This window comes from Thalassospira sp. HF15 (assembly GCF_011806525.1).
Classification (GTDB): Bacteria; Pseudomonadota; Alphaproteobacteria; order Rhodospirillales; family Thalassospiraceae; genus Thalassospira.
On the sequence record NZ_JAAVKI010000003.1, the window covers coordinates 115343 to 173013 of the forward strand.

The window sequence follows — 57671 nt, forward strand, 5'->3', positions numbered from 1 at the left end:
CCTGACAGCCGGCATTGACCTTTCGGTCGGTGCGATCATGGTTCTGATGTCGGTCATCATGGGACAGCTTGCCGTGACAATCGGCATCCCGGCCCCGATTGCCATTGTGATTGGCTGTATCGGCGGGATCTGCGCCGGCGGACTGAACGGGTTTCTTGTAACCCGCATCAAATTGCCGCCCTTCATCGTCACACTGGGCACGTGGAATATTTTCTTTGCGCTCAACCTGTGGCTTTCGGGCGCGCAATCGATCAGAAGCCAGACCCTGGATGAAATCGCACCGCTTTTGAAATTCTTTGGCGAAAGCATTGCTCTTGGCGGGGCGCGGATCACCTATGGCTCGATCCTGATGTTGGTGATTTTTGCCGTACTTTGGTACATCCTGAACCACACCAGTTGGGGACGGCATGTTTATGCCATCGGTGATGACAAGGAAGCCGCCGAGCTTTCCGGCATTCGCACCAACCGAACGCTGATCATGGTTTATTGCCTGGCCGGGCTTGTTTGCGCCATTGGCGCGTGGGCATCGATCGGGCGTGTTGGGTCTGTCTCGCCGCAAAGTTTTCAGGAAGCCAACCTTCAATCAATTACCGCAGTTGTGATCGGCGGGATTTCGCTGTTTGGCGGGCGCGGATCGATCATTGGCCCGCTGATCGGGGCGTTGATTGTTGGTGTGTTTAATTCCGGCCTCAGACTGGCGGGTGTGGATGTTCTCTGGCAGGTCTTTGCCATTGGCTGGCTGACCATTATTGCCGTGGCCATTGACCAGTGGATCAGAAAGGTGTCGTCATGAGCAACACTTCCCAATCTGTGCAACCTGTTCTTAAGGCACGCGGCATCGTCAAACGATATGGTCGCGTGACCGCACTCAATTACGCTGACTTTGATCTGTATCCCGGCGAAGTTCTTGCCGTGATCGGCGATAACGGTGCAGGGAAATCATCGCTGATCAAGGCCCTTTCGGGGGCGGTGACCATTGATGAAGGCAGCATCGAGCTTGATGGCAAGCCGATCCAGTTCACCTCGCCGATGGAGGCCCGCGAAGCCGGGATCGAGACGGTGTATCAGAACCTGGCACTTTCCCCCGCACTCTCGATTGCCGATAACATGTTTATGGGTCGTGAACTGCGCAAGAAGGGCCTGATGGGCAAGTATTTCGGCGCACTTGATCATAAGGAAATGCAGCGTCTGGCACGCCAAAAGCTGACGGATCTGGGCCTGATGACCATTCAGAACATCAATCAGGCGGTCGAAACCCTTTCGGGTGGACAGCGCCAGGGTGTGGCTGTTGCCCGTGCGGCTGCATTCGGATCGCGCGTGGTGATCATGGATGAACCGACAGCCGCCCTTGGGGTGAAGGAAAGCCGTCGGGTTCTTGATCTGATTGCCGATGTGAAGGCGCGTGGCATGCCGATTGTACTGATTTCACATAACATGCCCCATGTGTTCGAGGTGGCAGATCGCATTCATGTCCATCGTCTGGGCAAACGTCTTTGTACGATCAAGCCTGATGACTACAGCATGTCGGATGCGGTTGCCTTCATGACAGGCGCCAAGGAGCCACCGGCAGAAGACGCCGCCTGAAGAAACGACGTGCCCCGGATATGAGAACCACAGTTTCATGACACCTGATCTTGATCATCTGGCGGAAGCCATTCGCGCCAGACACGCCGACGCGGGCCGCATCCTTGTTGCCATCGTCGGTGCACCAGCCTCGGGCAAGTCAACCTTGTCCGACCGGCTTTATCACCATCTGGGGGGTGATAAAGCCGGGGCTGCTGTGGTGCCGATGGACGGGTTTCATTTTGACAATGCCATTCTTGAAGACCGTGATCTTCTGCCCCGCAAAGGTGCGCCGGAGACATTTGATGTCGGCGGCCTTAAACGCACTTTGATTGCGCTTCGCGACACGCCCGATGAGGATGTCTGCGTCCCGCTTTTTGACCGCAGCCTTGAAATATCGCGCGGCTCCGCCCGGGTGATTGCCCCTCGTCATAAAATCATTTTGGTCGAAGGCAATTACCTGCTTTTGGATCAAGCGCCGTGGGACCAGCTGCATAACCTGTTTGATTTGTCGATCTATCTGGATGTGCCCGAAGAAACCCTGCGCGCACGATTGATGGATCGATGGCGGAGTTTCGGGTTTGATGACGATGGGGCGCGCGCCAAGGCGGAAACAAACGACCTTCCCAATGCGGTAACGGTTGCCCGTCATAGTAAACCCGCCGATATCATGATTACAGGCGGGTGATGAAATCCCCATCAAGAAGAATATCGACCAGCCAGTCAGCCACCGCACGAACAGGCGGAAGGTGACGCTTGTCCTGATGGGTGAGCAGCCAGACGTCACGTCCGGTCGGATCATACCCACCGAGCCTGGTCAGCCCGTCAACCCGGTCGCCGACACAGCGCGGCAGCAGCGCACAGCAGGCATGCCCCGCCATCATCGCCACCATGATCGATCCACGATTGGCATAACCGATAATCTTGCGATCCGGGAAATGATCAGACAGCCATTTCTGCTCCGGCTTATCGGAAAAAAACTCATCAAGATCGATCCACGTCAGTTGCGCCGGATCAAGGGCATCAGGCAGTAATCCATCAGGATTGCAATAGATGCCATATTCCAGATAACCAAGCCGTCGGATATGAAACGCGCCGCTTTCCGGGCGGGCAAGACGGATGGCAATATCAGTTTCGCGTTGCGGCAGGCTCAGGTTTCGGTTGGCCCCGATCAGCTCCAGCGCAATCCCCGGATATAACCGATGCAGGGATGCCATATGCGGCGCGACACAATCCTGCAGGATCGCGTCAACACCCGTCAGGCGGACAATGCCGCTGATCTGCTTGTTGTTATGGTCAGCCTCTGGTTCCCGGGCCAGCAGACCGGACACGGTTTCCTGCATCTGCTGGGCAGTTTGCAGCAGGGCCTGTGCGCGTGCTGTTGGTGCAACAGAACGGCCATCGCGATGTAAAACCGCATACCCAACCCATTCTTCCAATCGGGCAATGCGCCGGGCGACGGTTGTTTGATTGACGCCAAGTTCACGCGCAGCGGCACTCATATTTCCGGCCTGACAGACATGGGCGAAGGTCCGCAATCCTTCCCAATCCAGCGACATGACAAACTCCCATATTCTGCATTTTCGCAGATTATAGTCGAATTAATGCCGATGGATAATGCGAATTTGCAGATCCATAATCAGCCATCATCCGCTTGAACTTAAGGATCCCGATATGACTGCAAAAACCATCTTTGATATTGCCGGTGCGGTCCTTCCGAACGGAACGCCCAAGGACGCCGCGTTGATTGTGATTGATGCCCAGGAAGAATACCGCAATGGGCACCTAAAGCTTTCCGGGCTTGCACCTGCCCTTGCCAATATCCAGACGCTTCTGGCCCATTGGCGCAATCAGGGCGGCACGGTGATCCATGTCCAGCATCAGGCAACCGGTCTGTTTGACCCGAGCGGCCCCTATGCCGCCATCATGCCGGAAGTGGCCCCGAGTGACGATGAAGGCATTGTCACCAAAGCGGTCCCCAGTTCGTTTGGCAACACCAACCTTGAAGAGCTTTTGGCGAATGCAGGTCTGAAAAATGTTGTTCTGACGGGATTCATGACCCATGTCTGCGTCTCAACCACGGCCCGTGTTGCCGATGAAAAGGGGTTTGCCGTCACTGTCGTTTCAGACGCAACCGCCACACGCGATCTGCCCGATGCCATGACCGGCGACACAGTTCTGGCCGCCGACATTCATAACCATGAACTCACCATGCTGGCCGACACCTTTGCCAAGATTGTTCCGACAAAAGATATCCTCGCAGCATGATCGCGTAACCGACCACTGCCAAACAAGAAAAAACGCCCCGCAGATTTTGCGGGGCGTTTTGGTGTTGCTGCCAAGCGACAGATCAGAACATATGCTGACCGCCATTGAGAAATGGTGCTTTATGCTTCACGCGTTTCACCATTGAGGAAATCGTCATAGGCAAGAACCAAACCGGTTTGCAGGTCCACTGTCGGCTTCCAACCTGTTGCGAACAGGCGGTCGCTATCCATCAGTTTGCGCATGGTACCGTCAGGCTTTGACGCATCAAACGCAATCTTGCCGGTAAACCCTACGGTTTTAGCTATCTGTGTCGCCAATTTGCGGATGGTCACATCAGAGCCATAACCGACATTGATATGGCTGCACATTTCCTCGGTATTTGCCTTGTAGGTCGCAACATCGAGGTTCATGACATGTATGCTGGCTGCCGCCATATCATCGACAAACAGGAACTCGCGACAGGGCTTGCCACTTCCCCAAACCATGACTTCGTCGGCACCGGAAACCTTTGCTTCGTGGAAACGGCGTAAAAGAGCCGGAATGACGTGGCTGTTTTCCGGATGGTAATTATCACCCGGGCCGTAAAGGTTGGTTGGCATCACACTACGATAGTCCCGGCCATACTGCCGATTAAAGGATTCACACAGTTTGATGCCCGCGATTTTGGCAACCGCGTAGGGTTCGTTGGTTTTTTCAAGCACACCGGTTAACAACGCGTCTTCACGCATTGGCTGACCCACCGCACGCGGATAGATGCAGCTAGATCCCAAGAACAAGACTTTCTGAACACCTGAGTTATGAGCGGCACCGATGATATTGGTTTCAATCAGCAGGTTTCGATAGATGAAATCTGCTGGATAGGTATTGTTCGCATGAATACCCCCGACCTTGGCGGCAGCGAGGTATACTTCATCGATATCGTTGTTTGCAAAAAATACGTTTACCGCGTGTTGGCTTTCAAGATCCAGTTCATCACGCGATGCCAGAATGAGTTCGACATCGGGGTGCGAACTGAGCTGACGCGCAATCGCGCTGCCAACCATACCTCTATGTCCTGCGATGAAAACTTTTCTGGTCATGACTTACTGCGACGCGTTAATTGCAACTTCGAACCCGTTGTCCTTGAGCAGGCGGTGCTGGCGGGCCTTTTTGAGGTCGTGGGTCACCATTTCAGAGATCATTTCTTCCATGGTGATTTCCGGTTCCCAACCCAGTTCATTTTTGGCCTTTGACGGATCACCAAGAAGTGTCTCCACTTCGGCCGGGCGGAAGTACCGCTCGTCAACGCAAACGATTTCATCTCCAACAGAAACGGCTGGCGAGATCGACTTGTCGACCGCGTCGACAATACCCTTTTCGTTGACGCCCTCGCCTTCAAAGCGAAGCGTAATGCCCAGCTCCTTGGCAGAGAGTTCTACGAACTTGCGTACAGTTACCTGACGGCCGGTTGCAATAACGTAATCTCGAGCTTCTTCCTGCTGAAGCATCATCCATTGCATGCGGACATAATCCTTTGCATGCCCCCAGTCACGCAGCGCGTCCATATTGCCGAGATACAAGCACTGCTCCAAGCCTTGTGAGATGTTGGAGAGTGCACGCGTAATCTTGCGGGTCACAAACGTTTCGCCCCGGCGCGGACTTTCATGATTAAACAGAATGCCATTGCAGGCATACATGCCATACGCCTCACGGTAATTCACGGCGATCCAATAGGCATAAAGCTTCGCCACTGCATACGGGCTCCGTGGATGAAACGGCGTGGTTTCCTTTTGCGGAATTTCCTGCACGAGTCCGTAAAGCTCACTAGTCGACGCCTGATAGAAACGGGTCTTCTTTTCCAGACCGAGGAAACGAATGGCTTCAAGAAGACGGAGCGTTCCGAGTGCATCAATATCCGCAGTGTATTCGGCGGCCTCAAAACTGACAGCGACGTGGCTTTGTGCACCGAGATTATAAACCTCGTCCGGTTTGACATCATTAATGATGCGCGTCAGGTTGCTGCTATCGGCCAGATCCCCATAGTGCAGCACGAGTTTCCGATTCTGCTCGTGCGGATCCTGATAGAGATGATCGATGCGATCGGTATTCAGAGAGCTGCTACGCCTCTTGATACCATGGACTTCATATCCCTTTTCCAGCAGGAATTCTGCCAGATAGCTACCATCCTGACCGGTGATCCCGGTAATGAGGGCCCGTTTGGTCATACCAATTTATCCTAGTTCGCTCTTTGCTTGTGTCCTGCGTCCATACTCATCGTCAAAACGCTCAATATCATCTTCGCCAAGGTATGTGCCAGATTGTACCTCAATCAACTCAAGAGGTATTTTTCCCGGGTTTTCCATCCGGTGAACCGCCCCAAGGGGAATGTAGGTTGATTCGTTCTCCTGGAGCAGGAAGGTTTCGTCATCCCTGGTCACCAATGCAGTTCCCTTAACAACGATCCAGTGTTCCGCGCGATGGTTATGTCTTTGAAGGGACAGTCTTGCGCCCGGCTTGACAGTGATGCGTTTGACCTGAAAGCGATCACTTTGATCAATGCTATCATATGCTCCCCAGGGGCGTGCAACGCGGCGATGTTCGTGAACCTCTGCACGTCCTGCAGTATCGAGTTCAGACACCACACTCTTTATCTTCTCGACCTGATCCAGCGCACTGACCATCAGGGCATCCGGTGTATCAATAATCACCAGATCCTGTGTTCCGATTGTCACAACAAAACGACGGTCCGAGGCATGGACGAGTGTATTTCTTGAGTCAATCGAATGGATGTTTTCGGTAACACCGAGCTTGCCGCAATTATCTTGGTCAACTTCGCTTAGAGCGAACATTGCATCCCAGCTGCCGACATCACTCCAAACGCCATTGAATGGAACGACAGCGATGTTTGTCGCACGCTCCATGACTGCATAGTCAATGCTCTTTTTGGTGGCATCAATAAATTCCGCACCGGGCCGCCAGAATGCACCGTCCTGTTTGGCATTTGCCATTGAAGCCACGCATTTGTCGTAAATGATCGGTTCAAAGGCCTCTAATGCTTCAAGAAGCACAGAACGTTTGATCAGGAAAATGCCCGAGTTCCATAGGAACTTGCCAGAAGAAAGGAATTCCAGAGCTGTTTCGACATCGGGCTTTTCATGAAAGCGAACCGATTTGCAAACACCGCTGCGAATTTCCTTGCCAGTTTCAATATAGCCGTATGCTGTACTTGGCCCGCTAGGTTGAACACCGAAGGTGACAATCCATCCCTTGCTGGCAAGATCAGAGGCACCAGAAACCATGCCACGAAATTCATCTGAACCAGGAATAAAGTGATCGGCTGGACAGAACAACAGCAGGTCGTCGGGATCTCCCTTGAAAGCCGCTGCCAAGCCCATCGCTGGAGCGGTATCGCGCCCACAGGGTTCTAGAATTTGTGTAAGATTAAGCCCTGTTTTCTCACCAATCTCCTGAACGAAAAACCGGTAATCATCTCCGCTCACCGCCAACACATCACCAAGCGGGGCCACTCTATCGAGAGTGAGTTCAAACAGGGACTTTCCCTTATAGAGAGGAATGAACTGTTTGGGGAATGCCTTGCGCGAAAGCGGCCAAAGCCTTGTGCCCGATCCGCCACACATTATGACGGGCTTGATGATTTTATCTTTTCGCATGTCTAGGTTGCGCTTTCCGGTGATGCGTCTTTCTGAACCGACCCCGCTTATAGAACAGTTTTCACCCCCCTTCCAACATCTCTGTCACTTGCCAGACAAACAAATCCCGTAAAATATATGCACCACTGCTCCGATCACTGATTGCATCCGCGAAAATCGGGAACGTGCGTCATTGCACCTGAGTTGCAGGTAAATACGATGCTTACGAAAAACGCCCCGCAATTATGCGGGGCGTTTTGATACAGGAAAGATCATCTTACCGTTTTAGTAGAGCGTCAGAACATATGCTGACCGCCATTGATCGACAGGCAGGAACCGGTGATGAAACCGGAATTCGGGCCGCAGAGATACAGGATCGCCTGGGCGATTTCGTCTGCTTCACCCAGTCGGCCGACCGGGATTTTGGAAATGATGCCTTCAAGGACCTTTTCCGGGACCGCCGCCACCATGTCGGTATTGATATAGCCCGGTGCGATCGTATTAACCGTAATGCCCTTGCGCGCGACTTCCTGGGCCAGTGCCTTGGTAAAGCCATGCACGCCGGCCTTGGCGGCAGAATAGTTGGTCTGGCCGAACTGACCGGCCTGGCCGTTGATCGAGGAAATATTGACGACACGGCCAAAGCCACGTGCGCGCATGCCCTCAAGGACCGGTTTGGTCATGTAAAAGAGCGAGCTCAGATTGGTGTCGATCACCGCATTCCATTGCTCGGTCTCCATCTTGTGCATGAAACCGTCGCGGGTGATGCCGGCATTGTTGATCAGAATATCAATCGGCCCGACTTCGGCTTCGACCTTGGCGATGCCTGCGGCACAGGCATCAGCGTCCGCAACACTCCATTTATAGGTCGCGATACCGGTTTCATCGGTGAAGGCCTTTGCGGCCTCATCATTGCCGGCATAGTTTGCCACAACGGTATATCCCGCGTCCTTGAGTGACAGGCTGATGGCCTTGCCAATCCCGCGTGTACCACCGGTTACCAGTGCTGTTTTTGTCATGGTCGCCTCCCTAAACTTCGTTGATCAAACGTGTCATCATCGCGATTTCCGTAGTTTGCCCTTCTACGACTTGCGTAATATTAGTCCATAAACAGCGTTATATATGTAACTTTATTACTTCTCCATCCTCGATTTCTGCAAAACCGCTTAGTCTTTCGTCGCACTGCAGCAAACGCTGCACCAAATCAAACGGGGCATCCCCACCCAGAGGACGCCCCGCATGTTTCATTTCAGGCAAAAGGCCGCTTAGCGTTCAACGCAAAGCGCAACCCCCATGCCGCCACCGATGCAGAGCGTCGCCAGACCTTTTTTGGCATCGCGTTTCTGCATTTCATGCAGCAGCGTGGTGAAGACACGTGCGCCCGATGCGCCAATCGGATGGCCCAGTGCAATCGCACCGCCATTGACGTTGACCTTATCGGTATCCCAGCCCATGTCGCGGTTGACCGCAATCGCCTGGGCGGCAAAGGCTTCGTTGGCTTCGATCAGGTCAAGGTCGCTTGCCGACCAGCCGGCCTTTTCGAGCGCCTTTTTCGACGCCGGGATCGGGCCGGAACCCATGATTGCCGGATCAACACCGGCGGTCGCCCAGCTCTTGATGGTTGCAAGCGGGGTCAGACCGCGCTTGGCAGCCTCATCAGCCGACATGACAACAAGCGCGGCGGCGCCATCATTGATGCCCGATGCGTTACCCGCGGTAACCGTGCCTTCCTTATCAAAGGCCGGGCGCAGTTTGGCCATACCTTCGACGGTGGCACCGTGGCGCGGATATTCATCCACATCAAAGACGATGTCGCCTTTACGGTGTGGGATGGTGACAGCGGCAATTTCATCGTTGAAGCGACCGGCTTTCTGGGCGGCTTCGGCCTTGTTCTGCGAGCTTGCGGCGAATGCGTCCTGCTCTTCGCGCGAAATGCCCCATTTATTGGCGATGTTTTCGGCGGTGTTGCCCATGTGATAGCCGTTGAATGCGCACCACAGGCCATCCTTGATCATGGTATCGATGAATTTGACATCGCCCATTTTGTGCCCGGCGCGCAGATGCGCCGTGTGCCCGGAAAGCGACATGTTTTCCTGACCACCGGCAACAACGATATTGGCGTCACCCGTCATGATCTGCTGAGCGGCAAGGGCGACCGTGCGCAGACCCGACCCACAAACCTGGTTGATCAGAAACGCAGTCGCGCGATCCGAAATACCCGCACCAATGGCGGCCTGACGTGCCGGGTTCTGACCCTGACCACCTGTCAGGACCTGCCCAAGAATAACTTCGTCAACAGCATCCCCTTCGACGCCTGCGCGTTCGAGTGCAGCCTTGATGGCAATAGCACCCAGATCATGCGCCGGGGTATTGGCCAGCGTGCCACTGAATGCGCCGATTGGTGTCCGTGCGGCACCCACAATTACGACGTCGGTCATGAGATCCTCCGATTAATCCTGATTACGTTTCCAAAGATCGGGCAAAGGTCGTTAATGGCCTTGCTCAGATCCTGACTTAATCTTACCGCACCGCAGCAAATTTCCAAGTGCAGATGCCTACCACTTTCGGTCAGCTTAAGAGTACGCAACCCAAGAGCGAACACCCAGAGCTAACCTCGTCAAGTTATGTATAGTGTGTGCCTCTCGGGTCAAGATCGCAAGTGCTCGTTACATTTGAACAAAACTTAATCAAACGTTTCGTAACCAGTTTATTTTTCCATCTGTTTTACTAACAGATGTACAAAGCTACCAGCTGACATACTCTTGCCTATTCTGGCACAGCTAGGGAATCCAAAAAGACTCTTCACACTTAGGTTTTCTGATCATAGTTTGAGCTGAAATGTTGTTTCCATCAGCGAACATACCTCATAGGCAGAAGTGATCACATGCATACTTTGCGGGTCACTTCTGCTAGGGACTGAAGTCCATTACATTCATAATTCGGAAAATGATACTTGACATGCAATACAGGAGAGAGATCGACGGTCTACGTGCCTTGGCTGTAATTTCAGTTATACTTTTCCATGCAGATTTAGGGCCATTCGACGGCGGCTTTGTCGGAGTAGACATTTTTTTTGTTATTAGCGGATACTTGATTACATCGATTATAATTCGAGAAGAGACGAATAATAATTTCTCATACGCTGATTTCTACCAAAGACGAATTCGAAGAATACTTCCTGCACTCTTCACCGTATCTTTTACATCTTTTGGATTTGGCTACTGGTTCCTGAGGCCTGACCTATTCAAGGATTTCTCGCAAAGTTTAGCATCCTTATCTCTTTTTTCGTCGAATATATTATTCTGGAAAGAAACCGGATACTTTGCGGCTACAGCAGAAGAAAAACCGCTTCTACACACTTGGAGCCTGTCTGTAGAAGAGCAATTTTACGTTATATTCCCAATATTTCTCATTTTTCTTTTAAGAAAAAATCGCAATAAATCAATAACTTTCGTATTTTTTATTGTCATATCAAGTCTTTTATTATCAGAACTTGGCAGTCACTTCATTCCCACCGCAAATTTTTTCCTTCTTCCCGGTCGAATTTGGGAGCTTTTATCTGGCAGCTTGATCGCATTCTACTGCCAGAACAAAAAACCAAGTGCTAATTATTGTCTGGAGCTAATTGGAACCATAATTATTTTAATGTCTTTATTATTATTTGATAAAAATACACGATTTCCATCAATTTACACAATTTTACCAGTTTTTGGCACAACTTTAGTTCTTATTTTCAGCAATGGATCTGGATTTATTGGAAGATTACTTTCTGCGAAGCCTGTAGTTGCAGTCGGGCTTATCAGTTTTAGCCTATATTTGTGGCATCAACCAATATTTGCATTTTTGAGAGTACTAAGTCTTGAGCCGTTGACTCCTGCCGTCAAATTGGGCGCCATTTTCCTCTCGTTACTTTTTGGCTATCTATCCTGGAGGTTTGTCGAAAAACCATTCCGCCGAAAAAAAGAAGGCACAAGCGCAACTATTCGAGTCTTCGTCATTGCCGTCACAGTATCCGCAGCAATGTTTGCAGTCGGCGTCTGGGGGCATATCAACCAAGGTGCCCCCAATCGCTTTCCCGAAGAACTGCAACGCCAGTTTGCGGCAGCAGAAGATCCCGGCCTGAATGAGTACGGGTGTAGCCTACACACATTGGGAGAATTGAAAGTATGCGGTTTTGGCGATTGGGAACGACCAGAGAAAACTATTCTTCTGATAGGAAACTCTCACGCTCGTATGTTCATTCCCGAATTGCACCAAAAGCTCACCAAATACAATATCCGTGGCATTCATAGCAGATACAGCTTTAAAAGCGACGACTTGGCAATGTCGGACAATCGCCCTGAGTATGTCTCTGATTGGAAGAGAGACATCAGGTCCTTAGCTGAAGTGTCGGATACACTTGTTGTCTCCATGCGCTGGACCCAAGGCATAACTGCTCAGTTGAACTATTTTGATGAGAATGGAATTCAAAATTCGCAAGAGCAACAGAACGCCGTTTACAAAATGTTCAAAGAGCGACTTTCATGGCTTAGTCAAATTGGTAAACCCGTTTTTCTGATCATGCCAGTGCCAGAGTCGCCAGTAAATGTTCCAAAACAAATGTTGCTAAGTGCAAGGCTCCCGATGCTGGATGTTGGAAGTGAGTCCCCAAAAGATTTTTATCTCCTTAAAAACCTTAAAGCCATTGAACTGCTCACCAATATCCAAAAAGAGTTCACCAATGTAACGCTGATGGATCCGTCAAAAGATCTTTGCCCACTTGAAGACTGCAACCTTTATGTTAGCAAGCTTCCCGCTTACTATGACGACAATCATCTAACTTCAGTTGGAGCACGCAAGACTGTAAACAGACTGACGGAAGCCATTTTAACGAAATTTGAAAACGATTAGCATTATGAATGAAACGTATTTTATTCACAGGCAGCACTGAATATATCGGATCCCAAATTTGCGATAAAAGAGGTATCAAGACGCCTGAGGGATTCAGCAAGACTTGTTTCATCAATAACGAAGGCCAAAACTGCCTTAGGCTGGCAAGCAAACCATCCGGCGCGAAAAGACATCTTCGCACAAGCCTCAGCCTTTCTTGAGAGATAAAGCCAGTGACAAAGAAATTCCTACCATACGGTCGTCAGTCTATAGAGCAAGACGATATTGACGCAGTTGTAGAAGCCCTGAAAGGGGATTATCTGACAACCGGCCCCAAGGTCGCTGAGTTCGAAGCAGTTTTATCGGCCAAAACCGGAGCTGAATACTCAGTTGTTTGCAATTCGGGAACAGCTGCACTGCACTTGGCTGCGATTGCCGCAGGATTTGGCCCCGGCGACTGTATTATTGTACCAACAATCACATTCCTGGCGTCAGCGAATGCAATGGCATTTACAGGCGCAGAAGTCTGTTTTGCCGACTGCGATCCTGAAACCGGTCTGATGCGGCCAAAAGACCTTATGTCGGCAATTCAACGCATAAAAACCGCCGGTAGGAAGCCTCGTGGGGTAATCGCCGTTCACTTTTCTGGACAAACCTGCGACATGCCTGCGATCCACGCCATCGCGCGCAAAGAAGGCATGATTATTATCGAAGATGCCTGTCATGCTCTAGGCAGTCGTCATGGCCCCAATCTTGAAGCACAAACCGGTGACTGCCATTGGTCGGATATGGCTTGTTTCTCCTTTCATCCAGTCAAAACAATCGCCATGGGAGAAGGTGGAGCTGTCACCACAAACGACCCTAAGATTGACGAGCGACTGCGTCTTGCAAGAAATCATGGCATGAGCCGAGATCAGGAAAATTTTACGAGCAAGGAGGCAGGCCTAGACATCAGCGGCGACTGGGGCCTTTGGTATTACGAAATGCAAGATCCGGGGTACAACTATCGGGCCTGTGATCTGCAATGTGCACTTGGCATAAGCCAGCTAGGAAAGCTCGAAAAGTTCGCGACTAAACGTCGTGCGTTACGTGATCGCTATTATAATTTTGCATCCGAACTTCCGTCAGGTGTTCGTTTGATCGGACGAGCCGCAGAATGTGATCCATGTGCGCATCTTATGACCGCGCTTTTCGATGATGATTTTCTCGGATTAGGCCGCAATGCGGTAATGAGCAGCCTAAGAGAAATGGGGATTGGAACACAAGTGCATTATACACCGGTTCATCTCCAGCCTTATTATCGTCGGATGTGTCCTGATCTCGCACTTGAAGGCGCTTCAGAGTTCTATCGAAAATGCCTGACGCTGCCGTTGTTTTCGGATATGGAATTGTCAGATGTAGACCGCGTGATTGCGGCATTGCGTAAGGTTGCCGCTAAAGGAACAGAACGTTGAATTCTTCGAACAAGACAATCGCCGATTTCGGCGATCAGTGGACAACCTATACCGACAACAGCGGGTATTATGGTTCGAACGAGCTTCTAAAGGACATTCTGGAACCGGCTTTCGCTGTTGAAGATATTCAAGACAAAGATGTAGCTGAAATAGGTGCCGGAACTGGTCGCATATCATTGATGCTCGCGCGCGCAGGCGCCAAATCTGTCACTGCAATTGAACCCAGCGCGGCGTTTAAAACGCTTAAAAACAATTTAGCAGGAACCGATATAAATTGTGTCCAACGCGAGGGCCGTGACATTGAGGGCTTGGGTCCCTTCGATATCATCTTTTCTATTGGTGTTCTTCATCATATTCCAGAACCCAATATCGTTGCTCAGCGCGCACTGAACTGCCTACGCCCTGGCGGGCAGATGGTAATCTGGCTCTACGGACACGAGGGAAATGAGCTTTATCTCTCGATATTTCAACCACTTCGGCGCCTGACCCACATTATGCCCGATTGGCTTTTGAGCCTGCTCTGCCATGCGTTGGTTTTGATGACTTATCCATACATCTGGTTGAGTTCTGTTTTACCACTGCCACTGCGTTCATACATGCGTCGAGTTTTCGGGAAAGTCAGTTATTCAAAGAAACATCTGATTGTTTTTGATCAACTCAATCCCCAATGGGCCAAATACTATCGCAAACAGGAAGCGATTGACCTTCTGAAACGCAATGGCTTTGTCGACGTATTCGCCCATCATCGGCACGGATATAGCTGGACCGTCGTCGGCAAGAAAGCATGACTTCAGATTGTTCGTTGAACGGCTTCGGGCCTGTTTCTTAGAAACGCGACGGTCCCCGCAACAAGCATCGGAACATAGTTTACCGCATGCAAAACGAATGCAATGGCCAAAGCGGAATCGAAATTTATCTCGAACGGCAGTAACGCGACAACCACAAGCGAATGGTAAACACCGACGCCCCCGGGAGAAGTTGGTAATGCCAAACCGAAGTTTGTGATTACCATCACCGTAATAGCGGCACCCACTGCATTTTCATTCAAAAAAACCGACAACACTGTGAAAATTGCAGCAAGATTGAACAGCCACGCCAGCACAGAGACAGACAAAAGCTTTACATAAAGCCCTGTCATGCCGGTTGTTCCCGGCGGTAGTACCCCGCTTGCCATACCGTTGACAAATCGCCAAACCGAGTGGCCCGCGCGCCGTGAGAGGAGAAATCCGACACGCAACGCCAATCTGCGTGTTGTTCGCTGAATGCGGCGTAAAAATATGTTAGCTAAAAGCAAGACCAGGCCAGCCAAAATCAGCAATGCCATCGCCAGAGATACTTCGCGAGGCAGGTTAACGTTCGCAAAGACGAAGATACTGAAGCCACCAAGGGACAGAATATCTGTAATCCGCTCCGTTAACAGCGCAGACATAGCACTTCCGGCGTTCCATCCACTTTGCTTGCGAAGCCAGTTTACGCGATAGATATCTCCTGCGCGCAACATAAGTAGATTATTCAAAAAATGCCCTATCAAGTAAGACCTAAGCGAGCAAACAAGACTGGTGGAAGAGCGTGAATTCAAGAGTTCCCACCATCGATAGGAAAACCCGAAATAACTTGTCATCACCAAACAGGTTGCCACAAGAAACATCACAGCGCTGATATTTCGAAAGCCATCCACAAGCGCGCCCCAGTCCGTATTCCAAGCCAGAATACAGATACACCCCGCAGAAAACAGGTAACCGACCCACCGTCCTTTGAAGATGTTCGCACTCAATTTAATTCTGCCAGCCAATTTAAACCTTTAATGAGGTCGTTCTTTCCGATAACAGTTTGCCTCTGTGTAGCAGAGTCTCTTGTAGTTTGTCTTTTTCTATTGCCCGGTTTGAAGCTTGAAATCATGAAAACGCAGAACATAGATCAATTGATAGCCTCATATCCGCGGACACATCCCCCTCTACCTCAGGCGTTCAAGGATATTTACGAGAAAGAATATCTTGCCAATCGCAAGGGAGGAAACGTTGCCACTTCGATTGCGCAAAAGCTTGAGACATGGATGCATCGACAAGTCGCTAAAAATGCAACTGGAGAACTGACGCTGGAGTTGGGCGCAGGGACGTTGAACCATTTAGCGTACGAACAGCAAGATCAGACTTATGATGCTGTCGAGCCTGCCTCATTTTTCTACGAGAACAGTCCGGCGCTTGACCGGGTTAGAAACATATATGCAGACTTGCAGGAAATCCCCGAGAACACACGATATGACAGGGTCATCTCGATAGCGGTTCTAGAGCATTTACAAAACCTTCCTTTCGAAATTGCCCGCGCTGGCTTGCTGCTTGCCGATCATGGTCGTTTTCAGGCCGCGATTCCCTGTGAGGGTGAACTTGCCTGGTATCTGGCATGGCGCTTTGGAACCGGTGTCCCATACTGGTTTAGAAATAAACTAGATTATGGCGTTCTCATGCGGCACGAGCACATCAACAAAAGCGATGAAATCCGCAGCTTGATTGGGCACATGTTCGAAACCATCAGAATAAAGCGGTTTCCGCTACCATTACGCCATTGCAGCTTCTATCTTTACATTGATGCCCAATCGCCTCGCAAGGAGGTGTGCGAAGAGGTCTTGCGCCGCAAGGAATGAAGACCAATTTGACGGTTGGAACAAATCCATGTTGCCATTCTTGACTAGTTTGCAACACATCCGGGAATTTTCCGGTTCCGAACCCGCGAAAATGTTCCTTCAAACCGGTCCCAAAGCCAGACATCGCTCGCTTGATATTCGGAATGCACCTGACCAGTATCGCAATCAAACAGAGTGACTTGATTGTCAAAAATTTCAATTCTGTAGATATCGGGACGGGAGACAACCCACCTATGCTGCCAGTCGTCGAGAGGCAAGCTGGCCGCCTCTGCTCCTCCCAGCCCTTCGACAAGATGCAACCGCATCATGCTACCAGCCTGCCAGTTGGTTTCGATGACCGGAATCCATCCCGGGTTTTGGGGGCTTCGGATGATGAACAAACTGTTCCGATCAAACTCTTCAACCGGCATCTCAGGCACTGAGGCCATGATGTCCTGTTGCATGGTCCAAGAGGTGTGCCAGTCATACGCTCGAGCGGCCAATGGTACGACAAAACTCGCAACCAACAGTGCGGAAAGCGCTGTTTTCCATTTGCGGGTTGCTGGGGTCATGACAACTGATATGGCGATCCCCAGAATAAACCAGAACGCGATTACCATTGCTGATCGCCCCCCGATCCCTTGAGCCCAAATCACATAGTTTCCGGCAGCGAACGCCAGACCACCAAGAACCATACCGGCCATGACCACAAGCATTGCAATCAAGAACCCTCGACGTTGCGGTAGCAAAATTTCAGGCCACTTTTTGATGAAGAGGTAGCCAATCACCATCATTGCAATAATAAACAGGGGCATCCCCTCGATCATGGCGATAGGCAACGGCATCATCACCGCCAGACAGGCTGGTAACAGAACGCTACCCCCTGCAAGGCCCCCCCATTTCTCCGTGCCATGCAATGTCTCAGCTTGGCGATGCTTCTGCCAGCGCGAAAATCCCAGAAATACGCCGCAACCGATCACGGCGATGATTGCTGCCAAAACCGGCCAAGTGAGTTGTTCAAAGCCTATGATTCGGCCTGGATAGCTCATCCAGTGGAACAGAACATCTATCAGCCCTTGATCGAACTTCCGCGATCCCTCAGCGCCGGTTGCACGCATATATCTGTTGTAACCAAGAGCAAAAACCTGAGAGGCAGAAAGCACCGCAAACCAGCACAAAACAGGCTTGAGCTTCCTGTCCCTTATAACGAACAGGAAGAACAGCAAGACGACATATTGCAGATAAAAGGCCTCGTAAGTTAGAAATCCCCAAGCAGAAATCAAGGCCGCCAGCAACCAATCCTTGAAACTTGCATCGGACCAATGTGCGATAACAATCGCACCAGAGGTGAAGAAACAAATAGCAGAAAGCAAAGCAGTTGTGCCGGTTGGCCAAAAAGTAATTGGAACCACAAAGGGCGCAGCCAACCAAAGCAACGCCGCAAAATGCCCAACCAGATTTGCGTCCCTTTCTGCAACGAATTGAAAAGCAAAACGCTTGGAGAAAACAGCGAAAGCGATGGCCGTTGCTCCGGTCAGAACAATTGCCATGCTTTGCAATGCATATGGTTCGCTCGGGACGAACGACGTCAACACCCAAGAGAGCACTCTTAAGGCTGGGCGGTTTTGGGCCAGCTCCAACATTTCCCATCGCGCCAAGGACCAGTCCGGCGACAATAGCGACGACTGCATAAGGTAGAACCAGTCATCGACATAGATACCGAGATAAAACGGTCGCCACGCAAACATCACGACACTGATCAAAAGCCAGAAAAGGAGAGTTTTTCGATCAAGCATCAGAGGCGTATCCGTTTTAATTGCGATGATGGTTTTACGAAGTTCTTCATTGTGAACCGGTTTTCGAACCACAAAACCAGCATCATCAGCCCCCACAACTCAAAGCCATACTGCGCTTTTCCGGACATATGACGTTTCTTGATGTCAACCACCCTCGAAACATCAAGAAACCAGAGCTGCCCAAGCCGTCCCGGTGACAGAATATCTTCAGCCATAACCCGGGCCTCATTGCGTAGCCAATGATGCACAGGAATGCTGAACCCTTGCTTCTTTGTATGACTGACAGAGCGGCCAAACCGGTCCTTAACCAGTTCACGTAGCAGGCGTTTTTGGGCACCAAGAGGACGGAATTTATGACTGTCGGGCAATGAAAGTCCGAACTTTGCCAATGGCCCGTACAATAGTGGAGATCTGGCTTCCAATCCCCAAGCCATACTGCATCTGTCTGTTTTGGTAAGAATATCGTTTGGCAGATATTCGGCGATATCCACTTTTTGAAGATCAAGAATTCCCGGCGACGGCTTCAAGTTATGAGAATTTTTCAAGCGCGCTAAAGCGTCAGCAGCAAAACCGGCTGCTTGCTGATCAGCGAGAAGCTGTGCGGCTTCATTTGGTAACCACGTCCCGTTCCAAGTATAATGTGCCTCGGCAGGTTCAAGCCCGAAAGCCCTCAGGAAACGCCATGCTTTATAGCTTGTCGTAACCTTGCCCGGTGTCACAGGCAACCAGTCTCCCGAAGATGCCAACAAGTCTCGGACGGGTTTTGGCATGAACTTCGTCAATGCACTCTGCAAGCGCGTCGCACGATATGTCAGATAACCACCGAACAGTTCATCACCGCCATCACCACCCAGAGCAACCTTGTATTCTTTGCTTACTTGCTTAGCCAGGGCCCAAACTGCAAGAGCAGATGAGTCGGCCATCGGGTCATCTTGCCTCAATGCGAGTTGACAAAAGTCGTTCATTATGTTCGACGAGAAGGCAACAGGCTCGACTTCAATTCCAAGAGCCTCTCCGACCTTATTCGCCATTGGATATTCGCTAAAGCCTTCCTGACGCATATCCAAGCACCAGGCTTTACTAACTTTTCCCTGACGAACTGCACTTTCAGCAACCAAGGTTGAGTCAATGCCCCCCGATAGGAACAGTGTAACCGGCACGTCGCTCCGCAATGCGAGGCGCGTACCCTCATCTATCAACTCTCGCGCATTTTTCTTTGCCGCGGAGAAATTCAAAGTTGATTGGATGTTTTCATCAGAAGACCAAAACCTGCCGGACCGCGTTTCCTGTGGCGTCAATTCCAACCAACTTCCGGGAGCAAGCTTCCTGATACCCTCAACCAGCGTTCTTTCACCGGGGACGTAATTGAGACACAAAAAACTGCCTAGCCCCGCCAAATCGATTTCCGGATCATAGTCTTCAAGACATTGAAAAGCGCCGAATTCAGATGAGAAGGTCAGACCATCTGAAGTTTCCTGAACAAAAAGCGGCTTTTCGCCGAAACGGTCTCTGGCAAGGAATATGCTCCCTTTCTCACGATCGGCGATCGCAAATGCGAACATTCCATCAAGATGCTCGCATACTGATGTTCCCCAGCGACGCCAAGCCTCGAGCAAGACTTCGGTATCCGAACTTGTTTTCGGAATAAACCCGTCTTCTGCGAACTTCTCGCTCAGTTCCAGATAATTATAAATCTCTCCATTGAACACGACCACATAGCGACGGTCCTCCGTCGCCATTGGCTGAATGCCTAATTTCGGGTCAATAATCGACAACCGACGATGCCCGAGAAACCAAAACCGGTCGGACCAATATCCCCCACCATCCGGCCCTCGGTGCGTGAGGTAATTCGTCGCCGAACAAAGGTTCTCAAGGTTTCCGAGATTTGCACTTCTTGAGAATCGTCCGAAAATTCCGCACATCTGTTAATCAGTCTTCCGATTTATGCCAGACGTTTCTTACCTTGTAGGACTTGTGCCCGCTGTCAGTGAAATATTGGCGAACCATTAATTCACTTGTCACACCGCCGATCAAAAATTGCACTGCAGCGAGATAAAGCAGAGATCCAACAACAAACAACCCACTGTGTGTGCGAACGACCGGGTCCCCCGTCGCCAACCACTGGATTGCAAGATAGAGCGTAATCAACCCCGCAATTGCTCCACATGCCAGAGCCAACTTGCCGAAAATGCGGATAGGTTTGACGAGGTACCGAGTGTAGAAATAAAGAAAAAACAGATCCAAAAAAACATTCAGCGTACGGCCAATTCCGTAGTTAGATTCACCGTGCGGCCGCTCAATGTTCTCGATCGGGACTTCTTCAATTCGAGCCCCTGCGACTTTGGCAAAAACTGGAACGAAACGGTGGTGCTCACCCAAGATCAGGATATCGTCCAGAATTTCTCTGCGGTAAGCGCGATAAGTTGTCCCGACGTCGTGAATTTCCAGACCAGTGATCTTACGGATCATCCAGTTTGCAACTCTTGATGGCCATCGCCGGATGATGCCTTCCTTACGCTGATGGCGCCAACCGCATACAACATCGGCACCGGCTTCCATTTTCTCAATGAATTTCGGGAGATCTTCCGGAAAATGCTGCAAGTCAGCATCAAGAGACACAACTATGTCTCCGACGGCGGCATCAAAACCAGCCTGAAGTGCGGCCGTCTGACCATAGTTCCGACGCAACTCGACAACTTTTACCCGGTTGTCCTGTTCGGAAAGTTCTTTGCATTTTTCGAGGCTCTTATCACGGCTACCGTCATCGACAAAAACAAACTCGAATTTGTAATCGGGGAATTGTGCGTCAAGCACTGCGCAAAATCTACGATGCAGCTCTGAAACAGCATCTTCTTCGTTATAGACGGGTACAACGATACTTATCAGGAGCTTGTCCGCTGATATGATTTTTTTTGACGCGTCAGGCAAGGAAATGTACTCCGTCCGAAAGATCGATCATTGCTACGTTGAATTGAACCTGTCCTTCTTAAAGTGTATTGAGGCACTCACTGTCAATTTTTATTCATGTGCTGTCAGTAGATCCAATCGAGGCATACTTCGATTTTCAATAGGATTTTGTTCAGGATAGTGGTAACCCAACCTCTGAATAATTGATGACGATATGTAGATTATTCTAAGTGTGACAAATCACGGAAAAACGATGCTTTCTATAAAGTTCACTCCTGTCCATGATACCGAGTTGGAAAATTACTTTATTTCACTAGGCATGGAGCATGTTGTCGAGGCCTCGAAGGGCAAGCAACGCGGCGTGAACGATATGGTGCAAGACACACCATACAAACCTGTGCTCAAGGATTTGCATCGACTGCATAGCCTCGTTCGGGAGAACAGACGCACAACCGTCCTGGAGTTTGGCACCGGGTGGTCTTCACTCATAATGGCCGATGCACTTGGACGCAACCAACAGGAATACGGCGATGCAATCAAGAACCTCCGTCGTCACAATCCATTTGAAATGCACAGTCTTGATGACGTCCAAAGATGGTCACAAGTAGCTAAGGACCGCGTCGATGCCGCGGGCCTTAGCAATGCGCGTTTTCATGTCTCGCCTGTAACTTGCTACGAGTTTCAGGGACGCCTTACGACAAGATACAAAGAGATTCCGCAGATTAGTCCTGACTTCATTTATCTTGATGGCCCTGACCAATTTACGACGCAGGGATCAATCAATGGCCTATCCACCACGCACAAAGACTTTATGCCGATGTCGTCAGACATCCTTCTATTTGAACACTTTCTTATCCCGGGTACCATCATACTTGTAGACGGTCGCGCTGCGAATGCGCGCTTCCTGCAAGCGAACCTCCAAAGACATTGGTCTTACTCGTTCGATGAAGACTACGACCAACATCTGTTCGTATTGGATGAACCGGCACTAGGAAAGTACAATGCAGCACAACTTGCTTTTTATGCACAGGGAGGCACGCAGTAAGTCTGCAACCCGCGCCTTGATCAAGGACTTGAGGTGTTTGTCCCTGATGTAGTTGCAAAATGCAGTTCTCATCTATATTTTTTGCCAAATTTTCGGCTCTCGTTCCCACTAAAGCTTCAGACAAGGTTGTTATGTTCAAGGTAAAAGTTCACGGTTGCGGATCTATCGGCAATCACCTCGCTAACGCATCCCGGGCACTCGGTTGGTCGGTAGACATGTGTGACATTGACCAGGCCGCGCTTGAAAGAACGAAGCACGATATATATCCATCCCGCTATGGAAAATGGGACGAGGAAATTGGACTTTATAATAGCAAAGAAGTTCCTATCGGTGGTTATGACATCATTGTAATAGGAACGCCTCCCGATGTTCATATCCCACTGGCCATGAGCGCTATTGCCGAGAAACCAAAAGCAATTATCGTTGAGAAGCCGATTTGCGGCCCTGGTCTGGAGGGGGCGCAAGAACTGGTCGCAGAGGCAAAAAAGCAAGGTGTCGCCATTTTCACCGGATATGACCACGTTGTTGGCCGGGCATCCGAAGAATTTGTAGCAAACATCAATGAAGATAAATTTGGCCCGTTGCTTACGCTGGATGTTGAGTTCCGCGAACATTGGGCAGGAATCTTTGGGGCACACCCTTGGCTCAGTGGTCCAGAAGATACTTATCTTGGTTATTTCCGTCGCGGCGGCGGCGCAAGCGGCGAGCACAGTCATGCAGCCAACCTCTGGCAGCATTTTGCCCACAGTGCAGGAAAAGGCCGCGTTAGCAAAGTCACGGCTCAGCTTGATTTTGTAAAAGATGGCGCCATCGACTATGACCGGCTGTGTATTATGACACTTGAGACCGATACCGGGTTTACTGGACGCGTTGTTCAGGATGTCATCACCCATCCAGCGCGAAAGTGGGCACGAGCTCAATTCCGAGACGGATCTTTGGAGTGGCAGTGCGGTTCTAAGCCGGGAACAGATTCAGTTTCAGAATTCAAGACGGACGGCTACACTCGCAAGACCGACATAGCCAAAACGCGCCCAGACGACTTCATTAAAGAACTGCGCCATATCGAAAAAGCACTGACCGCTGATCCATCCATGTCCCCCATTTCGCTTGAGCGCGGACTGGATACAATGATGGTTGTAGCAGCAGCCCACCTGTCTGCCGCGACACAGAAGACCGTCAGCATCGACTGGACGAAGGGCTATGTTCCTTCCGCCTTGTCAGCCTAAGCTCCAAGAGGAACGAACAAGTAATGGAAAATTCACGATACAATTTCAAAAACCTGTTTGTGCTTGATCTTGCCAACAATCACCAAGGTGATGTGCAGCATGGTCTGGCTATCATCCGAGAAAATGCCAAGGTTGCCAGTGCGCAGGGCGTTCGATGCGGAGTAAAATTCCAGTTTCGCCAACTAGACAGTTTTATCCACCCCGACCATCAGAAAGACAGTGACAACAAACATATTCCACGCTTTCTCTCGACGCGAATGGACCCGAAGCAGTATCAACAACTGCTTGATGAGGTAAAAGCACACAAGCTGATCTCGATATGCACTCCATTTGACGAAGAGTCTGTCGATATAATCGTCGAGATGGGCTTCGATATTTTGAAAATCGCAAGCTGTTCTGCCAAAGACTGGCCCTTGCTTGAGAAAGCTGTTGAGTCAGGACTGCCGATCATCGTTTCGACCGGCGGTTTGACCATTCACGAAATTGATGACGTCGTCAGCTTCTTTGACCATCGTGGCGCAGACTTTGCTATCATGCATTGTGTGTCCATCTACCCGACGCCAGATGCCGACTGCAATTTACGCAATATCTCGATGCTCAAGGAACGCTTCCCCAATCGGGTCATCGGATGGTCAACCCACGAAGCGCCGTCCGATACTGGACCGGTAATGGTTGCTGTTGGTCAGGGTGCCGAGATGTTCGAGCGCCATGTTGGTATTGAAACTGACAAGATCAAGCTCAACAAATATAGCTCCACCCCCAAACAGGTAGAAGCTTGGTTCAAAGCCTGTAAAAAAGCACAAGTTTTGGCGGGATCGTACGAGCGCACCGAACCGACCAAAGCTGAGAAGGAAGCCCTCGATAGCTTACGCCGCGGGATTTTTGCCAAGAAAGACCTTGAAGCAGGAACCCTTCTGGAACGCGAGGACGTTTTCTTTGCGATGCCATACGTTCCAGGCCAGTTGTCCAGCGAGAACTGGCGCCCTGGAATGACTTTGCAGCAGAACCTAAAGGTCAACGAGGCCGTTTTCCCTGCACAGGTTGAAATGCCACCGGCGCCCAAATATCAGGTGATCAAGTCGGCAATTCACCAAGTCAAGGCACTCCTCAACGAGGCACGTGTTCATTTGGGGCCTGAGTTCGAAGTGGAATACTCCCATCATGAAGGGATCGAAAACTTCATGAAAGTGGGGACCGTCTTGATCAACTGCATTAATCGCGAGTATTGCAAGAAGATCCTAGTTCAGCTTCCGGGCCAAGTTCACCCTGAACACTTCCACAAACGCAAGGAAGAGACTTTCCAGGTCCTGTATGGCGAGCTGCACTCAAATGTGGATGGTAGAACACGAATCATGCGTCCGGGCGATACTGCTCTGGTTATGCCAGGCGTCTGGCATAACTTCTGGTCGGAAACCGGTTGTGTGTTTGAAGAAGTCTCCACAACCCACTTCAACAATGATTCTGTATACCGGGATCCTGCTATCAACAAACTTGAGCGACTAGAGCGAAAGTCAATCGTAAATCATTGGGGTCGTTACGAACTGAATTGATTACCCGCATGCATCAAATCTAATATTAACGAGAGGGGGCGGGAGCGGCTTTCTTGCCCTCTTCATATCTCAGAAATCCTTGATGAAAACAAAAGACTATATCCCTGAAATCGATGGCCTAAGGGGGCTAGCTGTTCTGCTGGTGCTTTTTTTCCATCTATTACCATCATCTCTTCCAGGAGGGTTTATCGGGGTCGATATATTCTTCGTAATAAGTGGATTTGTGATAACGAAGAAAATTCTTCGTGACATCGAAACAGATAAATTTTCGATAGTTAATTTTTATATCAACAGAGTGCACCGTCTTTTTCCAGCCCTCCTACTAGTTTTATTCGTATCCTTATTCTTTGCATTTCATATTTTTTCGCTAGATGAGTTCCGACGTTTTGGAGCAAGTTTTCTGAGCGCTACTATCTCACTCTCGAATTTCAAGTTCTGGCGAGAAAGTGGCTACTTCGATGTTGGAGCAGATCAAAAACCGTTATTACATACGTGGTCATTAAGTGTCGAAGAGCAGCTGTATATACTCTGGCCTATTTTAATTCTTGTTGCGTATAAATACCTAAGAGGTCGGGTTTTTCTAATAATAGCATTAATTGGGTTAGTTAGTATTTGTGCAAGCTCTGTTTTTTTGGATGATAGCGCCTCAATTTTCTTCCTCACACCTTTCCGGGTTTATGAGTTTTGCATTGGCGCTCTATGCATCCCGCTAACCACGAAAAACAAGGTCCCGAGGTATTCGCTAACTTTATTTTCATACTTGGCAATCATTGCAATCCTTTTCCAATCTTTTTTTCTTGGCCAGACCGATACGTTTCCGTTTTACAACGCCTTACCTGCCTGTGTTTCGGCAGGTATTCTAATTGTCGGATCCCAAGGCAGCTGGGTCGGAAAATTTCTAAGTAGCAGATCAATGCTTTTCTTAGGAAGAAGCAGCTATTCAATTTATTTGGTACATTGGCCGCTGATAGTATTTTATAAATACTATGTATACCGAGACCTCCACTTGACGGAGGTATCAACACTTCTATTAGCAAGCTTGTTTTTTGGATTCTTACTTCATTTTTCCGTTGAAAAGCGCTTCCGAATCAATAGTAAAGAACAGCTCAAAACCATCTTCTTGAGAAAAAACATTGTCAGATTCGGGACAATTATTTCCCTTGCTAGTGTAGCAACGCTAACTGGCGCAATAATTCGGACCTCCGACGGGATGCCGTGGCGGATCACTACCGGATTAGCATTTGATTTCAACGAAAATGCAGCAGCTTATGTAGAAGCTCTAGTAAAACGCCGTAAAGGTGTTCTAAGAGATTGCCCAAACGACTGTCTCTTGGGGAACAAGGAGATCGAGGAAATTGTTCTGTTTGTGGGCGATTCTCACATGGATCACTATACCCTTGCTCTATCAGAAATGTCAGACAGTCTACCTTACAGGTTCAAGCTAATTACCAGTGCTGGTTGCTTTTTTGGACAGTCCTACACGAGCGACACCGGGGCCTTTGAATCAGACTGCTTGGAAAAGCAAGACGAACTAATACATTGGCTTTCTAACCCAAACGTGATTGGTGTTATGCACGGCCAAAGGTGGCCAGGATACCGTAACCTAATAATCCAGAAGAACGATAACTCACACGTCAGATTTGAAAACAGTGATTCATTCCTAGAGGCGATCACTGGTGATGTAAAAGATCTCTATGAAAAAACGCGCCCCCTACCATTATTGTTAGTCGGCGATTCCCCTGACGCGCCTGACATTAATTGCGCTATCAAAAACAAATCTTCGTCACCTAACTGCAAGAACCTTCTCCAAGAGAATAATGCCAGTAAAATCAAAGCTATATCTAATGCTTCCGATGATTACGCTGGCCTCTCTGACTACTATTTGCCCCGTCAATCACTATGCGATCAAGAATGTGGTCTACTGGATAAACATGGAGACATGATGTACATCGATTCCAATCATCTCTCTCTTTCTGGGGCAAGGATAGTACTTCCACAGTTACTGACAAAGTTTTATCATTTGGCCGCACAGCGAGAGAATTACTGACTTTCCGACAACAAAAAATCTGCCCACTTGAGATCAATTTCAGTATCAATATTCGCCAGATATTCGTCGATGACTGTTGCATTAAATTTATCCCCTGAGATACTTTTTTTATTTATCAAACATTCTCGTGAGATTGCATACGCCACGCCATTTCGGTGATAGAGCGGTTCCAACTGCTGGCGGGCAATAATTTGACTGCCCTCCTTATCATAGAGTTCCAGCCCTCCAGAAACATTCAATTTGAGTTGTTTAAGCGGATGCGCCTTGGAGTCTGTTTCCGAAACGGTCCATGTTGCATCGACATCTGACTCGCAAAATTTCTGAAGGCACTGTCGAACATGGTCTGCTTTCCGGAGGGGAGATGTCGGCTGCAACATAAGTACGATATCAAATGTCTGCGAAAATGCATTCTCAGCCTCTAACAAGGCATGTGATAGAACCTCGACATCACCAATTCTGTCGCCAGACAATTCAGGCGGACGGATAAAAGGTGCTGAGATTCCATGTCGGAGAGCTTCTTCTGCGATTAACTCATGATCTGTGGAGACAACTGCAGCGTCGATTTCAGGCAATTGCTGAATAATTTTACCGGTACGAGCGACAAGGCTTAAACCACCTACTTCACGCAAGTTCTTAAGCTTGATACCTTTACTTCCACCTCTGGCTGGAACGACGGCAAGAATAGACTTATCTGCCAACATGCTCTGTATACCTCAATCATGATAACTGACGACCGATCAGGTATATCGGCCTCTCTGACGCGTAGGCATTATGAATAGATGGAAAAGTAACTTGATAAAAGCCGTATGTTTTGACTTTGATGGCACTCTGGTCAACTCGAACGACATTAAAAAGAGCGTCTTTTATTCGATTGCCAGAAAGTTCCCAAGTGGAGAAAACTACCTGGAAAGTTTACTGCACCAAAACCCACCACTCGACAGGCACTCCATATTCGAAATCATGGCAAAAAAGTACCGTCTGCCAAGAGAGCAAGAATTAGCCTTACTCGCCGATTTTACAGCAACTGTTCATAAGAGAGTCGTAGAAGCGGATTTAATGCCTGGAGCAATGTATTGCTTGAAGAAGCTGAACAGCATGGACCTATCACTTTCGATCAACTCTGCAACGCCTGAGCGAGAATTGAAGGCAATCCTGAGAGAACGCCGCCTAAGCGAATGGTTCGAACACACAAAAGGCAGGCCCGCCAGCAAGCAGGAAAATCTGCAAGAACTCATGCACCGACAAGGTTTCCAGGCAAACGATGTTCTTGTCATTGGCGATGGCGCAGATGACCAAGATTGCGCAGAACAGCTTGGCTGCCATTTCCAACCTGTTTTCGACTTTCGTGGCAACCGGGATATCTCTCCTTCAGTGCTCGACAACCTTGACCAGTTAAACCTGCTTGCCTTTAATTCCTGATCTTTCGAGCTGCATATTCTTCAACGAAATCAGTAAAGCGGTTGGCCCAGGACTGGTCAAAGGGCTCAATGAAGTGATTACAAGCTTTCGCCAGTTTAACTTGCGTATCCACTTTTTCCGACAGTTCTATGAGCTTAGCAAGCCCATCTCGGAGTTCACTTTCACCAAAGGCTTTGGGGAAAACATCCATCTGAAACAGATCGTCAAAGTGAGGCATGTCCTTTACGGCTTGAAAGTGCGTAGCTTCTTTTTCATCGACTGGCATGTAGCACATCGCTGGCTTCCCATGCAGAGCCGCCTCAAGGATGATAGTTGAGAGAGGTGATATCAAAAAATCGATATTGCTTAGAACATCGTGCGTATCTCTGTAGTCAGCGAGGAAAATTCGAGCCGTGCCTTTTTTCACTGACTGCAAATATTCGACCATACTACTTTCAATCACGACGTGCTTCCATTTCTGTTCGAGAACGCCTTCACCGTTTGCACCGCCATTACCCCACGGGTGGGGACGATAAATCACCTTCATGGGCGGCAAATCACCTTGATCGATAAACTCGTCAATCATATGAAGATGAGCAGTCTCGTCTGTTCCTTTGCTCGATCCAGCATACAACAAAATTCGGCAATCTTCGTTCAGTCCATGTTTCGCGCAAAATTCCGCTTTGCTGATACGAGGTGGGTTTCGATATACATCGAACTGAGCCACGCCAAACGTTTTGACGTTCTCAGGCCTCATTCCCATATATTTGACAGCGTGCTGGTGCGTTTGACGCCCCCAAACCAACAAACAGTCTGGATTGTTAACAGCACCGTGCTTGATACTCGGGTTATCCCATGAGTTCATGATGTTAATCAGCGGGATACCCAACTCACCACAAAAACTGATCAAGTCATCAAAGAACACACCGTCCAAAACACTGGGATGTACAACCAAGTCAGGTTGTTCGTCCTCTAACTTCCTGAACAATTCCGTGTCTGCAAGCCGAGACAGTCTGGCGATTTGCAGTCGTATATAAAACTGTCGGACCAATGGAAGAGCAAACAAGCTGAAAAGTATATTTGCTTTCCAATGCTGGAGTTTAGCATATGCCTTCTTGGTGTTTAGTGCAGCGGGATCAAATCGATAGCGGAACTTTTCCAGCAGAAAAAGTTTTTTCCATATCGTGCGGCGCCCAGGGTGCATTGGTACCGTCTCGACATGAAGTGACGTCTGACGATCATTCGGAAAAGTTGAAATGCGTTTGGGCGCATTATCAGGCAAAATCAAACTGACATCATGACCGCGCTCTATTAAACGTTCGAACACTCCGCTATATACAAAGTGCCGAACCACGATGTCGTGCTCCACATAGATCTGTATTCTCACCCCGGACAACTCCACAGAATCAAATCAGCAGCGCACGGCTTCAAACCGCACGCTGCTGAGAGTAATTATCAATATGATTGATAGTAGCCTAAGCGACTTCAGTCAATCTGACAATTTGGTCCGGATGAGAGGTCGGTTGGTCGGAGCGTCTGCTCGGATTATCTGTGTAGACCAATGCATCTTGACGATCATAAATCTGATCACAGCCTTCGCAAAGCTTACCACATCCCTTAAACGCTAAGCGTTCATGGATGTCTCGGATTTCTGCAAGCTGTTGACCTTGCAGCACTTCCAACAATGAGGTCTTTGCAAAATTTCCGACTGTAAGTTTTTCATTGAAGTCATAACAGCAAACAGAAACATCGCCGTTGGTGCGAACGAACGGATTTCCCTTCACCGGGCGGCCACAAGAACGGTACTGCTCTTCCTGACGTTCTTTAGTGTCATACGCAAGCTCATCAGCCATGGGAGATCCACCATAGTTATGGGGACGCCAAACTAGAACTTCGTCGGCACGACCCTTCCAACGGGCAATCCAGTCGTCCATTTCGTGCTCATTCTCAGGAAAGATGAGGTAGGTCAGTATCACATGAGGGCGCTGCCCCTTCGGCAAGGCAAGAAGCGCATCGATGTTTTCGATAATTTTATCAAACTTCAGCACTCCTTTATGGATTGCTTCGTAACTCTCTGCACTGTTGCCGTAAAGGCTAATTTTTATGGTGTCAAAGAGCTCACAAATCCAAGGCAGCTTATTCGGGGTCAGCAGGTGGCCAGTCGTACTGGTATATGTCCTGATGTGAGGGTACTTTGCTTTCGAGTACCGGAGCTTTGTTTCATACTGCGGATCCATGAAAGGGTCGCCAAATCCACAAAGATCAAGAGAGGTAATGCCCAGTTCGGCCGCCTGGTCCATTACATTTTCAAACATCTCGTTTGACATGTGGCTCCAACGGCGACTGTACTCATCCCTCGGACACATAACACATTTCGCGCCGCAAAACGTGGTATTCTCCACCGTAAGCTCACGCGAAGCGATTATAAATTTGCTGTTGTCATCGGGGTTAACAGCTAGCATTGCGATCTCCGTTCGGGTGTTTTTTAGACTTTTTCTAAATTACCGGACGCGCCGCTCCATGGGCGAAACCAGTTTAATCAAGAATGATTACACACTATAACCACAAGTCGTACATCAGGTCGAGCCATATCAGCCAGCGCAATCGGTCCTAGTCTCGCGGTGAGGCCAAGCTCACGGTCGTAAAACACCCGAAACAAATTTATTGTCTGGAATGCCGCCAGCGTTTTTCCTATTAGTTAGGTCAAGGTATCATCAGATATCCTCATTAGGTTTAACTGAAGCTCTTGCACTATAGAGATTCGAAACCGGAACAACTCAAGATAAACAAAGATATTAATTATGAAAGCGCCTGCAAAAAAGGATGGTCCAGTTGTGGTGGTCGACTGTGGCTTGGGCAACCTCAACTCAATCAAAAACGCTCTTGTGCGTGTTGGCGTTCAACCAAAAATCTCCAGACTGCCGGAGGAGATTCTGAACGCTGGTGCAATTATCTTTCCCGGCGTTGGTGCTTTTGCTTCGGCGATGGAAAAAATTTCAATACTTGGACTAGCGGAAACAATCAAAACCGCAGCTGTTGAGAAGAAAATTCCCTTTCTTGGAATTTGCTTGGGTATGCAGGTGTTGTTCGATGGCTCCGAAGAATTTGGATGGCATCCCGGCCTCGGCATCCTTTCGGGAAGTGTCAAGGCTTTTGATCCAACCCAATTTGACCCGGAACTCCAACTGCGCGTTCCACACGTCGGATGGAATGATGTCTCCCCTCCGCAGGCGTCCTCATTATTTTGTACTATGTCAGAAGAGGCATGCTTCTATTTTGACCATAGCTTTGCGGTTTTCAAAGCGGGTCCTGAACTGAGCGCAGCCACCTGTGACTATGGACAACGATTTATAGCAGCAGTCGAGTTTGAGAACATTATGGGTGTGCAGTTTCACCCCGAAATCAGCGGCAAGCTGGGACATCTCTTGCTTGCAAATTTTTTGTCTTTTGTGCGAAAAGCAGAATACCCGAATTAAGAGAACAAACATGCTTCGAAAAAGACTTATCGGCACGATCCTTGTCAAAGACAATATCGCTGTTCAAAGCTATGGCTTTAAGCGATATACGCCGATTGGGTCTCCCGTTATTTGTGCAGAATATCTTGATGCCTGGGGTGCGGATGAAATAGCACTCCTTGATATCTCAGCCTCGAAAAACCGGGCAGGGCCCAACCTTGATATGGTGTCAAAGGTTGCGTCGAAATCGCGCGTCCCCTTGATGGTTGGCGGCGGAATATCGACGATGCAGGAGGTCCACGACACCGTGGAGGCCGGAGCTGACAAAATAGCGATAAACACGGCTTTCATCAGAAAACCAGCCCTGTTGCGGGAAGCTTCGGAGAACTACGGGGCACAATGTATCATTGCATCACTTGATGCCTTAAGAACCCCCGATGGTTACTCTTTGTATGCGGACGATGAGGGCCGAGACATTATCACTGCTGCCAAACTTGCAGAGGAGTTAGGTGCCGGGGAGATTCTTTTGAACTCCGTAGATCAAGACGGCTCACTGGAAGGGTATGCTCTTGATTTGATCTCAAAAGTGAACAGGTCTGTAAACGTTCCCCTCATAGCTTTGGGCGGTGCCGGAGCGCCATCACATTTTGAAGAAATCCTCAGCGAACCAAACGTAGCGGCAGCTGCTGGCAACTATTTTCAACATTTCGAGCATAGTATTGCCGTGCTGAAGCATCACTTGGGTGCGAAAGGCCTCCCAATACGGCAAAAATCTGGTTTGGAATATCAAAATGTGAGCCACACTCCCGATGGACGATTAAAGCGGACGCCGGAACAACTACTCCTCTCTCAAATGTACGAACCGCTCGACCAGTAAGCTACTGTTATAAAAGCTTTCAGGCCAAATTGGGAAGCCAATTGCCGGGATCTTTGACGTAGTGGAAATGCTAAGATAGCTTAGACTTAGCAAACCAGTTCGGCTTTCTACCTATCGGTCAAGATGTGGAATATAAAATGCAGTTTTGCACTCGTTGTCTGTATCCATCCAATCATCCTCTTCACCTTACTTTTGATGAAGAAGGTGTTTGTAGTGGTTGCAGAATCCATGAAGAAAAAGACTGCCTAGACTGGAATGAGCGCTCTGAAAAACTTAGGGCGATCGTAAAAGAGTTTAAGTCTCCTGATCAAAAGAGGCACGACTGTATCGTCCCTGTCGACGGCGGAAGAGATAGCTATTTCACCGTTCATGTTGTGAAAAACCTGCTTGGGCTTAATCCATTGCTGGTAAGCTATAACAAGCACTGGAATACGGCGCTTGGGATCCGAAATCTTGCTTATATGCGGATAGCGTTTAATTGCGATATGATCCAAAAGACGGTCAATCCAAACACCTTGAGAGCGCTCAATCTTGCCTCGCTTGAAGCTTTCGGAAGTATATACTGGCACATTCTTGCTGGACACACGGCTTTTCCAGTTCAGTCAGCAATAAATTACCGAATTCCACTTATCATATGGGGTGCGCATCAAGGAATCGATCAGGTTGGGATGTTTTCTCACACAGAAGAAGTGGAGATGACCCGACGCTATCGCAAAGATCATGACTTGATGGGATTTGAGTTAGAAGACCTGGTACAGAAATATCCTGAACTCGATCAACATAACCTTGATTCGTTTCTTTACCCTGATAGCATCGATATCGCCAACGTCGGGGTACGCGGTATTTATCTGAATAATTACATCCGTTGGGATTCCAAAAAGCAACATGAGTTGATGATCGATACATACAATTACGAGACAACCCCCCAAGTCCGCGTGTTCGACAACTACCATGATGTGAATTGCCACCACTACAACGGCCTGCATGACAGAATCAAATTCGCAAAACTGGGATACGGAAAAGTTACCGACCAAGCTTGCCGCGAGATCCGCTTGAAAAGGATGGATCGTAAACAGGCTCTTGAACTGGTGGAAAAGCACCAACACCGTGACACGAAAGATGAAGATCTGTTCCTGGAGTGGCAAGGTATTTCATCAGGCGAACTCTGGAGCTACATAGACCAGCACCGAGACCCTAGAGCATGGGAGAAAGTGGGGTCCAAGTGGCATCTGAAGCATGCACCGATCGTGGATGGAAACGATAACAGCTTCTCCTGCAGTTACGACGTGGATTATCGAGTTACCCCGTCGCGGGCGCCAGGTGAGGACAAAAACACTTATGTTCTTATTGGCAAAGGATATGTTGAAGGGCAAAAGCCCTCAAGTCCTCCGGTGTTTGACAAAAGTGGAGCTGAGGCATGAGGTGGTGCAAAAACTGCGTCGAGCCTGATACAAGACCGGGCCAAGTATTTAACGAAGACGGAATCTGCACTCCCTGCCAGTACGCCTTGAATATCAAGCCTGCGAATTGGGATGAGCGCGAAAAGGAACTTAAGGACATAGTGGCCTGGGCGAAACAAAACTCCCAAGGCAAATACGACTGCGTACTCGGTGTATCTGGCGGGAAGGATAGTTTGCGCCTTGCCCTTTTTGCGCGAGAAATTGGACTTAATCCATTGCTCGTATGCGCAACCTATGTTCCACAACAGATGACTGATTTGGGCGCACACAACCTGTCTAACATTGTAGAGCAAGGCTTTGATCTTGAAACAATCAACGTGGCCCCCGAAACCTGCAAACAAGTAACCCGGCATGCGTTCCGCGAATTCTGCAGTTGGACGAAAGCGACTGAGTACTTTTTGATTTCGAGCATGCCGAGGTTGGCGCTAACTCATGGCATTCCTCTTGCGTGCGGCGGCGAGAACCCGCTGGTTACCGTAGGCAGCGGTTGTGGGTCTGACAATGGTGATGCAAGAAGCATTGCCTCTCTTAACACGCTTTCAGGCGGCGATATCTCTCCCTACTTGAATGCTGGTTTCGAAGAAGGAGAGTTGTTCTTCTACAAGATGCCAACCATTGAGCAGATGGACCAAAAGGGTTTAAAGTTCATATACCTTGGTTATTACATCAGGGACTGGGATGCCTACGGAAACCACGCTTTAGCAGTCAAACATGGTATGCATGTTCGCACGGGAGACGAAGCAGATCCGAGCATGACCGGATGTACTCATAACTTCGTGTCACTTGATGAGGATTTCATCTTCGTCAACCAATACATGAAATATCTTAAATTTGGCTTCGGATTTACCGCACAGCAGGCAAGCCATGACATAAGAGCCGGCATCATCTCCAGAGAGCACGGTGTGGAGCTTGTAAGACGTTACGATGGTGTTTGCGCGGACAAATACATTGAAGCGTTTTGCAACTATATAGAAATAAGCCGCGAGGAATTTGACGATATCTGCGAGAGATTTAGAAACAAAGATATCTGGACTAAAGATTCTACAGGCAGATGGACTCTCAAGAACCCAATTTCATGACGTGTACAATAAAGTTAAGATATCATCCGGAATGTGATCATTTAAAGAAATCTTTTCATATTAGATGTCTCGTTGGCAAACAGAGCCACGTTGTGTTCTTTGCCGAAGAATATTCAGTATGCCAGATCAAATCGACGCTCTGCACTTTCGGCACTGGCTGAATCGCGCCCAATGGCCTTACGATAACCCAAACATCCGACCGGTAGAGTTTCCTAAATGCTTTCGCTGTTATCAAAAAAAATGAGAAGCGGTTTGAAAATGGCGCTATTGCCAATTCAGAAGCACCGACTTCTAAAAGAAAAAACCGAGTTTGAGAAAACAACAAAGCGCTTTTTCGACGAATTGAACTCTGAAGCAGACGTACTGCCGCTGGCAAGTCGTATCTTAGTGGATGGCACTTGGGACAACCCCAATTACTGGCTCCGTCGATCATTGATGGACCTTGCGCTTGGAACCGCAGACTGCCCCAAAGAGGGAATAATAGGAAAGTATTCTCGTAGCAGCGTAAAAATTTCCTTCGAAGCCAACGAGATACCGATCAAGTTCGATACCGAAGGAATTAGAAAGTCCCTTCCGGATCTGACTCCTCTGGCAGCAGAACTCATCAGAAATAGTAAAAGCGGATCTGATATTCTTTCGTGGGATCTTCCGGGCGGTGTTCCCGGCACACTTCTGTATGACAGCCTGCTCAAGTGGATGCGGGTCCCCACGATCACCCTTGATCTGCCAAACATTGTAAGCTTTGTAAAAAGAGGCTTGGAAGATATTGAAACAAGTCGATATATCATTCAAGAAACGAAGGCAGACCTCCTATTAACCAGCCATATGATCGGTGTTTTCTATGGCAGCCTTGTCTGGTTTGCGCTCCAGCGGAATATAGAGACGGTTTGCCTTTATGGGGACTTTGGTTCTGCACGGTTCGTTCGAATCAAAGACCCTTCTCAGCTCACAGACGGGGTCTGCATACCAACCCCGGAAGAAGTTAGAAGTCGTCCTGATCCAATCCGCCTTGAACTAGCAAAATGTGGTCGAGAACATCTCGCCAACCGCTTAAAGGGCCAAACCAATGATATCGGCGGGAAATTCAGCTTTCAGGCGAATAACCGGAACATATCGCGTGAAGAAATTCTAGAGGCCTTCAACTGGTCTCCAGAGAAACCAATTGTCGCGGTATACGCTCAAAACTGGTTTGATTTTCCTCGATACCTAGGACTAGATTCATTTCTCGATTTTCGCGACTGGATTGAAGTAACTCTCAATCAGGCCAGACAGAATAAGAACGTCAATTGGCTCTTCAAAGCTCACCCGATCGACCGACTTTATGGAATTGACCCAAAAGACGCGCTATCAACTATTGTTGGTGAACAGCCGTCTGATCATATTGCAATGGCCGGCCAAGACTGGAATGGAAGATCATTAATGGAAGCCATTGATGCCGCCATTTCCTGTACTGGCTCAATTGGATTTGAATTCGCGGCCCAAGGTAAGCCAGTGTTGCTGGCAGAGAAAGGATGGTATGGCCATCTTAAATTTGGTGTCATTGCAAAAGATCGTGACGACTATTGCCAACTGTTAGCTTCAGAATGGTGGAGCCTTTTTGAAGAGGAAGCGATGACCCGCCGTGCTCAAGAGTTCATTGGTTGGTATTTCTGTTTACCTGCTTGGCAGAAAGGCTGCATTTATTGCGACGACTCAATGGGTCAAAAGATTTTCGAAACAGTTTCGTCCTTCCTTCAAAATAACGAAGCAACGATTCAAAAAGAGGCCGAATTTCTTCGTAGCTGGTATGTGAGCGATCACACTAGGTATCATGTATACAAGACGCTCACTGCGACAGAATTTCAGCTTGGCAACATACAGCTATAGGTTTGTCTAACTGCTGCACGCAGTTTCTTGCAGACATGATGGCTTGACGAGTGAACCAATATGCGCTTTCTGCCCATTCATCACTTGTCTATCAATATGACTTAGAACGTTAAAGATCGTGCATCCAATTTGGACGCAAGAAGCCAAAACATTCGACCTGGAGCAGATTAGATGGCAGCACCAATTCGCACTTTTGATTCCCCGATGATTGATCTGACCGGTCAATCAATTCTGGTGACAGGGGGGACAGGGTCGTTTGGGCGCGCCTTTGTTCGTCACGTGCTGAACAACTTCAAACCGAAGCGCCTGATTGTCTTCTCACGCGATGAACAAAAGCACTTCGACATGGAGCAGGAGTTCAGTGTCAAAAAATATCCCTGCATGAGATATTTCATCGGTGACGTCCGAGACTACAGCCGATTGGAGATGGCTATGCGGGCTGTCGACTATGTTGTTCACGCAGCTGCCATGAAACATGTCCCAGCAGCCGAGTACAATCCGTTCGAATGTATCCGAACCAATGTTCACGGCGCCGAAAACGTGGTCTCGGCAGCTCTCGCAAATAGCGTAAAGCGTGTCATTGCACTTTCAACCGACAAGGCATGCAGCCCACTAAACCTGTATGGCGCGAGCAAACTTGCTTCAGACAAGATTTTTGTCGCTGCAAACAGTCTGAGTGGAGAGATCGGAACACGGTTTGCTGTTGTTCGTTACGGTAACGTTATTGGCTCGAACGGAAGTGTTCTGCCATTTTTCAAACGGCTTCTTGAAAGTGGCACAGACCATCTTCCGATAACCGATGAACGCATGACGCGTTTCTGGATAACGCTCACGCAAGGTGTCCAGTTTGTTCTTTCGTCTTCTGCCTTGATGAAAGGTGGCGAAATCTTCATTCCCAAAATTCCGAGCATGGCCGTAATTGATCTCGCCAAGCACCTTGCTCCTGATTTACCCATCAAAGTTATTGGTATTCGTCCAGGAGAAAAGCTTCATGAAGCAATGAGTACCGAAGATGACTCGCGCAACATGTTGGAACTGGACGACAGATATTTGATAAAGCCGGAGCTGGCGTTTTGGAATCCTAATTGCTATGCCGACAGCACAGCAGCCGCAGTGACTGACGGCTTCCACTACACAAGCAACAACAACAGTGAATGGCTCGACTCAGCAGGCTTAGAAAAGCTACTGAAAAGCTGCTAAGGTAGTCGTTTGTTTAGGGGGTATTAAGCAAAATTATGAGACTGGCGATCATCCCGGCACGCGGTGGCAGCAAACGTATACCAAGAAAAAACATCAAATTGTTTGGTAACAAGCCGATGATTGAATACTCGATAGATGCAGCACTCAAAAGCGGTGTGTTCGATAAGATCATTGTTTCCACTGATGACCACGAAATTGCAGAAATCGCAAAATCTTCGGGTATAGAATGCCCGTTTGTTCGACCAGCTGAACTATCGAATGATTACGCTGGCACAGTCGAAGTTATAGCTCATGCTATCCAGTGGGCCATAGATAGTGGCTATGACATAGAATCGGCATGTTGTATCTATGCAACGGCTCCGTTCATCCAGGCGAGCGACCTCCGGGCGGGACTTCAAAAACTTGAAACCGGGAAATGGTCTTATGTTTTTTCCGCAGCAACCTTCGAGTATCCGATATTCAGGAGCTTCAAACAGAATCCCGACAATTCTGTCGAGATGTTTTATCCTGAATACTTCTCTACTCGCTCTCAGGATCTGCCTGAGGCCTTTCACGACGCTGGACAGTTCTATTTTGGACGGCCTCAGGCTTGGCTGGAGAACAAACGCTTCTTTGACCGTTGGGCGACAACTGTGAACATACCGCGCTGGCGGGTGCAAGATATCGACACCGAAGAAGACTGGACGAGAGCAGAAATGATGATGGAAATATTGAAACGCCAAGGACTGCTCTGCTGAAGCCAAGGATTATCTATTATTTCCCGCAAGAAACATCATATGGCAAACAATGAAACCTATTCCGTAGTTTTAATCGGCCTCGGCAATGTTGGGGTGTTCTATGACATTGGTGATTTGACTGGAAAGAAGTACCTTACTCACGCAAAAGCCTTTTCTAAGCATGCGCGATTTGATCTCGTAGCCGGTATTGACCCAAACGATGAAGCCAGAGCTACCTTTACTAAGGCCTACAGCAGAATAGCCTTTGCGAGCCTAGATGATGCCGAAAGCAATTTAGAACCGGATGTAGTGGTGATCTCTTCACCAACAGATTTTCATCTGGATTCTATTGAGAAAGTTTTTAGATACTGGCGACCGAAAGCCGTCCTTTGCGAAAAGCCTCTTGCATACAACTATCCTGATGCACAACGAATACTAGAGGTATGCAACACATATAATGCGCAGCTATTTGTGAATTTCTTTCGTGTGTGCGACCCGAGTACTGCAAAAGTGCGCCAGATTATTCAGGACAATTTCAAGTCTCCTTGTTTTAGTGGGGTGGCGTGGTATTCCAAAGGCTTGAAAGCCAATGGAGTACATTTCGTAAACCTTCTTCAGGACTTATTTGGAGACGTCACTAGCATTAAAATCATATCATCAGGACGAAGATTGAAGCCTGATGACCTTGAGCCCGAATTCGAGCTCAGATTTGGCTCAGGAAAAGTAGTATTTCTTCCTTGCAAGTCTGAAGATTACTTTCACAACTCGATTGAGATTATAGCATCCGGCGGTCGGCTAAGATACGATAACAGTGGAATGAAGGTTATATGGCAGTCCGCCGAAGAGGATACACGCTTCCCCGGTTATGTCAGATTAAGTTCGAGGGAGAGAGATATTTCTCCAGACTATGATCGCATTCAGCTAAACGTCGTTGAACAGTTATTGAATGCCCTGGACGGGAAGCCGGCAACAATCTGTTCTGGACGAACTGCTTTAAGCACACAAGCTGTCATCACCCAGATAGAGACACTTACCAATGAGGACGACCATCATGAGCACAGCTGATAAATTGGCAATTCTTGGCGGCGAAAAAGCCATAGCCAAACCGTTTGCTCTTTACAATCCAATTGGTTCGCAAGAAGTGGCAGCTGCGGCAGCTGTTGTCGAAAGTGGAGTACTGTCTCAGTTCATTGGGCGAGCAGGTAACGACTTTCTTGGCGGCCCAAAGGTCCGCCAATTCGAACAGGCTATGTCTGAATACTTCGATGTAGAACACGCCATCTCAGTAAACTCGTGGACATCGGGCCTTATCGCTTCTGTTGGTGCCCTTGACATTGAGCCGGGTGATGAGATCATCGTTACACCTTGGACAATGTGCGCTAGCGCCACTGCGATATTGGTATGGAACGCTATCCCGGTTTTCGCTGATATCGATCCTCAAACTTTTTGCCTCGACCCCAAGTCGGTGGAGGACAATATTACGCCCCATACCAGAGCAATCATGAGTGTGGATATCGGTGGCCATCCAGCAAATACTGACGCTATCAATGCAATAGCTAGAAAGCACGGCCTGAAGGTTATTTCGGATACCGCTCAGGCGCCGGGTGCAACATATCACGACAAGTTTGCCGGTACTCTCACCGATCTCGGTGGATACAGCCTAAACTACCATAAACATATCCATACTGGAGAGGGTGGCGTTGTCGTGACAAACGACAACAAACTTGCCGAGCGGGTAAGGTTGATCAGAAACCACGGAGAACATGTTGCGCATGACATCGGCCTGTCGCAGATTAACAACATTATTGGCTTCAATTTCCGACTTGGCGAAATTGAAAGTGCAATCGGGATCGAACAACTGAAAAAACTGGATCGCCTTGTTGCGACCAGACGTGGGGCAGCGGAGAGGTTAACCAAAGGTCTTGAAGGTCTTGTGGGTTTGGAGACACCGTTTGTCGCGCCGGGCTGTAATCATTCTTATTACATGTACTTTATGAAAGTGGATCCTGAGCTAACAGGTGTTTCCCGTGACAAGATACACAAAGCACTTGTTGGCGAAGGTGTTCCTGGCTTGGGCACCTCATATGCCAACATCCATCTGCTTCCAATGTACCAGCAAAAAATCGCCTACGGAAAATCCGGTTTCCCTTGGAACTCCGACATCTGCCGCAGAGAAGTAAATTACTCGAAGGGGATTTGTCCGGTTGCCGAGGATCTGCAGGACAGAACCTACCTAGGCTTCCAGATGTGTATGCACAAAATGACCGATGCGGAAGTTGATGCGATGGTAGGAGCCTTTCATAAAGTTTGGCGAAACCTGCATTTACTGCGGCAGGTAGACTAACTGGATGTCCAAGCCGACTGAAGCCATTAATATTCTTGGCAAAGCTACTTATTTGAAGACGTTCACCTATTCAGACATATGCGGTGAATATCTCGAATGGTTAAACAACAAATCTCTTATGGCTTTTAGCAATCAGAGATTTCATGAGCACTCGCGTGCCTCCTGCGAAGATTACATTCGCTCCTTTGAACGTTCACCAAGCCTGTTCATGGGAATCTACTTAAAAGAGTCAAATCAGCTTGTTGGAACCATCTCCGCACATTTGGCACTACATCATCGAACGGCCGACTTGGGCATCCTGATCGGCTCGCCATCCGCTAAAGGAAAAGGGTTGGGTGTTGACGCTTGGTGCGCAATGATGGATTTCCTGTTTCGAGATAAATCCATCCGTAAGATCACTGCTGGCACCCTGTCATGTAACAAGCCGATGATTCGCGTAGCAGAAAACTCCGGAATGGAGTTAGAAGCAATCCGAAAAGAACAGGAGTTGGTTGAAGATAAGCCTTACGACATGCTTTACTTTGCGAAGTTTTCGGCCTTTCTTTGAGCCCAATCAATGTTCTAATTCGACTTTCTTGAATTTTGAAGAATGCGATTTCGCAAAGAGAACGGAAACGACTTTGCGAAAAATCTGCTGCGGAAAGACCCGATACAAGGCTTCCCATCCAAAATACAGCCATAGGCTTCTTGTGGATTTGGCACTGCGCCATTGTAACCACGTCCTCTTGAGAGACCTTAGAGAATAAAGCTCTGGATGCTTCTGTCGAATAAACATCCACAGGTCGACATGCTTTTGGCGAGAAATACTGGCCAACATCGCATTAGATTGAACGCGATAGTGGAACAAAGGCTCGAAAACGGCTCCACCGAAGTATCCTGATTTTCCAAGCCTAATATTCCATTCCCAGTCTTCGTAACCATGCTTCATGTTTTCATCGTACCCCCCCACCTCCTGCCAAAGGCGCTTTGGTTGTAATAGGCAATATGGCAACTGGTTTAAAAAGAGCTGCTCGAAAAAATTATAATGTTTCGGTAGCACGCCCTGCGATTCCGCTTCCAAAGATAGCCATGAAAACGCAAAATCAATATTCTCATTGTTTTCGATAATATGAAGCGTTTTCTCGATAAATTCCGGATCGAGCCAATCATCACAATCCAATGGCAGGACATACTCGCCTTTAGCTTCACGAAAGCCGGTATTACGTGCCCCGGGCAACCCTTTATTTTTTTGACGGATAACCCGAACATCAAGAGCGATACCATCCAGATGCGCAATCGTCTCAGGATTGTCTGATCCGTCATCAACAATCAAAACTTCTATTGGCGGATGAGTCTGGTTGAGTGCGGACTGGATTGCCTGATCCAGATAAGCATGCCCATTATAGCAGGGAATAATCACGGAAACCGTTGCTTCACCGGTCATGTAGCCGCCCCAAGGTTTAATTCAAAAGCCCTAAGCATCTATGTGAACAATCTTATACAGTTAATATACAAATCGACTTTTCATGATGACAAGCAATCTTACAACTCAAAACTGTTCCTCAAACTGAAAGCGCAACAGCGATTGTATAGGTTTAAACAAGACTTTAGCAATAATACCGTCCACAAACAGAGCAATGAACCTCACTGGCACACAAATCTCCAAGAAAGAGTCGTTTAAGGAATTTACTCTTTTTTTGAGATATCCCTTTTACCCTCTCGAGGCTGTGCCCTATTTTTCGAAAAAAGATTTAAACACAAACTGATGCCGCTCAATCCATTTTCGAAGATCAAACGCGTTCTCTGCCCTTTCGCGGGCCGCCCTGCGACGTTCAGGCAAGTCCCGCACAATATCAATCATCCCATCGGCAATGTCCTGAACAGTCGGCACGTGATTACTGTCAAACCCCTGTTCAACGGGAAGGGCTCTGCCAGCCATCCCAGTCGCCAGCTCCGGCACGCCTCCCGAGGCTGAATAGAGAACCGGCAGACCACAAGCCATTGCTTCAATAACCGTGTTTGGGCATGGGTCATTGTGCTTAAGCATAATATATATATCGCCTGCGCGATATATATCTGGCGCATCCTCCTGACGATATCGCCCTGTAAGGATTACTCTGTCTTCTATGCCAAGTTGCCTGACAAGACCAAGCGTCATTTCCGTTGCGTTCGCCGACATCCAACCAGACAAACGCAAATCAGCATCAAGACCGTCCAAACAAGCTTTGTGAAAACCACGTACCGTTGCTTCAATACGGTAAAACATGTGGTCGTCAATTTTTCCTGTAAGAAGAAGCACCGGTCGAGTTCCGTCGCGACTGAGAAGTTCCGCCTCAGACAGCGGGGAGAAATGATCTATGTCCACAGCATTGAACAGAATTTCTGTTGGCCCCGAGCGTTTTCCAAGAAATTGCTCCGCGCATTCTCGACAAAACTTACTTTGGCAAAATACATAATCGGCAGCATGCCAGGCACGCGACATTTGTCGATTTTTTTCTTCCCAATCCCCATCGAACCAACCGCTGTAGTAAACGCCGTTCTGATTCAGCACTACTGGTATTTCACGCCTCCGCAAAACTTTTAAAGCGAAAGAAGAGAGGTATGGTGTATTTGACAGCGCATATACAATTGAATAGCCAATACGCGTCTCAGGGAAATATTTTTGAAGCCGCTTAACTTTAACCAGAGGCCCACCAACATCACCAGCAATGGCCCCGCCGTACCAAACAGCAATAGTTTTACTCTTGCCTGGAAGGATGGCTAGTAGCGTTTGCAAGCTCGTCCAGCCTGTCCTGAGGATTCTTTTGCGTAAAGGATCAATACTTGAACTCAAATCCAGTTCCTTTGGATAGAAATAGCTTTCTCCACTCCTGGAGAGTTGATCCAACTTCAATCAAGCAGGCCTGCAAACAGCCCAAATTTCGCCCCAAACCGTCTGCAAATCATCAATCTTGATGTCTGCGGCCTGCATTTCTGCCTTAAACTCATCTAAGGTATGCTCGATGAAATGGGTTCTGTCATTGTAATAGTTGATACCCAGTTCCTTGCGCAGAGGGACGTGCCATTCCCGTTCGAATGCAGGAACCCGAATAAGTACTTTCGTCGGTACCAAGACAGAAACCAATCGCTTCAAAAAGTCCGTCCTGTTTTCAATATGCTCCAACACGTTGGATAAAATAACAGTATCCGCAGCACCTTCAGGTAAGACTTCAAAAGCATCACCAAGAATGAATTTGAGATTAGTTGGATTGTCGGCACCGCACGCTTGCTCATAGCGCTCTTCATCGATTTCAACGCCAAATACTGTCGAACCGGACACACTTTTGGCAACTGTGCGCGAGACTGCACCATATCCGCAACCGATATCAACCACCCGACTGTTTGGGGCAATATTCTCAACGAAGAAGTCGTGATACTTCATCAAACGGTGTTTGGGGTGTTCACCACCCTCGTACGCCATTGCCCGTTCAGACAACAGACGTTGAAAATCGTCCTGCAACAAGTATAGCCTTTTGAGGGATTCAGCAGGACTTCCAATTCTGGATTCAAGCATCAACAATGAAAAAATCAGCTTGTTACGAAACTTTGCCGGAATAATTGAGAATACATAGGAAAAAAACTTAATTGTCCCCAGAAGGAATGATCTCATTGGAACCACATATCTCCATACAAATTCACGAGATGCCAAGTTGTGCGACAAGATCGCAACATTCGAAATCCTCGGCTATCGTTTACATTCTATCTGGAAGCGAAGGATCACTCACACCAGAATTCAAAGGCTAAGCAATTAATCTTCCTGATTGGCAGCGCTCAGCTCTTTTGCACTCTCTTGAACCGAAAAGCATAAAGCTTTGAAAAAACGTGCATACCAAAAACGGTGAGCAAAACAATCAGCTTTCTAAATGACCGCCGCTCAGATGCGATTTTGTATCTCTTTTCGTATAGCCGTTCAATAACATCAAAATACCCTTGGCACATGCGCTGCGCAGTCCAAGGATAATCTTTCATGGATTCCTTGTACTTGTCCCAGTTTGCAAGGTAACTTCTCAGCGCGGCCTCAAAATCTTCTACACCATTAAATACCTGTCCGAAGCCATGACAGTATTCAGGAAGGGCTCCACTGTTTCGGTACAGCAGTGGTAATCCCGTCAATCCGGCTTCGACGTGGTGCATTCCACCGGGCTCACAAATCGAAGCCGTTATATATCCATCATATTTTGAGAGCTCTTCGCCCAAGCTAACGCCGGATAACGGAGCACGTACTTTGACATTCTTGAATTCAAATCCAGTAGGAAGATTTCCGATATATGTAAAATTGATGCGATCACGCCATTCGGCATCATCAAGCATCTGGTCTATTTTCTCATAAACATCGAAACCCTTCATCCAGTTTCCACCCCAATGATGGGTCACAAACTTGAATGGTAATGCAGGCTGCGTGTTCATGTTATCGCGCGGATAAAAAGTCTTTGGATCACCGCCATTGAACACAGTGTCGGATGGCCGCCCGTCGCTAGGGAACCAAACTTTTAAATCGCGCAGCCAATCGGCAATGAACAATGTGTGATCCGCAACGTAGTTTCCTGCACGCAACCAAAAATTCATCCATTTGGTATTTTTCCTTTCATCACATTCATTAATGCGATGAACAACAACAACCCTGGGGTTTATCTTTAGCTGATAGCGCAGGACTTCAAACGCCGAATACGTATATCCAGGCAAATGACTTCGCGGGTCAATCATAATAATGATGTCGATATTGTCATCGTGAAGGTTACTCACGACTTGGTGGCCACGCTCCTGCAGCCATGCAGTCATAGCCTTTACAAAGGCGTTCCCCCCACCCCAGGGACCGTCAACCACCTCGTAACCGATCGCAATTTTCACTTCACACCTGCAGTTTTCGACTCAAGTAATACAGATGCTGCCTCATATACCGCATCAGGTTCGATTAAATTCATACACTTGTGACCATTGTCGCACCAACCCAGATTTCCACATGGCGCGCAATCCACATAATGGCAAATGACGTTATGCTGGTGCGGATACCCTGCAAACTCCGGGAGAGTGATTCCACCCCAAAGTATCACAGAAGGTGCATCAACGGCACTTGCCGCGTGCATTAACCCACCTTCTGTGCCGATAAACAGAGAAGCTTTCTTGATCATAAGACATGCTTGCCGGAAACCTGTCTTGCCGACCATATCGACCACGTTCGACAACGACACTTCCCCTGAAACGCCAGTTTGAACAATGGATACGTCAGGATAAGTTTCTGCCAGATCGTCTACAAGTTTTTGCCAGCGCTCAGCCGGCCAAGCTCGTAGGTCACCGAACCAGTCCCGATTGGTATCGGGTTCGACGACGATGAAGGGAGACCTAATACTATAATCATCCAGCAATCGGATTATTTCGTCTTCTTCAGACGGTAGGAAATTCATAAAGCTCCGCGGCTTGCAAACTTCCAGTCCAAAATTACGCGCAATCACATGCGCAGCACATCCGCCTTCTTTCCATATTGTCTTGCTTGCGGTTTGCGCCTTTGCATAGGAATGGATCCTCATATCAATATGCATGAAGCGCGGATGCTTTCCCCGTCGCCATCCTTCCTCAGACATTCTGAACACAAAAGCTTCCCAACGCCTTCGTAATTGATCGATGGAAATTAACTTTTCAAAGACGATATCTAGGGCTTCAAGAACTTTGTATTTATTGCGCTTGGACACATGTGCAATATTCGAATTATGTTTGAAAACAATGTCTTCACGGTAATCGCGATCTAAGCGCCACAAACGTCCTGCCAAGACGTCCGAAAGCATTGGAGTATCGCAGGCTACAGCGATATCTCCTGTGCCAAACCGCTTGTTGTGCGCATTAAAGACCGTCGTCCAGATAAGGTTTCCACCCAGTCCCATGCTTAGTCTTTAACTCCAATGCGATCAACAAGTGTCGATATCGTGTTTTCCAGTCGACTTATTCCGAAATGTTCCCGAGCAGTCCTCAAGGCCCCCTCACTTATTCCGGAATAGAACGCTTCATCATGAGACAAGCGGTCAATAGCTTGTTGAAGTGCAATTGGATCTCTGGGTGGCACCAGCACACAGTTTTCTCCGTCACGTAAAAATTCGCGATCAAACAAGCCCTTATAATCGGTAATGATAACCGGCTTCCCACAAGACATTGCTTGTAGCGTTACCGAACACCCTGACGGTTGCCAAACATCTTTTATTGGTACAATAACACCTCTACATGCTCTGTAGAGTTCTCGGATATCTTCGTCCGAGAGGTGCGACGTCGCCAAGCTGCCACGAACAAGCTCAATCTTCGGATTTTGCTGAAGACCTGGCTCGTCAATATTTGTAATGACTTTTACTTGTACTGATAGCACCGCCCGGGCAATAACACTGTAGTCCCTCTGGGGATCTGAGCCGATTGCCAGAAAGAATGTATTGTCATTTTTCTGAGCCGTAGTTCCGCCAGGAGACCAGAAGTCTTGATCCACCCCAAAATCGTAGCTCTGAAGGAGTCCTGCGGGCAGCGCGTATTCTTTTGTCGCAGCTTCGCGGTCAGCGGCACCAGACGTCATTGCATAATCAAGACGCTGGAGGCTGGAGCGCACCAACTGGCCAAAGCCACTTCGAAATGGCGGCCGCACACGCTTTCTCCAGTCCGCCAATCCATGAAAACCACCAATGACCTTAAGTTGTTTTGGCAGTAAGCTCCTATAGCATCCCATAGACAAACTAAATGAGTCAGTGAAACCGAAAACAACGTCCACGTCATGAAGATGAGGGATCATTAACTCTACCTGACTTCTGGTAACCCCGATTTGGGTCAACCCGTTCAGTTTACGTTCGCAATGCTGTCTGAAACGACCGGCCATGTTATTTGACATCTGCCTAGCATTCAGAAACACCACCTCATGTCCCTGTTCCTGAAGTGCTAGACCACCATAAAAGAATTCCTTGGGGTTTCTGCCCGACCTTGCACCAGAAAGTCGGGACTCACGCGCTTCCCCCGGCAGAACGATCACAACGCGACACTTCTTACTCATTTAAGATCAATCGATTTCCAAAATTCATAAAGTTTGGGTATTGAGAAAACTAAAAAAGGTGGCCTTTAAAAGCTGATGCAAATCTGATGCCCTATCGCTCGTAACAACACACAAGGAAATGCTAAACAGACATCTAGTCAATACCGTTTGAGGTCAGAAAATGAACCGTTTGTCCTCTCACTTGTGCCTCCTCCAACATAGCACATGGTACTCCAACAACAATGTCTGCAGACATAATCGCGTCGGTCGGGCTTCCTGCATCGCTGAGTACAATGGGAAAAGAGCACTGATGCTGCGTTAGCCAATCAAACTTCTCTGTGTTCTCTCGCGGGTGTGGGCGAACTACAAGCCTGGGCTTCTTAATTTTCGGCCCCGAATTCTCTTCAATCCGGCCGGAATCAAGGGCGGACACTACTTTTTCCAGCATTACAACCTCGTCAAAAAGGACGGGCCGTCCAAACCCAGACATCTCGCGCCCTACCAAAGAGACGAACAAGACCACGGTTTCATCTGAAACCGCTCCCCAAGTCTTCCTGCAATCCTTAAAAATTGCAGGCGACACTTCCATTCTGAACAGATGGCAGTTCCTACAAAGCACTGCAAAGCCGCTATCAAGGCCGTTGCGTTCAATATCCTCAATGCATGCTAGAGATGGAACGAGTAACCTGTCGGGTAAAAAAACATTCTTTTTGCTATCAAACAGTCGTGCAGCAATGTTCTTATCATTGTCCGCCAAAGCGACAACAGGAATCCCGCGCTTGCGCGCTTCCTCCCACAGAATACGAACTGTAACGCCGTCAACATCATCAAGCCCTGTAATCAGCACTTTGTCGCCATCTCGGTCAAAAATCTCCGAGATTTCCTCTGGTGACAACTTCGGCTCAGACGCTTCCGCTCCAAGAAAATCAGGCTTGAGAGGTCCAAGCTTTTCGCGACGCCAAACCCTTTCCGCTGGTCCCCAGGCGAGAATTCTTTTCTTTGATCGACGCAGTTCCCCCGAAGAATAACACTCTATAGCGCGAACAATGCCTGCCAACTCATTGTCGATAAAATCCTCAGTCTGCTCCAAAATCCAAAGCAGAGATACCAACATGTTTGCACTTCCTGGATCCCGACTGGCAAAAACGAGCTCAACTGTCACAAAAATTCTCCACAGAATGATCAGGCAAACTTACCACGTCTACCCTGCCGATTCAGACACCATTGAACGAAATAGCTCACTCTCCTTCTGCAGCGATTTAAAATCTCCCTTGCCGACCAGATGGCCCTCATTCAGAAGGAAGAGTTCGTCGCATTCCACCACTGTTGAAAGCCTGTGAGCGATCGTAATCGAAGTTACAGTGCCCTTCAGGCTCCTGATTGTATCCTGAATTGCTCTTTCCGTAAGCACATCCAAAGCACTTGTAGCTTCGTCAAACACAAGCAGCTCCGGTGAGTCGTACAGTGCTCGCGCTATCGCGATCCTCTGGCGCTGTCCGCCTGAGAACCTTACCCCCTTATCACCTACTCTGGTCAGAAGGCCGTCAGGGTGACCGTTTACAAACTCAGTGAGACCGGCGGCCTCAAGCGAGGCACGAACCTTTTCAAGGTTGATATCCTCTGCCTCTAAGCCGAACGCAACATTCGCGAGAATAGTATCGTCAGAAAGAAACGGGAACTGAGCGACATAACCGATCTTTCGATACCATGCCGGGTGGTTCGGATTGAAATCGGTTCCGTCTAGCTTGAGGCAACCGCTTGTGGGAGCCTGCAGTCCCATGATGATATCTACAATCGTACTTTTTCCAGCACCAGACTGACCGACGAAAGCATAAGATTTTCCATTCTCAATCGTTAGACTGACTTGGTTAAGAACATTCTTACCATCTTCTTGGTATCTAAAACTCACCCCTGATACTTCGAGTTTCTTCCAGCCATCTGACAAATCGGGTAAAAAACCTCCTTCTGCGGGAGGGGGTAATTCGAAACGACGAAGTTCAGCCATTTGAGCTTGATAACCATCGAGGAATGGCTTGCCCGTCGCAATGTTACCTATGGTACCAGTCAGGCGTGTCAAGGAAGGCAGCAGGCGGGAAACAATTACAGCCAAGAAAGCGACTTGCTGCAAAACATCTTCTCGCTGAACTCCAGTCCAAAAGAGACTGAGCACAACCAAAATCATTCCCAACTGTCCAAATAGAACAAAAAACGTCGGTACAATCCTGAAGAGTACGTTGATTTTTTTTTTCGATTGGTTCGCTGCAGAGTAAACATCCATGTACTTTTGAATGTAAAATTCTTCGCGAGTCTTTATCTTTATTTCTCTCGCCCCCAAGAAGGCTTCGACCCCTAGGCGATTAGAACCTTCGATCGCAGTTCTGAATTTTCCCGAATATAATTGAATTTTGTTGCGAATTACTGTGACTGCAATAGCCGCCAACAGGCCAACACCCGCAATCACCAACAAGCCGGTAACTGACGAAACGGTCAACACCACAATCGTCGCGATGATAATCATGATCAAAGCGTACGCGAATTCCAATATCGCAGGAAAAACGGTATTCCCAATCGACGAAGCATCTTGCAGAAGACGCTGAGAAATCTCCGAGGAGTTCTGTTTTGAATGCCAAGAAACAGGTGCGGAGAGAGTTGCCCTCACCGCAGCGCGCGTAAGGTCTCGAGTTACGCTCGCTCCGTATCCCACAATACCTACTTGGACAGCAAAATTAAAAACCACACCTGTAGTTAACAATATTATTGTTACAGCCCCCAAGCTGTAGTAATTAATACTAGACAATGGAATATTAACAACATCAAGAACAAAAAGAACCTTTTCGCTTTTTTGAAGCATGCTTGGGTCAAGAACATAACCTAAAAAAACGGCCACTGTCGCCAGACCTAAAAACTCCAGTATTCCAGAAACTATCATTATTACGCATATACCGATAGATTCCATTCTTTTTTTACGGTCAAATATCTCCCAGCATTTGGATATTACTTTTGAAACCATTAATATACTCACCTAAAAATACTGTCGTTATCGGGAAATCCGATCTAACTTCCAAGTCACAACAAACTAGATCTGCTGTCTCGGCGACTTTGACTCAGCCTAATCATCAGCTCAGGGCAGTTATAAACATAGGAAATGCAAAAGAGAACATATAGGATAATAATTCTAGCGTTGCTTATTTCTCGGCGAACGATTACCTCATCCTGAAATGCTAAACAAATCTTCCTTCTTAACCCAATAACGTCGTCTGGACGTATCTCGTGAGGTAATATAAGGTAAGGTTAAGCTTGGCATTTTGTAACGTAATCGCCTACATATCAGGATGTTGGAAACAATGTCTGATTTAGAAAACGACAAATCCGATAGAGCAAGGAATGTGGATCAACATTAATCGAAATGGTCGGTTAGGCAATCGACTTTACTCCCGTGCTCATGTTTTTGCGGCGGCTATCGAACTAAATGAAACAGTGGTCGACTGGGGTTTGAGTGACGTTGCAAAGCACTTCCCGGCAATCGAAAACCCTGCCTTGCCAACCTACCCCAAGCAAATAGAAGCAAAAGAAGTTCGGGGGTGCCTAGCCAGATTACTTTTTTCGGAAAAGCTTATCGAAAAGCTTAGAGTTTTGCGCCCTCGCAAGACTGGAGTAACGGGACCGATCTGGAGCCAATATTGGCAAAAAGGTACGGACAATTCTGAAAAGATGCGGCTCGACACAAAAGAGTTTGCCGATTTTTGTCGGCGGCGAGACGTTGTCATATTGAATGGCTTTAAACTAAAGTGTCCCTCTTGGGTTGTTAAACACCAAGACGCAATTCGAGAATATTTCCGCCCGCCAGAGAGCATCTGCAGGAAATGGAAAACTATTATTAGTGAGCAGCGCAATAAATTTGATATTGTTGTTGGGATCCACATGCGTTCAACAGATTTCAAATACGCACAGGGCGGACGGTATTACTTATCACCGCAAGAGTATGTTAAAGTTATCCAAGAGCGCATTGACTGGGGAGACACAAAACCGTTCTTTTTGATTTTCTCTGATGAATCCTACAATTCAAATGAAGAATTCAAAGAGCTTTCTCAAGCGTTTGAAGAAATACCCCATATGTTTTATCATGGCAGTGAAATAGATGATCTGACAGGCCTAATGCACTGTGATCGTATCGTTTGTGCAGCAACAAGTACATATGCCAGATGGGCTGCTTTTGCAGGTAAAGCGGATTGGATTGGGGTTACGAGACAAGTTCTAACCGATACCAATAACCTAGAATTCCAACCTCACCCTTACCCTTGGGACTACTGAGCAATTTAATACCAATCAAGTATATTATTTTGGAAGTTCCCGTGTAACCTCTGCGGCAATAAGCTTTGCACCTTCTGTAGACATATGATTGTTGTCAAAATACAGTGCGGTCCCATTCTTAACAGCATAACAAGCTTCATTAGTGCAAAAAATTGAAGCGGGATCGAATACAGTCACATCATCAGGTATCTGGCTCAATGAACTTCTCACGAAGGCCGACCTTCTCTCCCACCAGTCAGCGCTCACTCCTTTGACAGCATCACCTTCAACAGGCGTTGCCAAAATCAAATTCTGAACGTCCGTCGGCGTTTCTGGAGCCTGCAATACTAAAATCACATTCTTCCCAGAACGCTCGAAACGATTGATCGTACCAAGCAATGCCTTCCAACGTTTCCCACGAGTAACTTCATCAGTACTGTTAGGAATTTTCGGCCATACTCCGAGATGACTGCCAAACAGAGCTTCATTCAAGCGATAACTGACTACAACATTTTTTATAGTCTGGTGTGTAGCGATATACTCAACGACCTCTTCCGTCCAATTCTTGCACGACTTTGGCTCGCTATCATTTCGCCATGCTGGCTTACACCCGCTGTAGGAAAAATGCGCGACGCCAATTTCACTCGGCTTAAGCACTTCACCAAAACCGTACGCTAATTCAACAGCATGGCTATCGCCGAAAATTGCCCAAGCGGCAGGCTTTCCATTATAAACGCAGGAATCCTCTGGCTTCAGGTACTGAGCCCCACCAGTGTGACAGTCACCGCGCTTCGGGCTCGGAATTGCCGTCTCCAACATGTGCCGCTGGTTACTAGAAATCCAGTATGTCGCACCGTGATTGAAAATTCCAATGCCCCCAATCGCAACGAATAGCCCGATGAGTAGGACGGATGACAAACCTATTGACCAACCGCTCAGGAAAGACCGATCTCTTACAGGCCTCTCGACATATCTCCAAGTGATCCAAGACAGGACAAATGTCAGTACTACAGCAAAGACAACGGTAATCAAACGCAGCGAGTACCCAAATTCATGACGTAAAAAGGCCAATATCGGCTGATGCCATAAGTACAAGCTGAAACTTATATTCCCGATCCAGACCACCGTTTTGGAAGACAGAACACGTCCGACCAACGTCACCGGTGTTGCCGCAAGAATAACAAGAACCGTTCCAAGAACTGGAACAGTCGCATAAAGACCGGGAAAGCCAAAACTACCGTCAAATGTTAAAATCGAAATCACAATCAGGGAAAGGCCCGCTACCCCCAATAAGTTGCTCGATTTTATCGCATGCTCCGACAACCAAATTGCGGTTAATGCTCCGGCTAAAATCTCCCAACCTCGTGTAGGCAGCAAATAGAATGCAGCCGTCGGCTTGTAAATTGCGCCCCATTGTGCGGCTGCAATACTGATGCAAAAGATGACAACCAAAAAAACCACTATAAATGGCAATCTAAGGCGCCAAACAACAACCATAAACGGGGGGAAGAGAAGGTAGTATTGCTCCTCTACTGCCAAGCTCCAAGTATGCAACAAGGGTTTGAGTTCTGCGACACCGCCAAAGTACCCCGTATCTGTCCAGAAAAAGAAGTTGGAGGCAAACAATGTGGCTGAGACAAAGCTCTTCCAAAACCCCAGGAGTTCGACAGGTTGGAGCAAAGATATGGCAAATGGTACACATACCGCCATGACGAAGAACAAGGCCGGAAAGATACGCCTGGCTCTACGTTCGTAAAAACTCGAAAAGCTGAATCGCTTTTCTTTGAGCTCGGTGAGGATAATCGAGGTTATCAGATAACCACTGATAACAAAAAATACGTCGACCCCGACGAAACCGCCCTCGAAGAAACCTATACCTGCATGAAACAGTATTACTGGAACAATTGCGACGGCACGCAAGCCGTCGATTTCCGGGCGATAATGCATCGCTCCCCCAATTCATTATCGGAAATCCAGCCCTTCCTAGGAGCACGCTGATTCTCGTTTATCATTTTTCAAATGGCATGTCATAAAGATCTACGGACTTGATTAAGTCAGTTCATTGAGGAAACAAAGATATTTTATTAAACTCATTCAAAAGGACTTTGCTTTGAACAACACTTTGATTGTCGTTGTCGCAGCACGAATTACTGATTGGATCGACAAAGGAGAGATACCGGAAGGTTATTTTAATCCTGTTGGCCGATTTTCGCGCATTATCATAGTATCTTTGGTGAAAGACTCACCATCCAAAGACGCCATCACTCACTTGGCAGGCGCCGCGAAGTCAGAGTTTCATTCGATTAGCCTGATTTCTCCGCTGGCTATTTTGACTACGCTTGGATTGACCCCAATGCTAGTAGCCAGTTTTCTATCTAGGAATTTCTCGTTTAGGAACGCTCCAAATGAAAGAATTGCTGTGCGCTCATATGGCGACGCGATATCTGGGTTAGTTGCGGTTTTGCTCGCAGACCGCCTAGGATGCAGATCTTTGGCAAGCATCCATACTTCGATCCACCAAGACAATTCATTGGCTATGGAAGGTTCGCTTAAACTCCGACTTCTCGCTCATTTGGAAAGAAAAGCACGCCGATTCACACATCGATTTATTGATGTACTCACGCCTGTATATAGCCCTGCAGTTAAAAGCGTCCCGCCCGCCTATCATCACAAAACTGTCGTTGTACCCAATGTCATTGAACTTCCCGAAAACGCAGCGAAGCTCTCATATTCACTTAACACACCAGTCCGCCTGATTACGGTAGGTCGCCTAATTCAAGGAAAAACGATTACGCCACTGATTGAGATGCTTGAAGGTCGTCCAGAATGGCACCTGACAGTTATCGGGAACGGCCCCTTGAGAGCGCAATTTATCCGAACAATTCGCAATAGAGGGCTGTCGCCCAGAATTTCAATGATATCACGCTTGGACAATATCGAACTGTTGGAAAGCTTCAAGACCTATGACATTTTCGTTGCACATACGAAATTTGAGGAAATTCCCAAAACCGTAATTGAAGCAGGCTTGGTTGGCTTACCGATATTATTGAATAAACCCAGTTCACAACTTCCTACCGAATACGAGAATGCACCAATTGAATGGGTCGATATGCAGACTTCCAACTATCAGCAATCTCTTGATAAACTTGTACTTAGAGACCTGAAAACGATCGGATTTAAGACCCGTCAGCATTTCGAATCAGTTTTCAATCCCGAGGTCGCTGGAAAAAGGATAGCTGATTTGCTATTGGATGATGCGTCTTTGAAAACCGATGCCGAAGTTCAGCTATGACCCCCTTGTCGACAAGTCCTAAATCAATAGCAGTCATAGTGGGCACGCGCCCGGAAATTATCAAGCTAGCTCCTGTTATCAGAAATCTCAAAGACATAACCACGAGCAACGTCAGGGTTTATTCAACCGGTCAACATCGTGAACTTCTTGAACAAACGCTCGGTAGCTTGAATATCAAGATTGATGTGAATTTCGACCTTATGATGGACGGACAATCCCCATCAGAGATACACGGCAAGGTTATTGCGTGCCTTGAAACAGCTTTCAAAGCCAATCGTCCCGACATGGTTGTTGTGCAGGGTGATACCGTTTCTGCGTTTGCCGGAGCTGTGGCAGGGTATCTTTCAAATATCCCGGTTGCTCATGTTGAAGCTGGCCTCCGCAGCCACAATCTTTTCAACCCTTGGCCGGAAGAAGGCCTGCGGCAAATGATTGCACGTGTGACTAATCTGCATTTAGCGCCGACCGAACAAGCCCGTGCAAATCTCGTTGCGGAGGGAATTGACCAGCAACAGATCCATGTTGTGGGCAATCCCGGCATCGATAGCCTTGAGTTAGTCAGGAAGAACAACAAGCCCAAGTCTGTGATTCAAGGCTTAGATAAATTGGACAGCAGGACACTTGTCATCATAACAATGCATCGCAGAGAGGCATTTTCCGGAGGGCTAGACAAATTCTGCGAAGAGTTGTTGCGTGCCGTAAGCCGACGGCCCGACGTTCTCTTCGTGTGGCCCATTCACCCCAACCCGAGGGTTCGTGAAATACTTTCCCGTCATTTCTCTGACGGTGCAAACGAGAATCTCGAGTTTATCTCTCCTCTAGCTTATGACCAGATGATCCTATTATTGAGCAATGCTGATTTGGTGATTAGTGACTCAGGCGGAATGCAGGAAGAATCCCCCTACTGCGGCGTTCCAATACTCGTGATTCGGGATGAGACAGAGCGACCTGAAATCATTGACCTTGGCCTTGGACAATTGATTGGAACCTCAGCAGAGGGACTAGCCGACAAAATCGAAGTATCCCTTGCATATTCGCCAGCACCATCAGCTGTAGCCAAATGGAAGGAGATCCAAGGGAATGGCCAAGCTGCTAAAAAAATAGCGACCCTCATTGCAAGGTTTGTAGCTGACTAATCCCGCCGAGCCGAAAGTAAGCACCGTAAGCGACCATCTGCAGGAACAGAAACATTCCGCCACTTAGTAGAAGCTCGTAAAATAAACCAACCGGCGAAACAAAGAATGTGGTGATCGAAATTACAATAAAGATCATCGAGTTCGCACAAAGCACCACAATTGCCTGATTTTTTTTCCAGACGCCTCCACCGAATCCGGCACGGTTCGCAATGTATGCCAAACTACCCGCAAGCAAGGATTTGCCTATCAATATTCCCGATGCGACCCCCAGTATCCCCCAAATCGGGGCTGCTAGTACCGCAACCAAAAAGCCACTTGCAAGACAACAAACAGTCACTGAGACAAGCTGCTTACCAGATGACATTGCGATCACAAAGTACTCCCATCCAGTTGATATCTGATTCGTCAACACAGCCAGCCCCAAAATGACAACAACCGGGGTCATACCAGTTGCTTGGGTATTTACAAGCAGCGAAATCAATGGATCTGCGAGCAGTGATAACAAGCACAAAGTTGGAATGCTCAGCTCAACAAACAAAGTCGTTCGCTCTTGAACTCTCTCTTTGCAGCCC

At 48.1% G+C, this 57671-nt stretch carries 49 protein-coding genes (2 of these 49 running past the window's edge); 26 read left to right on the top strand and 23 right to left on the bottom strand.

From position 1 onward, the window contains the following. The 3 genes in view from HED22_RS07110 to HED22_RS07120 are tightly spaced (at most 37 nt apart) and all read left to right on the top strand, a layout consistent with a single transcriptional unit that may run on beyond the window. Positions 1 to 793, top strand: the 3' portion of a protein-coding gene (locus tag HED22_RS07110) for an ABC transporter permease (RefSeq protein WP_167720605.1). The gene continues 290 nt to the left of window position 1, outside the view; 793 of the gene's 1083 nt are visible here — the last part of the coding sequence; its start codon lies beyond the left edge, outside the window; it ends in the stop codon at positions 791 to 793. Then, positions 790 to 1584: an ATP-binding cassette domain-containing protein gene (locus HED22_RS07115; RefSeq protein WP_167720607.1), complete on the top strand. Its 795-nt coding sequence runs from the start codon at positions 790 to 792 to the stop codon at positions 1582 to 1584. Before HED22_RS07110 ends, HED22_RS07115 begins: the two co-directional genes overlap by 4 nt. A 37-nt stretch (positions 1585 to 1621) precedes the next feature. Next, on the top strand, positions 1622 to 2251 hold the full coding sequence (locus HED22_RS07120; RefSeq protein ID WP_167720609.1) for a nucleoside triphosphate hydrolase: 630 nt from the start codon (positions 1622 to 1624) through the stop codon (positions 2249 to 2251). Here HED22_RS07120 and HED22_RS07125 read toward each other — a convergent pair. Beyond that, entirely contained in the window at positions 2238 to 3122 is an 885-nt protein-coding gene (locus tag HED22_RS07125; protein ID WP_167720611.1) for a LysR family transcriptional regulator, read from the bottom strand. The two genes, HED22_RS07120 and HED22_RS07125, sit on opposite strands and share 14 nt — an antisense overlap. Positions 3123 to 3237: 115 nt before the next feature. Between HED22_RS07125 and HED22_RS07130 the strand changes: the two genes are divergently transcribed. Then, positions 3238 to 3831, top strand: a complete 594-nt coding sequence (locus tag HED22_RS07130) for a cysteine hydrolase family protein (RefSeq protein ID WP_167720613.1) — start codon at positions 3238 to 3240, stop codon at positions 3829 to 3831. A gap of 119 nt (positions 3832 to 3950) precedes the next feature. On the opposite strand, the gene HED22_RS07135 is transcribed toward HED22_RS07130, so the two are convergent. The 5 genes from HED22_RS07135 to HED22_RS07155 all read right to left on the bottom strand — a co-directional run bounded on the left by HED22_RS07135 (position 3951) and on the right by HED22_RS07155 (position 9898). Continuing rightward, the gene (locus HED22_RS07135; RefSeq protein ID WP_167720615.1) at positions 3951 to 4910 is read right to left on the bottom strand and encodes a GDP-L-fucose synthase; all 960 of its coding nucleotides are present in this window, start codon (positions 4908 to 4910) and stop codon (positions 3951 to 3953) included. A gap of 3 nt (positions 4911 to 4913) precedes the next feature. Then, positions 4914 to 6035, bottom strand: a complete 1122-nt coding sequence (gene gmd, locus HED22_RS07140; RefSeq protein ID WP_167720617.1) for a GDP-mannose 4,6-dehydratase — start codon at positions 6033 to 6035, stop codon at positions 4914 to 4916. 6 nt (positions 6036 to 6041) lie between these two features. Beyond that, positions 6042 to 7481, bottom strand: coding sequence for a mannose-1-phosphate guanylyltransferase/mannose-6-phosphate isomerase (locus tag HED22_RS07145; RefSeq protein ID WP_167720619.1), 1440 nt, complete (start codon positions 7479 to 7481; stop codon positions 6042 to 6044). A 275-nt stretch (positions 7482 to 7756) separates the two neighbouring features. Beyond that, complete coding sequence (phbB, locus tag HED22_RS07150; protein ID WP_044827794.1) at positions 7757 to 8479, bottom strand: acetoacetyl-CoA reductase; 723 nt, start codon at positions 8477 to 8479, stop codon at positions 7757 to 7759. Positions 8480 to 8725: 246 nt separating this feature from the next. Further along, positions 8726 to 9898 carry an acetyl-CoA C-acetyltransferase gene (locus tag HED22_RS07155; RefSeq protein ID WP_167720621.1) on the bottom strand — a complete coding sequence of 391 codons (1173 nt, stop codon included), beginning with the start codon at positions 9896 to 9898 and terminating at the stop codon, positions 8726 to 8728. 520 nt (positions 9899 to 10418) lie between these two features. Here HED22_RS07155 and HED22_RS07160 point away from each other — a divergent pair. From HED22_RS07160 to HED22_RS07170, 3 genes are all read left to right on the top strand, one after another. Further along, positions 10419 to 12350, top strand: a complete 1932-nt coding sequence (locus HED22_RS07160) for an acyltransferase family protein (protein ID WP_303047726.1) — start codon at positions 10419 to 10421, stop codon at positions 12348 to 12350. 212 nt (positions 12351 to 12562) lie between these two features. Next, entirely contained in the window at positions 12563 to 13783 is a 1221-nt protein-coding gene (gene pseC / locus HED22_RS07165; protein ID WP_167720625.1) for a UDP-4-amino-4,6-dideoxy-N-acetyl-beta-L-altrosamine transaminase, read from the top strand. After that, the gene (locus tag HED22_RS07170; protein ID WP_167720627.1) at positions 13780 to 14571 is read left to right on the top strand and encodes a bifunctional 2-polyprenyl-6-hydroxyphenol methylase/3-demethylubiquinol 3-O-methyltransferase UbiG; all 792 of its coding nucleotides are present in this window, start codon (positions 13780 to 13782) and stop codon (positions 14569 to 14571) included. Before pseC ends, HED22_RS07170 begins: the two co-directional genes overlap by 4 nt. A gap of 2 nt (positions 14572 to 14573) precedes the next feature. Here the strand turns inward: HED22_RS07170 and HED22_RS07175 are convergent, their stop codons facing one another. Beyond that, entirely contained in the window at positions 14574 to 15557 is a 984-nt protein-coding gene (locus tag HED22_RS07175; RefSeq protein ID WP_167720629.1) for a lysylphosphatidylglycerol synthase transmembrane domain-containing protein, read from the bottom strand. Between the two features lie 123 nt (positions 15558 to 15680). On the opposite strand from HED22_RS07175, the gene HED22_RS19565 reads away from it, so the two are divergent. Next, positions 15681 to 16424 carry a class I SAM-dependent methyltransferase gene (locus HED22_RS19565; RefSeq protein ID WP_175581158.1) on the top strand — a complete coding sequence of 248 codons (744 nt, stop codon included), beginning with the start codon at positions 15681 to 15683 and terminating at the stop codon, positions 16422 to 16424. Between the two features lie 44 nt (positions 16425 to 16468). Here the strand turns inward: HED22_RS19565 and HED22_RS07185 are convergent, their stop codons facing one another. Genes HED22_RS07185 through HED22_RS07195 form a run of 3 tightly spaced genes read right to left on the bottom strand, consistent with a single transcriptional unit; the run spans position 16469 to position 21127 of the window. After that, on the bottom strand, positions 16469 to 18199 hold the full coding sequence (locus HED22_RS07185) for a hypothetical protein (RefSeq protein ID WP_167720631.1): 1731 nt from the start codon (positions 18197 to 18199) through the stop codon (positions 16469 to 16471). Continuing rightward, positions 18199 to 20121, bottom strand: a complete 1923-nt coding sequence (gene asnB, locus HED22_RS07190) for an asparagine synthase (glutamine-hydrolyzing) (RefSeq protein ID WP_167720633.1) — start codon at positions 20119 to 20121, stop codon at positions 18199 to 18201. Before asnB ends, HED22_RS07185 begins: the two co-directional genes overlap by 1 nt. A gap of 7 nt (positions 20122 to 20128) precedes the next feature. Next, entirely contained in the window at positions 20129 to 21127 is a 999-nt protein-coding gene (locus HED22_RS07195) for a glycosyltransferase family 2 protein (protein WP_167720635.1), read from the bottom strand. Positions 21128 to 21359: 232 nt separating this feature from the next. Here HED22_RS07195 and HED22_RS07200 point away from each other — a divergent pair, with 232 nt between their 5' ends. From HED22_RS07200 to HED22_RS07215, 4 genes are all read left to right on the top strand, one after another. Further along, the gene (locus tag HED22_RS07200; RefSeq protein WP_167720637.1) at positions 21360 to 22151 is read left to right on the top strand and encodes a class I SAM-dependent methyltransferase; all 792 of its coding nucleotides are present in this window, start codon (positions 21360 to 21362) and stop codon (positions 22149 to 22151) included. Between the two features lie 59 nt (positions 22152 to 22210). Then, positions 22211 to 23377 (top strand): Gfo/Idh/MocA family protein, encoded by a 1167-nt coding sequence (locus HED22_RS07205; RefSeq protein ID WP_217701870.1) that lies wholly within the window; start codon positions 22211 to 22213, stop codon positions 23375 to 23377. A 23-nt stretch (positions 23378 to 23400) separates the two neighbouring features. Then, entirely contained in the window at positions 23401 to 24927 is a 1527-nt protein-coding gene (locus tag HED22_RS07210; protein ID WP_167720639.1) for an N-acetylneuraminate synthase family protein, read from the top strand. Between the two features lie 82 nt (positions 24928 to 25009). Continuing rightward, a complete protein-coding gene (locus HED22_RS07215; protein ID WP_167720641.1) occupies positions 25010 to 26974 on the top strand; it encodes an acyltransferase family protein in 1965 nt (654 codons plus the stop codon). On the opposite strand, the gene HED22_RS07220 is transcribed toward HED22_RS07215, so the two are convergent. Continuing rightward, positions 26968 to 27675 (bottom strand): acylneuraminate cytidylyltransferase family protein, encoded by a 708-nt coding sequence (locus HED22_RS07220; RefSeq protein WP_167720643.1) that lies wholly within the window; start codon positions 27673 to 27675, stop codon positions 26968 to 26970. The genes HED22_RS07215 and HED22_RS07220 overlap by 7 nt on opposite strands. Positions 27676 to 27766: 91 nt before the next feature. Here HED22_RS07220 and HED22_RS07225 point away from each other — a divergent pair, with 91 nt between their 5' ends. Beyond that, positions 27767 to 28393, top strand: coding sequence for an HAD family hydrolase (locus HED22_RS07225; protein ID WP_167720645.1), 627 nt, complete (start codon positions 27767 to 27769; stop codon positions 28391 to 28393). On the opposite strand, the gene HED22_RS07230 is transcribed toward HED22_RS07225, so the two are convergent. Beyond that, positions 28383 to 29759 (bottom strand): hypothetical protein, encoded by a 1377-nt coding sequence (locus tag HED22_RS07230; protein WP_167720647.1) that lies wholly within the window; start codon positions 29757 to 29759, stop codon positions 28383 to 28385. The genes HED22_RS07225 and HED22_RS07230 overlap by 11 nt on opposite strands. 88 nt (positions 29760 to 29847) lie before the next feature. Next, complete coding sequence (locus HED22_RS07235) at positions 29848 to 30834, bottom strand: radical SAM/SPASM domain-containing protein (protein ID WP_167720649.1); 987 nt, start codon at positions 30832 to 30834, stop codon at positions 29848 to 29850. 339 nt (positions 30835 to 31173) lie between these two features. Here HED22_RS07235 and hisH point away from each other — a divergent pair, with 339 nt between their 5' ends. The 10 genes from hisH to HED22_RS07285 all read left to right on the top strand — a co-directional run bounded on the left by hisH (position 31174) and on the right by HED22_RS07285 (position 41916). Then, the gene (gene hisH, locus HED22_RS07240) at positions 31174 to 31848 is read left to right on the top strand and encodes an imidazole glycerol phosphate synthase subunit HisH (RefSeq protein WP_167720651.1); all 675 of its coding nucleotides are present in this window, start codon (positions 31174 to 31176) and stop codon (positions 31846 to 31848) included. 10 nt (positions 31849 to 31858) lie between these two features. Next, positions 31859 to 32704: an imidazole glycerol phosphate synthase subunit HisF gene (gene hisF, locus HED22_RS07245; protein WP_167720653.1), complete on the top strand. Its 846-nt coding sequence runs from the start codon at positions 31859 to 31861 to the stop codon at positions 32702 to 32704. 137 nt (positions 32705 to 32841) lie between these two features. Further along, positions 32842 to 34125 carry an N-acetyl sugar amidotransferase gene (locus HED22_RS07250; RefSeq protein ID WP_167720656.1) on the top strand — a complete coding sequence of 428 codons (1284 nt, stop codon included), beginning with the start codon at positions 32842 to 32844 and terminating at the stop codon, positions 34123 to 34125. Next, the gene (locus HED22_RS07255) at positions 34122 to 35243 is read left to right on the top strand and encodes an N-acetyl sugar amidotransferase (protein WP_167720658.1); all 1122 of its coding nucleotides are present in this window, start codon (positions 34122 to 34124) and stop codon (positions 35241 to 35243) included. Before HED22_RS07250 ends, HED22_RS07255 begins: the two co-directional genes overlap by 4 nt. A 216-nt stretch (positions 35244 to 35459) precedes the next feature. Beyond that, on the top strand, positions 35460 to 37109 hold the full coding sequence (locus HED22_RS07260) for a hypothetical protein (RefSeq protein ID WP_167720660.1): 1650 nt from the start codon (positions 35460 to 35462) through the stop codon (positions 37107 to 37109). Positions 37110 to 37280: 171 nt separating this feature from the next. Next, positions 37281 to 38309, top strand: coding sequence for a UDP-N-acetylglucosamine 4,6-dehydratase (inverting) (gene pseB, locus HED22_RS07265; RefSeq protein WP_167720662.1), 1029 nt, complete (start codon positions 37281 to 37283; stop codon positions 38307 to 38309). A gap of 35 nt (positions 38310 to 38344) precedes the next feature. After that, complete coding sequence (pseF, locus tag HED22_RS07270; RefSeq protein ID WP_167720665.1) at positions 38345 to 39046, top strand: pseudaminic acid cytidylyltransferase; 702 nt, start codon at positions 38345 to 38347, stop codon at positions 39044 to 39046. A 39-nt stretch (positions 39047 to 39085) separates the two neighbouring features. Beyond that, positions 39086 to 40090, top strand: a complete 1005-nt coding sequence (locus HED22_RS07275; protein ID WP_167720667.1) for a Gfo/Idh/MocA family protein — start codon at positions 39086 to 39088, stop codon at positions 40088 to 40090. Continuing rightward, positions 40077 to 41369, top strand: a complete 1293-nt coding sequence (locus HED22_RS07280; RefSeq protein ID WP_167720669.1) for a DegT/DnrJ/EryC1/StrS aminotransferase family protein — start codon at positions 40077 to 40079, stop codon at positions 41367 to 41369. The genes HED22_RS07275 and HED22_RS07280 overlap by 14 nt, the downstream gene beginning before the upstream one ends. 4 nt (positions 41370 to 41373) lie before the next feature. Then, the gene (locus tag HED22_RS07285) at positions 41374 to 41916 is read left to right on the top strand and encodes a GNAT family N-acetyltransferase (RefSeq protein ID WP_167720671.1); all 543 of its coding nucleotides are present in this window, start codon (positions 41374 to 41376) and stop codon (positions 41914 to 41916) included. A gap of 6 nt (positions 41917 to 41922) precedes the next feature. Here HED22_RS07285 and HED22_RS07290 read toward each other — a convergent pair whose 3' ends face one another. The 8 genes from HED22_RS07290 to HED22_RS07325 form a co-directional block, all read right to left on the bottom strand. Further along, the gene (locus HED22_RS07290) at positions 41923 to 42792 is read right to left on the bottom strand and encodes a glycosyltransferase family A protein (protein WP_167720673.1); all 870 of its coding nucleotides are present in this window, start codon (positions 42790 to 42792) and stop codon (positions 41923 to 41925) included. A gap of 288 nt (positions 42793 to 43080) precedes the next feature. Further along, positions 43081 to 44181: a glycosyltransferase family 4 protein gene (locus HED22_RS07295; protein WP_167720675.1), complete on the bottom strand. Its 1101-nt coding sequence runs from the start codon at positions 44179 to 44181 to the stop codon at positions 43081 to 43083. 60 nt (positions 44182 to 44241) lie between these two features. Then, positions 44242 to 44997 carry a bifunctional 2-polyprenyl-6-hydroxyphenol methylase/3-demethylubiquinol 3-O-methyltransferase UbiG gene (locus HED22_RS07300; protein ID WP_167720677.1) on the bottom strand — a complete coding sequence of 252 codons (756 nt, stop codon included), beginning with the start codon at positions 44995 to 44997 and terminating at the stop codon, positions 44242 to 44244. A 161-nt stretch (positions 44998 to 45158) separates the two neighbouring features. After that, positions 45159 to 46235, bottom strand: a complete 1077-nt coding sequence (locus HED22_RS07305) for a glycosyltransferase family 4 protein (RefSeq protein ID WP_167720679.1) — start codon at positions 46233 to 46235, stop codon at positions 45159 to 45161. Then, positions 46232 to 47263 carry a glycosyltransferase family 9 protein gene (locus HED22_RS07310; RefSeq protein ID WP_167720681.1) on the bottom strand — a complete coding sequence of 344 codons (1032 nt, stop codon included), beginning with the start codon at positions 47261 to 47263 and terminating at the stop codon, positions 46232 to 46234. The genes HED22_RS07305 and HED22_RS07310 overlap by 4 nt, the downstream gene beginning before the upstream one ends. A gap of 2 nt (positions 47264 to 47265) precedes the next feature. Further along, positions 47266 to 48381: a glycosyltransferase family 4 protein gene (locus HED22_RS07315; protein WP_167720683.1), complete on the bottom strand. Its 1116-nt coding sequence runs from the start codon at positions 48379 to 48381 to the stop codon at positions 47266 to 47268. Positions 48382 to 48535: 154 nt separating this feature from the next. Then, complete coding sequence (locus HED22_RS07320) at positions 48536 to 49543, bottom strand: hypothetical protein (RefSeq protein WP_167720685.1); 1008 nt, start codon at positions 49541 to 49543, stop codon at positions 48536 to 48538. A gap of 39 nt (positions 49544 to 49582) precedes the next feature. Then, positions 49583 to 51391, bottom strand: coding sequence for an ABC transporter ATP-binding protein (locus HED22_RS07325; protein ID WP_167720687.1), 1809 nt, complete (start codon positions 51389 to 51391; stop codon positions 49583 to 49585). A 374-nt stretch (positions 51392 to 51765) separates the two neighbouring features. Between HED22_RS07325 and HED22_RS07330 the strand changes: the two genes are divergently transcribed. Beyond that, positions 51766 to 52692 (top strand): alpha-1,2-fucosyltransferase, encoded by a 927-nt coding sequence (locus tag HED22_RS07330; protein WP_167720689.1) that lies wholly within the window; start codon positions 51766 to 51768, stop codon positions 52690 to 52692. Between the two features lie 24 nt (positions 52693 to 52716). Here HED22_RS07330 and HED22_RS07335 read toward each other — a convergent pair whose 3' ends face one another. After that, positions 52717 to 54618, bottom strand: coding sequence for an acyltransferase family protein (locus HED22_RS07335; RefSeq protein WP_167720691.1), 1902 nt, complete (start codon positions 54616 to 54618; stop codon positions 52717 to 52719). A gap of 163 nt (positions 54619 to 54781) precedes the next feature. On the opposite strand from HED22_RS07335, the gene HED22_RS07340 reads away from it, so the two are divergent. Further along, on the top strand, positions 54782 to 55963 hold the full coding sequence (locus HED22_RS07340) for a glycosyltransferase family 4 protein (protein WP_167720693.1): 1182 nt from the start codon (positions 54782 to 54784) through the stop codon (positions 55961 to 55963). Further along, a complete protein-coding gene (wecB, locus tag HED22_RS07345; protein WP_167720696.1) occupies positions 55960 to 57099 on the top strand; it encodes a non-hydrolyzing UDP-N-acetylglucosamine 2-epimerase in 1140 nt (379 codons plus the stop codon). The genes HED22_RS07340 and wecB overlap by 4 nt, the downstream gene beginning before the upstream one ends. On the opposite strand, the gene HED22_RS07350 is transcribed toward wecB, so the two are convergent. After that, positions 57074 to 57671 carry the 3' end of a lipopolysaccharide biosynthesis protein gene (locus HED22_RS07350; RefSeq protein WP_167720698.1) on the bottom strand. 830 nt of this gene lie beyond the right edge of the window, so only the last 598 of its 1428 coding nucleotides appear in the window; the start codon falls outside the window, past its right edge — the gene reads right to left on this strand; it ends in the stop codon at positions 57074 to 57076. The two genes, wecB and HED22_RS07350, sit on opposite strands and share 26 nt — an antisense overlap.

What these genes read in the sequence shown, in the direction of transcription:
- pseB (WP_167720662.1), top strand. Translation starts at nt 37,281, where the DNA reads ATGGCAGCACCAATTCGCACTTTTGATTCCCCGATGATTGATCTGACC.
- HED22_RS07160 (WP_303047726.1), top strand. Translation starts at nt 10,419, where the DNA reads ATGCAATACAGGAGAGAGATCGACGGTCTACGTGCCTTGGCTGTAATT.
- HED22_RS07290 (WP_167720673.1), bottom strand. Translation starts at nt 42,792, where the DNA reads ATGACCGGTGAAGCAACGGTTTCCGTGATTATTCCCTGCTATAATGGG.
- hisH (WP_167720651.1), top strand. Translation starts at nt 31,174, where the DNA reads ATGAAAGCGCCTGCAAAAAAGGATGGTCCAGTTGTGGTGGTCGACTGT.
- HED22_RS07135 (WP_167720615.1), bottom strand. Translation starts at nt 4,910, where the DNA reads ATGACCAGAAAAGTTTTCATCGCAGGACATAGAGGTATGGTTGGCAGC.
- asnB (WP_167720633.1), bottom strand. Translation starts at nt 20,121, where the DNA reads ATGTGCGGAATTTTCGGACGATTCTCAAGAAGTGCAAATCTCGGAAAC.
- HED22_RS07330 (WP_167720689.1), top strand. Translation starts at nt 51,766, where the DNA reads ATGTGGATCAACATTAATCGAAATGGTCGGTTAGGCAATCGACTTTAC.
- HED22_RS07125 (WP_167720611.1), bottom strand. Translation starts at nt 3,122, where the DNA reads ATGTCGCTGGATTGGGAAGGATTGCGGACCTTCGCCCATGTCTGTCAG.
- wecB (WP_167720696.1), top strand. Translation starts at nt 55,960, where the DNA reads ATGACCCCCTTGTCGACAAGTCCTAAATCAATAGCAGTCATAGTGGGC.
- HED22_RS07285 (WP_167720671.1), top strand. Translation starts at nt 41,374, where the DNA reads ATGTCCAAGCCGACTGAAGCCATTAATATTCTTGGCAAAGCTACTTAT.
- HED22_RS07335 (WP_167720691.1), bottom strand. Translation starts at nt 54,618, where the DNA reads ATGCATTATCGCCCGGAAATCGACGGCTTGCGTGCCGTCGCAATTGTT.
- HED22_RS07255 (WP_167720658.1), top strand. Translation starts at nt 34,122, where the DNA reads ATGAGGTGGTGCAAAAACTGCGTCGAGCCTGATACAAGACCGGGCCAA.
- pseF (WP_167720665.1), top strand. Translation starts at nt 38,345, where the DNA reads ATGAGACTGGCGATCATCCCGGCACGCGGTGGCAGCAAACGTATACCA.
- HED22_RS07220 (WP_167720643.1), bottom strand. Translation starts at nt 27,675, where the DNA reads ATGTTGGCAGATAAGTCTATTCTTGCCGTCGTTCCAGCCAGAGGTGGA.
- HED22_RS07215 (WP_167720641.1), top strand. Translation starts at nt 25,010, where the DNA reads ATGAAAACAAAAGACTATATCCCTGAAATCGATGGCCTAAGGGGGCTA.
- HED22_RS07235 (WP_167720649.1), bottom strand. Translation starts at nt 30,834, where the DNA reads ATGCTAGCTGTTAACCCCGATGACAACAGCAAATTTATAATCGCTTCG.
- HED22_RS07130 (WP_167720613.1), top strand. Translation starts at nt 3,238, where the DNA reads ATGACTGCAAAAACCATCTTTGATATTGCCGGTGCGGTCCTTCCGAAC.
- HED22_RS07250 (WP_167720656.1), top strand. Translation starts at nt 32,842, where the DNA reads ATGCAGTTTTGCACTCGTTGTCTGTATCCATCCAATCATCCTCTTCAC.
- HED22_RS07205 (WP_217701870.1), top strand. Translation starts at nt 22,211, where the DNA reads ATGCAGTTCTCATCTATATTTTTTGCCAAATTTTCGGCTCTCGTTCCC.
- gmd (WP_167720617.1), bottom strand. Translation starts at nt 6,035, where the DNA reads ATGACCAAACGGGCCCTCATTACCGGGATCACCGGTCAGGATGGTAGC.
- HED22_RS07200 (WP_167720637.1), top strand. Translation starts at nt 21,360, where the DNA reads ATGCTTTCTATAAAGTTCACTCCTGTCCATGATACCGAGTTGGAAAAT.
- HED22_RS07310 (WP_167720681.1), bottom strand. Translation starts at nt 47,263, where the DNA reads ATGGGACTGGGTGGAAACCTTATCTGGACGACGGTCTTTAATGCGCAC.
- phbB (WP_044827794.1), bottom strand. Translation starts at nt 8,479, where the DNA reads ATGACAAAAACAGCACTGGTAACCGGTGGTACACGCGGGATTGGCAAG.
- HED22_RS07325 (WP_167720687.1), bottom strand. Translation starts at nt 51,391, where the DNA reads ATGGTTTCAAAAGTAATATCCAAATGCTGGGAGATATTTGACCGTAAA.
- HED22_RS07275 (WP_167720667.1), top strand. Translation starts at nt 39,086, where the DNA reads ATGGCAAACAATGAAACCTATTCCGTAGTTTTAATCGGCCTCGGCAAT.
- HED22_RS07260 (WP_167720660.1), top strand. Translation starts at nt 35,460, where the DNA reads ATGCTTTCGCTGTTATCAAAAAAAATGAGAAGCGGTTTGAAAATGGCG.
- HED22_RS07115 (WP_167720607.1), top strand. Translation starts at nt 790, where the DNA reads ATGAGCAACACTTCCCAATCTGTGCAACCTGTTCTTAAGGCACGCGGC.
- HED22_RS07280 (WP_167720669.1), top strand. Translation starts at nt 40,077, where the DNA reads ATGAGCACAGCTGATAAATTGGCAATTCTTGGCGGCGAAAAAGCCATA.
- HED22_RS07185 (WP_167720631.1), bottom strand. Translation starts at nt 18,199, where the DNA reads ATGCTTGATCGAAAAACTCTCCTTTTCTGGCTTTTGATCAGTGTCGTG.
- HED22_RS07120 (WP_167720609.1), top strand. Translation starts at nt 1,622, where the DNA reads ATGACACCTGATCTTGATCATCTGGCGGAAGCCATTCGCGCCAGACAC.
- HED22_RS07210 (WP_167720639.1), top strand. Translation starts at nt 23,401, where the DNA reads ATGGAAAATTCACGATACAATTTCAAAAACCTGTTTGTGCTTGATCTT.
- HED22_RS07145 (WP_167720619.1), bottom strand. Translation starts at nt 7,481, where the DNA reads ATGCGAAAAGATAAAATCATCAAGCCCGTCATAATGTGTGGCGGATCG.
- hisF (WP_167720653.1), top strand. Translation starts at nt 31,859, where the DNA reads ATGCTTCGAAAAAGACTTATCGGCACGATCCTTGTCAAAGACAATATC.
- HED22_RS07155 (WP_167720621.1), bottom strand. Translation starts at nt 9,898, where the DNA reads ATGACCGACGTCGTAATTGTGGGTGCCGCACGGACACCAATCGGCGCA.
- HED22_RS19565 (WP_175581158.1), top strand. Translation starts at nt 15,681, where the DNA reads ATGAAAACGCAGAACATAGATCAATTGATAGCCTCATATCCGCGGACA.
- HED22_RS07300 (WP_167720677.1), bottom strand. Translation starts at nt 44,997, where the DNA reads ATGAGATCATTCCTTCTGGGGACAATTAAGTTTTTTTCCTATGTATTC.